At 69.5% G+C, this 54,611-nt stretch carries 61 protein-coding genes (1 of these 61 running past the window's edge); 27 read left to right on the top strand and 34 right to left on the bottom strand.

What is annotated here, in order from left to right:
- The 18 genes from ACFWYS_RS38735 to ACFWYS_RS38650 form a co-directional block, all read left to right on the top strand.
- Window positions 1-1,217, top strand: partial view of an ATP-binding protein gene (locus ACFWYS_RS38735; RefSeq protein ID WP_384779778.1) — the 3' portion only. 301 nt of this gene lie to the left of the window's left edge; 1,217 of the gene's 1,518 nt are visible here — the last part of the coding sequence; the start codon falls outside the window, past its left edge; its stop codon occupies window positions 1,215-1,217.
- A gap of 267 nt (window positions 1,218-1,484) precedes the next feature.
- Window positions 1,485-2,528, top strand: coding sequence for a hypothetical protein (locus ACFWYS_RS38730; protein ID WP_384779775.1), 1,044 nt, complete (start codon window positions 1,485-1,487; stop codon window positions 2,526-2,528).
- A gap of 85 nt (window positions 2,529-2,613) precedes the next feature.
- A complete protein-coding gene (locus ACFWYS_RS38725; RefSeq protein WP_384779772.1) occupies window positions 2,614-3,333 on the top strand; it encodes a hypothetical protein in 720 nt (239 codons plus the stop codon).
- 29 nt (window positions 3,334-3,362) lie between these two features.
- Complete coding sequence (locus ACFWYS_RS38720; RefSeq protein WP_384779769.1) at window positions 3,363-4,133, top strand: hypothetical protein; 771 nt, start codon at window positions 3,363-3,365, stop codon at window positions 4,131-4,133.
- A 32-nt stretch (window positions 4,134-4,165) separates the two neighbouring features.
- Complete coding sequence (locus tag ACFWYS_RS38715) at window positions 4,166-4,663, top strand: hypothetical protein (RefSeq protein WP_384779766.1); 498 nt, start codon at window positions 4,166-4,168, stop codon at window positions 4,661-4,663.
- An 18-nt stretch (window positions 4,664-4,681) separates the two neighbouring features.
- A complete protein-coding gene (locus tag ACFWYS_RS38710) occupies window positions 4,682-5,383 on the top strand; it encodes a hypothetical protein (protein WP_384779763.1) in 702 nt (233 codons plus the stop codon).
- Between the two features lie 124 nt (window positions 5,384-5,507).
- Window positions 5,508-7,301, top strand: coding sequence for a type IV secretory system conjugative DNA transfer family protein (locus ACFWYS_RS38705; protein WP_384779760.1), 1,794 nt, complete (start codon window positions 5,508-5,510; stop codon window positions 7,299-7,301).
- Window positions 7,302-7,403: 102 nt separating this feature from the next.
- Window positions 7,404-7,640, top strand: a complete 237-nt coding sequence (locus ACFWYS_RS38700) for a hypothetical protein (protein ID WP_384779757.1) — start codon at window positions 7,404-7,406, stop codon at window positions 7,638-7,640.
- Window positions 7,637-8,821 carry a DnaB-like helicase N-terminal domain-containing protein gene (locus tag ACFWYS_RS38695; RefSeq protein ID WP_384779754.1) on the top strand — a complete coding sequence of 395 codons (1,185 nt, stop codon included), beginning with the start codon at window positions 7,637-7,639 and terminating at the stop codon, window positions 8,819-8,821. Before ACFWYS_RS38700 ends, ACFWYS_RS38695 begins: the two co-directional genes overlap by 4 nt.
- A complete protein-coding gene (locus tag ACFWYS_RS38690) occupies window positions 8,818-9,420 on the top strand; it encodes a hypothetical protein (protein WP_384779751.1) in 603 nt (200 codons plus the stop codon). Before ACFWYS_RS38695 ends, ACFWYS_RS38690 begins: the two co-directional genes overlap by 4 nt.
- Window positions 9,410-9,700 carry a DNA cytosine methyltransferase gene (locus ACFWYS_RS38685; protein ID WP_384779748.1) on the top strand — a complete coding sequence of 97 codons (291 nt, stop codon included), beginning with the start codon at window positions 9,410-9,412 and terminating at the stop codon, window positions 9,698-9,700. Before ACFWYS_RS38690 ends, ACFWYS_RS38685 begins: the two co-directional genes overlap by 11 nt.
- Window positions 9,693-10,616 carry a DNA cytosine methyltransferase gene (locus tag ACFWYS_RS38680; protein ID WP_384779845.1) on the top strand — a complete coding sequence of 308 codons (924 nt, stop codon included), beginning with the start codon at window positions 9,693-9,695 and terminating at the stop codon, window positions 10,614-10,616. Before ACFWYS_RS38685 ends, ACFWYS_RS38680 begins: the two co-directional genes overlap by 8 nt.
- A 96-nt stretch (window positions 10,617-10,712) precedes the next feature.
- A complete protein-coding gene (locus ACFWYS_RS38675) occupies window positions 10,713-11,312 on the top strand; it encodes a DUF4913 domain-containing protein (protein WP_384779745.1) in 600 nt (199 codons plus the stop codon).
- A 1-nt stretch (window position 11,313) separates the two neighbouring features.
- Window positions 11,314-12,120, top strand: a complete 807-nt coding sequence (locus ACFWYS_RS38670; protein WP_384779742.1) for a hypothetical protein — start codon at window positions 11,314-11,316, stop codon at window positions 12,118-12,120.
- Complete coding sequence (locus tag ACFWYS_RS38665; RefSeq protein WP_384779739.1) at window positions 12,117-12,602, top strand: type II toxin-antitoxin system RelE/ParE family toxin; 486 nt, start codon at window positions 12,117-12,119, stop codon at window positions 12,600-12,602. Before ACFWYS_RS38670 ends, ACFWYS_RS38665 begins: the two co-directional genes overlap by 4 nt.
- A 32-nt stretch (window positions 12,603-12,634) precedes the next feature.
- On the top strand, window positions 12,635-13,444 hold the full coding sequence (locus ACFWYS_RS38660; protein WP_384779736.1) for a winged helix-turn-helix transcriptional regulator: 810 nt from the start codon (window positions 12,635-12,637) through the stop codon (window positions 13,442-13,444).
- A gap of 98 nt (window positions 13,445-13,542) precedes the next feature.
- Window positions 13,543-14,397, top strand: a complete 855-nt coding sequence (locus ACFWYS_RS38655; protein WP_384779733.1) for a DUF317 domain-containing protein — start codon at window positions 13,543-13,545, stop codon at window positions 14,395-14,397.
- 27 nt (window positions 14,398-14,424) lie between these two features.
- Complete coding sequence (locus ACFWYS_RS38650; protein ID WP_384779730.1) at window positions 14,425-15,276, top strand: DUF317 domain-containing protein; 852 nt, start codon at window positions 14,425-14,427, stop codon at window positions 15,274-15,276.
- Between the two features lie 140 nt (window positions 15,277-15,416).
- Here the strand turns inward: ACFWYS_RS38650 and ACFWYS_RS38645 are convergent, their stop codons facing one another.
- A complete protein-coding gene (locus ACFWYS_RS38645) occupies window positions 15,417-15,797 on the bottom strand; it encodes a hypothetical protein (protein ID WP_384779727.1) in 381 nt (126 codons plus the stop codon).
- 371 nt (window positions 15,798-16,168) lie between these two features.
- The gene (locus ACFWYS_RS38640) at window positions 16,169-16,324 is read right to left on the bottom strand and encodes a hypothetical protein (RefSeq protein ID WP_384779724.1); all 156 of its coding nucleotides are present in this window, start codon (window positions 16,322-16,324) and stop codon (window positions 16,169-16,171) included.
- 226 nt (window positions 16,325-16,550) lie between these two features.
- Here ACFWYS_RS38640 and ACFWYS_RS38635 point away from each other — a divergent pair, with 226 nt between their 5' ends.
- The 3 genes from ACFWYS_RS38635 to ACFWYS_RS38625 all read left to right on the top strand — a co-directional run bounded on the left by ACFWYS_RS38635 (window position 16,551) and on the right by ACFWYS_RS38625 (window position 17,611).
- The gene (locus tag ACFWYS_RS38635) at window positions 16,551-16,844 is read left to right on the top strand and encodes a DUF317 domain-containing protein (protein ID WP_384779720.1); all 294 of its coding nucleotides are present in this window, start codon (window positions 16,551-16,553) and stop codon (window positions 16,842-16,844) included.
- A 117-nt stretch (window positions 16,845-16,961) separates the two neighbouring features.
- Window positions 16,962-17,186: a hypothetical protein gene (locus ACFWYS_RS38630; RefSeq protein WP_384779717.1), complete on the top strand. Its 225-nt coding sequence runs from the start codon at window positions 16,962-16,964 to the stop codon at window positions 17,184-17,186.
- On the top strand, window positions 17,183-17,611 hold the full coding sequence (locus ACFWYS_RS38625) for an esterase (protein WP_384779714.1): 429 nt from the start codon (window positions 17,183-17,185) through the stop codon (window positions 17,609-17,611). The genes ACFWYS_RS38630 and ACFWYS_RS38625 overlap by 4 nt, the downstream gene beginning before the upstream one ends.
- A 266-nt stretch (window positions 17,612-17,877) precedes the next feature.
- Here ACFWYS_RS38625 and ACFWYS_RS38620 read toward each other — a convergent pair whose 3' ends face one another.
- The 10 genes from ACFWYS_RS38620 to ACFWYS_RS38575 all read right to left on the bottom strand — a co-directional run bounded on the left by ACFWYS_RS38620 (window position 17,878) and on the right by ACFWYS_RS38575 (window position 25,289).
- Window positions 17,878-18,279, bottom strand: coding sequence for a proline dehydrogenase (locus ACFWYS_RS38620; protein WP_384779711.1), 402 nt, complete (start codon window positions 18,277-18,279; stop codon window positions 17,878-17,880).
- A 126-nt stretch (window positions 18,280-18,405) separates the two neighbouring features.
- Window positions 18,406-18,813 (bottom strand): hypothetical protein, encoded by a 408-nt coding sequence (locus ACFWYS_RS38615; RefSeq protein ID WP_384779708.1) that lies wholly within the window; start codon window positions 18,811-18,813, stop codon window positions 18,406-18,408.
- Window positions 18,814-18,880: 67 nt separating this feature from the next.
- Entirely contained in the window at window positions 18,881-20,626 is a 1,746-nt protein-coding gene (locus ACFWYS_RS38610; protein WP_384779705.1) for a relaxase/mobilization nuclease domain-containing protein, read from the bottom strand.
- Between the two features lie 2 nt (window positions 20,627-20,628).
- Window positions 20,629-20,979 carry a plasmid mobilization protein gene (locus ACFWYS_RS38605; protein WP_384779701.1) on the bottom strand — a complete coding sequence of 117 codons (351 nt, stop codon included), beginning with the start codon at window positions 20,977-20,979 and terminating at the stop codon, window positions 20,629-20,631.
- Between the two features lie 272 nt (window positions 20,980-21,251).
- Entirely contained in the window at window positions 21,252-21,473 is a 222-nt protein-coding gene (locus tag ACFWYS_RS38600; RefSeq protein ID WP_384779698.1) for a hypothetical protein, read from the bottom strand.
- A gap of 92 nt (window positions 21,474-21,565) precedes the next feature.
- Complete coding sequence (locus ACFWYS_RS38595) at window positions 21,566-22,591, bottom strand: DUF2637 domain-containing protein (RefSeq protein WP_384779695.1); 1,026 nt, start codon at window positions 22,589-22,591, stop codon at window positions 21,566-21,568.
- Window positions 22,588-23,181 carry a WhiB family transcriptional regulator gene (locus ACFWYS_RS38590; RefSeq protein WP_384779692.1) on the bottom strand — a complete coding sequence of 198 codons (594 nt, stop codon included), beginning with the start codon at window positions 23,179-23,181 and terminating at the stop codon, window positions 22,588-22,590. Before ACFWYS_RS38590 ends, ACFWYS_RS38595 begins: the two co-directional genes overlap by 4 nt.
- A gap of 96 nt (window positions 23,182-23,277) precedes the next feature.
- The gene (locus ACFWYS_RS38585; protein WP_384779689.1) at window positions 23,278-23,985 is read right to left on the bottom strand and encodes an ATP-binding protein; all 708 of its coding nucleotides are present in this window, start codon (window positions 23,983-23,985) and stop codon (window positions 23,278-23,280) included.
- A complete protein-coding gene (locus ACFWYS_RS38580; RefSeq protein WP_384779686.1) occupies window positions 23,985-24,926 on the bottom strand; it encodes a hypothetical protein in 942 nt (313 codons plus the stop codon). Before ACFWYS_RS38580 ends, ACFWYS_RS38585 begins: the two co-directional genes overlap by 1 nt.
- A gap of 3 nt (window positions 24,927-24,929) precedes the next feature.
- Entirely contained in the window at window positions 24,930-25,289 is a 360-nt protein-coding gene (locus ACFWYS_RS38575; RefSeq protein WP_384779683.1) for a hypothetical protein, read from the bottom strand.
- 835 nt (window positions 25,290-26,124) lie between these two features.
- Here ACFWYS_RS38575 and ACFWYS_RS38570 point away from each other — a divergent pair.
- Window positions 26,125-27,027 carry a helix-turn-helix transcriptional regulator gene (locus ACFWYS_RS38570; RefSeq protein ID WP_384779680.1) on the top strand — a complete coding sequence of 301 codons (903 nt, stop codon included), beginning with the start codon at window positions 26,125-26,127 and terminating at the stop codon, window positions 27,025-27,027.
- Window positions 27,028-27,067: 40 nt separating this feature from the next.
- Here ACFWYS_RS38570 and ACFWYS_RS38565 read toward each other — a convergent pair whose 3' ends face one another.
- The 3 genes from ACFWYS_RS38565 to ACFWYS_RS38555 are packed head-to-tail and all read right to left on the bottom strand — an operon-like array spanning window position 27,068 to window position 29,938.
- Window positions 27,068-28,264 carry an amidohydrolase family protein gene (locus ACFWYS_RS38565; protein ID WP_384779677.1) on the bottom strand — a complete coding sequence of 399 codons (1,197 nt, stop codon included), beginning with the start codon at window positions 28,262-28,264 and terminating at the stop codon, window positions 27,068-27,070.
- Window positions 28,265-28,288: 24 nt separating this feature from the next.
- Entirely contained in the window at window positions 28,289-29,404 is a 1,116-nt protein-coding gene (locus ACFWYS_RS38560) for an MAB_1171c family putative transporter (protein WP_384779674.1), read from the bottom strand.
- Window positions 29,405-29,407: 3 nt separating this feature from the next.
- Complete coding sequence (locus tag ACFWYS_RS38555) at window positions 29,408-29,938, bottom strand: hypothetical protein (RefSeq protein WP_384779671.1); 531 nt, start codon at window positions 29,936-29,938, stop codon at window positions 29,408-29,410.
- A gap of 700 nt (window positions 29,939-30,638) precedes the next feature.
- Between ACFWYS_RS38555 and ACFWYS_RS38550 the strand changes: the two genes are divergently transcribed.
- Window positions 30,639-31,079: a pyridoxamine 5'-phosphate oxidase family protein gene (locus ACFWYS_RS38550; protein ID WP_384779669.1), complete on the top strand. Its 441-nt coding sequence runs from the start codon at window positions 30,639-30,641 to the stop codon at window positions 31,077-31,079.
- 445 nt (window positions 31,080-31,524) lie between these two features.
- Here the strand turns inward: ACFWYS_RS38550 and ACFWYS_RS38545 are convergent, their stop codons facing one another.
- From ACFWYS_RS38545 to ACFWYS_RS38505, 9 genes are all read right to left on the bottom strand, one after another.
- Window positions 31,525-31,887 (bottom strand): glutamate ligase domain-containing protein, encoded by a 363-nt coding sequence (locus tag ACFWYS_RS38545; RefSeq protein ID WP_384779666.1) that lies wholly within the window; start codon window positions 31,885-31,887, stop codon window positions 31,525-31,527.
- Window positions 31,887-32,435: a C39 family peptidase gene (locus ACFWYS_RS38540; protein WP_384779663.1), complete on the bottom strand. Its 549-nt coding sequence runs from the start codon at window positions 32,433-32,435 to the stop codon at window positions 31,887-31,889. Before ACFWYS_RS38540 ends, ACFWYS_RS38545 begins: the two co-directional genes overlap by 1 nt.
- Window positions 32,436-32,447: 12 nt before the next feature.
- Window positions 32,448-33,542, bottom strand: coding sequence for an ATP-grasp domain-containing protein (locus ACFWYS_RS38535; RefSeq protein WP_384779660.1), 1,095 nt, complete (start codon window positions 33,540-33,542; stop codon window positions 32,448-32,450).
- Window positions 33,539-34,339, bottom strand: a complete 801-nt coding sequence (gene dapF / locus ACFWYS_RS38530; protein ID WP_384779657.1) for a diaminopimelate epimerase — start codon at window positions 34,337-34,339, stop codon at window positions 33,539-33,541. Before dapF ends, ACFWYS_RS38535 begins: the two co-directional genes overlap by 4 nt.
- 386 nt (window positions 34,340-34,725) lie before the next feature.
- Window positions 34,726-35,268 carry an NUDIX hydrolase gene (locus tag ACFWYS_RS38525; RefSeq protein ID WP_384779653.1) on the bottom strand — a complete coding sequence of 181 codons (543 nt, stop codon included), beginning with the start codon at window positions 35,266-35,268 and terminating at the stop codon, window positions 34,726-34,728.
- Window positions 35,265-35,651, bottom strand: a complete 387-nt coding sequence (locus tag ACFWYS_RS38520) for a hypothetical protein (protein WP_384779650.1) — start codon at window positions 35,649-35,651, stop codon at window positions 35,265-35,267. Before ACFWYS_RS38520 ends, ACFWYS_RS38525 begins: the two co-directional genes overlap by 4 nt.
- Window positions 35,652-35,746: 95 nt before the next feature.
- The gene (locus tag ACFWYS_RS38515) at window positions 35,747-36,592 is read right to left on the bottom strand and encodes a helix-turn-helix domain-containing protein (RefSeq protein ID WP_384779646.1); all 846 of its coding nucleotides are present in this window, start codon (window positions 36,590-36,592) and stop codon (window positions 35,747-35,749) included.
- Window positions 36,593-36,620: 28 nt separating this feature from the next.
- Window positions 36,621-37,130, bottom strand: coding sequence for a DUF6879 family protein (locus ACFWYS_RS38510; protein ID WP_384779643.1), 510 nt, complete (start codon window positions 37,128-37,130; stop codon window positions 36,621-36,623).
- Complete coding sequence (locus tag ACFWYS_RS38505) at window positions 37,111-37,341, bottom strand: hypothetical protein (RefSeq protein WP_384779640.1); 231 nt, start codon at window positions 37,339-37,341, stop codon at window positions 37,111-37,113. The genes ACFWYS_RS38510 and ACFWYS_RS38505 overlap by 20 nt, the downstream gene beginning before the upstream one ends.
- An 805-nt stretch (window positions 37,342-38,146) precedes the next feature.
- On the opposite strand from ACFWYS_RS38505, the gene ACFWYS_RS38500 reads away from it, so the two are divergent.
- A complete protein-coding gene (locus tag ACFWYS_RS38500) occupies window positions 38,147-38,497 on the top strand; it encodes a hypothetical protein (protein ID WP_384779637.1) in 351 nt (116 codons plus the stop codon).
- Window positions 38,498-38,649: 152 nt separating this feature from the next.
- Here ACFWYS_RS38500 and ACFWYS_RS38495 read toward each other — a convergent pair whose 3' ends face one another.
- The 3 genes from ACFWYS_RS38495 to ACFWYS_RS38485 all read right to left on the bottom strand — a co-directional run bounded on the left by ACFWYS_RS38495 (window position 38,650) and on the right by ACFWYS_RS38485 (window position 41,194).
- On the bottom strand, window positions 38,650-39,114 hold the full coding sequence (locus ACFWYS_RS38495; RefSeq protein ID WP_384779634.1) for a hypothetical protein: 465 nt from the start codon (window positions 39,112-39,114) through the stop codon (window positions 38,650-38,652).
- A 187-nt stretch (window positions 39,115-39,301) separates the two neighbouring features.
- Entirely contained in the window at window positions 39,302-40,276 is a 975-nt protein-coding gene (locus ACFWYS_RS38490) for an NAD(P)H-binding protein (RefSeq protein WP_384779631.1), read from the bottom strand.
- Window positions 40,277-40,378: 102 nt separating this feature from the next.
- Window positions 40,379-41,194 carry an oxidoreductase gene (locus ACFWYS_RS38485; protein WP_384779843.1) on the bottom strand — a complete coding sequence of 272 codons (816 nt, stop codon included), beginning with the start codon at window positions 41,192-41,194 and terminating at the stop codon, window positions 40,379-40,381.
- A 93-nt stretch (window positions 41,195-41,287) separates the two neighbouring features.
- On the opposite strand from ACFWYS_RS38485, the gene ACFWYS_RS38480 reads away from it, so the two are divergent.
- A complete protein-coding gene (locus tag ACFWYS_RS38480) occupies window positions 41,288-41,812 on the top strand; it encodes a TetR/AcrR family transcriptional regulator (protein ID WP_384779628.1) in 525 nt (174 codons plus the stop codon).
- A gap of 23 nt (window positions 41,813-41,835) precedes the next feature.
- On the opposite strand, the gene ACFWYS_RS38475 is transcribed toward ACFWYS_RS38480, so the two are convergent.
- From ACFWYS_RS38475 to ACFWYS_RS38445, 7 genes are all read right to left on the bottom strand, one after another.
- On the bottom strand, window positions 41,836-42,405 hold the full coding sequence (locus ACFWYS_RS38475; RefSeq protein ID WP_384779625.1) for a TetR/AcrR family transcriptional regulator: 570 nt from the start codon (window positions 42,403-42,405) through the stop codon (window positions 41,836-41,838).
- A gap of 203 nt (window positions 42,406-42,608) precedes the next feature.
- Window positions 42,609-43,892: a DUF3533 domain-containing protein gene (locus ACFWYS_RS38470; RefSeq protein WP_384779622.1), complete on the bottom strand. Its 1,284-nt coding sequence runs from the start codon at window positions 43,890-43,892 to the stop codon at window positions 42,609-42,611.
- A 47-nt stretch (window positions 43,893-43,939) separates the two neighbouring features.
- Window positions 43,940-45,013, bottom strand: a complete 1,074-nt coding sequence (locus ACFWYS_RS38465; RefSeq protein ID WP_384779619.1) for a 4Fe-4S binding protein — start codon at window positions 45,011-45,013, stop codon at window positions 43,940-43,942.
- A gap of 128 nt (window positions 45,014-45,141) precedes the next feature.
- Window positions 45,142-45,711, bottom strand: coding sequence for a TetR/AcrR family transcriptional regulator (locus ACFWYS_RS38460; RefSeq protein WP_384779616.1), 570 nt, complete (start codon window positions 45,709-45,711; stop codon window positions 45,142-45,144).
- Between the two features lie 72 nt (window positions 45,712-45,783).
- The gene (locus tag ACFWYS_RS38455) at window positions 45,784-47,283 is read right to left on the bottom strand and encodes an MFS transporter (RefSeq protein ID WP_384779613.1); all 1,500 of its coding nucleotides are present in this window, start codon (window positions 47,281-47,283) and stop codon (window positions 45,784-45,786) included.
- Window positions 47,284-47,837: 554 nt separating this feature from the next.
- Window positions 47,838-48,491 (bottom strand): hypothetical protein, encoded by a 654-nt coding sequence (locus ACFWYS_RS38450; RefSeq protein ID WP_384779610.1) that lies wholly within the window; start codon window positions 48,489-48,491, stop codon window positions 47,838-47,840.
- Window positions 48,492-48,602: 111 nt separating this feature from the next.
- Window positions 48,603-52,346, bottom strand: a complete 3,744-nt coding sequence (locus ACFWYS_RS38445) for a hypothetical protein (protein ID WP_384779607.1) — start codon at window positions 52,344-52,346, stop codon at window positions 48,603-48,605.
- A gap of 236 nt (window positions 52,347-52,582) precedes the next feature.
- Here ACFWYS_RS38445 and ACFWYS_RS38440 point away from each other — a divergent pair, with 236 nt between their 5' ends.
- Both ACFWYS_RS38440 and ACFWYS_RS38435 read left to right on the top strand, forming a co-directional pair.
- Window positions 52,583-53,500: a ribosome-inactivating family protein gene (locus ACFWYS_RS38440; RefSeq protein WP_384779604.1), complete on the top strand. Its 918-nt coding sequence runs from the start codon at window positions 52,583-52,585 to the stop codon at window positions 53,498-53,500.
- 268 nt (window positions 53,501-53,768) lie between these two features.
- Window positions 53,769-54,470 (top strand): SDR family oxidoreductase, encoded by a 702-nt coding sequence (locus ACFWYS_RS38435; RefSeq protein ID WP_384779601.1) that lies wholly within the window; start codon window positions 53,769-53,771, stop codon window positions 54,468-54,470.
- The last annotated feature ends 141 nt before the right edge of the window (window positions 54,471-54,611 follow it).

The following is a 54,611-nucleotide window of genomic DNA, read 5'->3' as shown; positions in this document are numbered from 1 at the left end:
TCGGCGCGCAGGGCATCTACATCGGCCGCGACGTGCACGCAGAAGCGGCCTTCACCTACGACCCGTTCGCCTTGTACGGGCGCCTCGACGGCTTCACCAATCCCAACATCCTGCTGGCCGGGATCATCGGCATGGGCAAGTCCGCCCTGGCCAAGTCCCTCGCGGTGCGCGCCGTGGCCTTCGGCTACCGGATCTACGTGCCCTGCGACCCGAAGGGCGAGTGGACCGTCGTAGCCCAGGAACTGGGCGGGCAGACCATCGCGCTCGGCCCCGGCCTGCCCGGACGCCTGAACCCGTTGGATGCGCCGGCCCGGCCGTACGGCGTCAGCGAGGACGACTGGACAGGCGAGGTCCGTAAGCGGCGCCTGCTGCTGCTCGGCTCGCTCGCGAAGACGGTCCTGGGACGCGAGTTGCATCCCATGGAGCACACCGCCCTTGATGTGGCGCTCGACCAGGTCGTCGCGCACGCCGAGGCCAACGGGACGACTCCGCTGCTGGGTGAAGTCGCTTACGTCCTCGGCTCCCCCGAGCGGCTCGATGCTGCGCTCGGCGAGCTGTCCGGCCGTCTCGGGCACGCCGCCGAGGACCTCGCCCACGCACTGCGCCGTCTCGTGCACGGCGATCTGGCGGGGATGTTCGACGCGCCGAGCACCGTGGCGTTCGACCCGAGCGAGCCAATGCTGTCCATCGACCTGTCCCGCCTGGGCAGCGCGGGCGATGACACCGCGCTCGTCCTGGCGATGACCTGCGCCTCCGCCTGGATGGAGTCCGCACTCGCAGACCCCGCCGGAGGACGACGCTGGGTGATCTACGACGAGGCCTGGCGCGTCATGCGGCACGTCGCCCTGCTGGAACGGATGCAGAGCCAGTGGAAGCTCTCCCGCGGCCTGGGCATCGCGAACCTGATGGTCATCCACCGCCTCAGCGACCTGCTGGCCGCAGGGGACGCCGGCTCCCGCGGCCGGGCCCTGGCCGAGGGCCTGCTCACCGACTGCTCCACCCGGATCATCTACCGCCAGGAAGCCGACCAACTCTCCTCAGCCGCTTCCCTGTTGGGACTCACCGGCGTCGAAACACAGGCGGTCTCCGCACTGACCAAGGGGCGTGGCCTGTGGAAGGTGGCAGGCCGATCGTTCATCACTCAACATCTTTTGCATCCGCGGGAACGCAAGCTGTTCGACACGGACGCCCGGATGGCGGCGATCACTCAACCTTGATCGCTCCCGTGCCGTTCGGGGGCCGGTGCCACGTCCCGGCCCCCATCCTCCCCGCTCAGAGTGTTCCTAGGAAGTCCGTCTTCATGCCTCAGCAGTACAAGACCCGCCGCGTGGTGCATCGGCTCGTCCAGCGCTGCCTCCGCGCCACCGCGGCCAACGCCTCTCACGGTCATATCCACCTGGCCACGGGCCCGTTCGGCGCCCTGGACGAATCGCGACGGCTCGACGCCCGACAGACTCCGCCGCCAGCCGCATCGGGCCTCCGCCATGGCTGAGCGGACACCGCCGACGGCGGACCTTGCGGCGTTCGCCCAGGGTCTCGCCGCCCGGCTGCCTGGCTCGTGGACCACTGTCGATCGGGAGCACGCCGCGTACGCCGATCAGTTCCCGCTCGCGGAGCGGATCTGGGACTACGGGCATGTGCAGTGGGCCTTCGAGCATTTCGTGCTGTCCCGGAGCGCTGTGCTCACCAGCGACACCGGTTGCGAGCTGGTCGTCGTCGACCGCCCGCGGCGCACACGTGAGTTCCTGGTCGCCGCCTTGCAGCCGAGCGACGGTGACGTCGCGGACCGGGTGAAGGCACCCGACGGCATCGTCGTCGACGCGGACCCGGCGCGCGCGGCATCAGCGGTGACCGACCGGCTCCTTCCCCGCTACGAGCGGGCCGTGCGTGAGGCACGCATCGAACAGGTCGCCGTCGCTGTAGCCGCCGGCGAACGGGTCCTCGCCGAGTGGGACGCGATCTCCGACAGCCTGTGCGACGCCGATCACTGGCCCCTCGACGAGCGCTACGACCTGCGCCAGCAGCAGCGGGATGCGGAGATGTGGGCAGTGTTCGCTCCCTTCCTCGACCACGGTCCCGCCCTGATCGCCCACGCCGTGAAGACGTCCGCCGTCCTGGATCCGGAGGATCGTGTGGACGGGCGGTGGGCGTACCGGCTTCGGGTACTGCGCGAGGCCTTGAAGGGCGGCACACGTGTTCAGGCCGACTTCAAGTTCGTCACCGGTGCGCTCCTACCGGATCACCCTCACGCCGAGGCCGCGCTCGCGAAGGCCGTCGTCGAGCGCAATGCCGAGGGCTGGCATTACGCCCTGACCTGGATGGAGAGCGGCGGCGTACTCGTCGAGATGGCGCGAGCCGAGCAAGCCCTGCGCCGCCGAACGGACAGGCCACAGCAGTCCGCGCAGGCCCAGGCCGCCCGTGCCCGGTCCCCGTACGCGGCCAGCCTTCGCGCCGCGCCGACGACGGTGTCCACCACCGCGGCGCCGCCCGGCCTCCTCGCACCCGACCGCGGGCGCCGATCCCGCTAGCGCAGATTCCCCGGCCCCACCAAATCCGTCCTCGGGCCACATCCTCGTCCTCCGCATGGCCCCGACTCTGCGAGGTGCACCTCTCGTGGCGGAAATACCCCCGCACATCACCGTCGCCCACCACACCCAGTACGGCGTCGTCGCCGCGCTGTCGCACGACCACCACGTCGCCGATCACATGCTGCGGCGGGTCGGCTTCGAGCGACTGCCCGGCAGCCGCCTGTACGCGCTGACCGAGCCGGACCGTGACCTGACGCGGCGCGGACAGCAGGCCGTCCAGTCGTTGCGCGCCGCGCGCTACAGCGTCACCTCCGACGCCGCGTACGACCTCAAGCCCGCCACCCGGCCCGCCCCCGGTCGGGGCCTCTTCGAGGAGCCGGAGAGCAGCACCGCCGCGGAGGTCCTCGGCAGCGGGAACGCGGTCTCCGCCTCCGCCCACGCGCTCGATGCCGACATCCGGACCGCCCGGATCGTCGTGCACGACCAGGTCCGCGATCCCGACGGCACGCTGCGCGCGGTCGGCACCGACACGCACACCGGCGAAGGCCTGCTGCTGCACGGCGAGGGCGATCTGCGCTACGTCGAGACGCGGCTGGACAACACGGCCCTCTCTTTCGACGCGTTCTCCTACATCCGCGGCAACGGACGTCCCGATCCGACTCCGGCGACATGGCAGCGCCGGGCCCAGGCCGCAGCCACCGCCATCTCCCCGGCCCGCGCGAGTACGTCGGTGCCGCAGCGGCCTGACGTCACCGTCGCCTTCCGCCCAGCCCAGGCTTTCCGGCAGCCGGTCCACACCCGCTAGGTCATCCGAACCCGAAGGAAGTCTTCCGCATGAAACTGCAACTCGATCCCGATGTCGCCTTCGGTGTCCACCCGGAGTTCGGTGTGGTCGCCGCTGTATCGGACGATCACCCGTTCCTCGATGAGGTACTGCGCAAGCACCACTTCCGCCACAGCAGTGCCCTAGATCTCTACATACTGTCCGACGACACCCCGCACAACACGACGGTGCGGGCCGTGGCCCGCGCGAGCCGCGAGTTCCAGGACGTCGGCCTCTCGGTCGCCGCCGACCCCCGCATCATGCTGCCGCCCCCGATCCCGACACCGGACGGGGCGCCCGCACGCCAGGCGCTGCCCGGGCAGTCACTGACCGCCCTGACCGGGGAACTGCACGAGCTGCGCCGCTCGGCCGATGTCGCCGACGTCCTGGAACAGATCCTCGACGAACACCACGGCGTCGTCGGCGACCTGGAGGAGTTCATCGACACGGCCGCCGCCTGGTGCGACCGGCTGGACACCCCCAACGGCCGCGAACTGGGCCAGCATCTGCGCACCATCGCCCACCACCTCGCGTTCCTCGGCGACCAGCTCGTCACCGCCCAGCTCGACCTCGCGGTCATGCCGGACCTGACCCCGGAAGACGCCCCGCCCCTGGCCGACGTACCGCTGCTGCCCCGGTACGAGCTCCCGTCGGTCACACACACCGCCCGCGCCCGCGCCGCTCTCGCGCCCTCCCCCAGCCGTCCGGCAACCCTGCCCAACTCCCCGGACAAAGCAGCCCGTTCACCGGCTCCCCCGTCCAGCCCTCGTCGTACGCGCTGACCTTCCTCTCGATTCACGAAGGAGCCCGGCTCATGGCCGTCAAGAAGATCTGGACCATCAACCACGCCTGCGGGGACACCACTCAGGCCGATCTCTCCGACCGTCCGGCCGACCGTCGTGCCGGCTACGCCCGCTGGCTCGCCGAGCGCGACTGCACCGACTGCTGGCGCGCCACGCAGGGCGAGGATGCCGAGTCCAAGGCCGAGTGGCTGGCAAAGAAGCGGGACGCCGAGCAGGCCGAGGCCGAGGAATGGTCGACGCGGTACCGGATGCCCCCGCTGGAGGGCACCGACCGCGCCATCGCCTGGGGCACCCGCTGCCGCCACCAGCTCGTGGCCGCCGCGTACACCGCCCTGGTCCTCGAAGGCACCACGAGCGAGGAGGAGTGGGCAGCCGTCGAGGACGCCGTACGGCCCCTGACGCGTGCCGGGTGGTGGCTGGATCAGCGCGACGCCGAGCCCGCCGACCTGCCCGAGTTGCTGGCCGCCGCCACCGAGGGCGACCGGCCCACCGAGAACCCGCACTTCTGAACGCCTGCGGAGGCCATCATGTCCACCACACCCGATGTCGTCATCACCCGCGAACCGACTGGCAACGTGACCGCCGAGGGCGGGGACGAACTGGCCTTCACTCTCCTCAAGCGCGCTGGCTTCGTCATCGAGACCACCCCGCGCTCCTTCTGGTACCGCCTGCCCTGGGACATGGGCGAGCAGCGCGAGAACCAGATGGCCAGCCATGCCGCCCGGATGCTCAGCGCGGTCGGCTACCGGGTCGAACTCGATCCCGGTCTGGACGTCAGCCGGATCGCCACGCCTACCGATCCCCTCGGCACACGCGTCTACGGGCAGCAGATCCTCTCCCTGACCGACCAGCTCAACGGAGCCGAGACGTACGCGGGGGCGGCCGACCTCGTCGAGCACGTCGTGGACCCGGATGACGGTGTCCTCGTCCGCCTCGGTGAGTTCTTCGAGGCGGCGGCCGTGCAGGCCAACGTCGCCGATATCGATGACGGCTGGGACCTGTCCCATCTGTTCGAGGACGCCGCTTCCACGCTCGCCTCTCTCGGCGATGACCTGCGCCGTGCCGGCGATCAGATGCGGGCTCTCGGGCCGCCCCGGAAGCGGAGCTGGAAGGAAGGCGTCGCCAGCTACTACGCGACGGCCCCGAGCCCCCGCACCGGAGCCACGCCCGCCTCCGAAGAACCCTCCGTCACGCCGCCCAACACGCCCAGGCCGGGCCGGTCTCGCTGACCGCTTCCCGGCTGATCCGTCCAATTCCCCTGCCCGCCACAGTCACCAGGAGCCCATTCGTGATCACCAGAGCAACGTGCCGCCCCGCCACCACCCGTAGGACCGCACCCCTCTGGATCCCGCCTTGCCATCTCCGCGCACCAGCACGCCCTCGACCACCACCGGCACCGACTTCCTGCTCTACCTCCTGATCGGCATCGCCGGTCTCGGCATGGCGGGAGGCTCGCTGGCCTGGCTGTTCGGCAACCTCGCCAACAGCGTGGCCGGCTCCGATCCGTGGGCCGCCTTCCAGCCGACCGGCGCGCTCCTGCACCCCGAACTCCTCTGGCCGCACCTGGCCCGGCCCGCCGTCCTCACCGGCTGCTACGTGCTCCCCGCCGCCACGCTCACCACGGCAGCCGTCCTCGGCGCCCGGCTGTGGCTGCGCCTTCGCCGCAACCCCAACGGGCTTGCCGATCGTCGGGACCTGGCCGACCTGCTGCCCAAGAAGATTGCCGCCAAGGCCATCGACCTGCGGCCCAGCCTGAAGGGCACCAAGCCCAAGGCCGTCGCCCCGGACGACCGCGGCGTCCTGCTCGGCACCCTGAAGCCGGGTGCCAGCGAGGTCCGCTCCTCCTGGGAGGACGTACTCCTCGCGATCATGGCGCCCCGCTCCGGGAAAACCTCGGGACTTGCGATCCCCGCGGTCCTGCGAGCCCCCGGCCCGGTCTTGCTGACCTCCAACAAGGCCGCCCGCGACGCCTACACGGCAACGCTCGACGAGCGCTCCCGGGTGGGCACGGTGTGGACGCTGGACCCGCAACAGATCGCCCACGCCCCGCAGACCATGTGGTGGGACATCCTCGCCGACGCCCACGATCTCGCCGGGGCCCGGCGGCTGGCCGGGCACTTCGTGACCGCCTCCGTGGACGAGTCCAACGCGGGCGACTTCTGGTCCACCGCCGCCGCCAACACCCTCACCGCGCTGTTCCTCGCCGCGGCCCGCGACCACCGGCCGATCACCGACGTGCTGGCCTGGCTCGCCTCCCCCGCCGACCGCACCCCCATCGACCTCCTGCAGGACGCCGGCCTCGACGGCGTCGCCGCCCAGCTCCAGGGCACTGTGGCCGGAGCCGTCGAGACCCGCGACGGCATCTTCGAGACCGCCCGGCAGTACGCCAGCTGCCTCCTCGACCCGGGCATCGCCTCCTGGGTCACTCCACCCAACAGCCTGGAGAAGGTGCGGGAGTTCCAGCCGGAGGCGTTCGCGACCAGCAAGGACACCCTGTTCCTGCTGTCGAAGGACGGCGGCGGCTCCGCCTCGGCGATCATCGCCGCAGCCGCCGACGCGGTGATGCGCGCGGCCGTCATCCAGGCCGAACGCGACGGCGGGCGCCTCGACTCCCCGCTGCTCGCGATCCTCGACGAAGCCGCCAACGTCTGCAAGATCTCCGACCTCCCGGACCTCTACTCCCACCTCGGCTCCCGGGGCGTCATCCCGATCACGATCCTGCAGTCCTACCGCCAGGGCGTACGGGTGTGGGGCGAGGCCGGCATGGACGCCCTGTGGTCCGCCGCGACCATCAAGCTCGTCGGCTCCGGCATCGACGACGCCGACTTCGCCGACAAGCTCTCCCGCCTCGTCGGCGACCACGACGTACGCACCGTCTCCGTGTCCACCAGCGAGTCGGGCAAGTCCACCTCGGTGTCGACGCGTCAGGAACGCGAGTTGCCGGCCGACGCGATCCGAGCCCTGCCCAAGGGCTCCGCACTGCTGCTGGCCACCGGCGTGCGCCCCGCCCTCCTGGACCTCAAGCCCTGGTACCGCGAGCCGGACGCCGACCGGCTCGGCGCCGCCTCCGCCCGGGCGACCGCGGCCATCACCGAGCGCGCGCTGGCCAAGCAGTTGCACCGCGACGACTTCGGCCCGGCGGCATGACCGCCCCGGCGCTGCGCGCCGCACGCACGAGACGCGCGGGAGTACGGCCCGCCGCCTCCCCGAGCCGCTGCTCAGCCTCCCCCTTCTTCTTGAGGTGCTCCCATGTCCCACCCCGTACCAACCTGGGCATCCGTCCGCCCGTCCGAGCGGCTCGCCAGCACTCCCGCCATACGCCGCGGCAACGCATGGTGGCTGGTCACCCCAAACGGCACCATTGCCGCCTCGGACCCCGTCCTCACCGGCGAACTGGACCACTTCGCCTCCGACATGGCCGCCGCCGACCGTGCCGTCGCGAAACTGCGCACCAAGCGCACGGCCGCACGGAAGGAGCAGCGGTGACGCCGCTGGTCCAGGCCGAGCAGGCGGTCCTGGGCGCGGTCTTCCTCGACCCCGCCCAGCTCGACCACCTCTCGCCCTGGCTGCGACCCGAACACTTCTCCCGACCGATACACGCCGCTCTCTATGCCGCGATGCTCAAGCTCCACGCCGACGGCCACCCAGCAACAACGGGCACAAGCGGAGACCCGATCCCGCTGTCCTGGGTGACGGACACCGTCCAGGAGGCAAGCACCCGGACCCGCGGGCTCACCGCGTCGTACGCCCACTCCCTGATCTCCGCATGTCCACGCCCCGACCACGCGCCCGTCTACGGGCGGATGGTCCTGGAGGGCGCCATCCACCGCAGCGTCACCCAGCACGCCATCCGCCTCCACCAGGCTGCGCGTGCCGACGCCGTCCGCGGTGGGGTGGAGGAGACAGTCCGCCACGCCCAAGTCCTGTCCGACGTGCTCGCCGATCTCGCCCACCGCTGGGGCACCGAGCCGCGACCGGTGCCGTCCCCGGAGCCGGTCACGTCGTCGGCGCGGCAGCCGCAGGCTGTCGACGAACAGGTCCTCGCCGACGAGGAGTTCCTCCTCGGGTGCATCAGCGCCCGGCCCCAGCAACTGCTCGACGTCGTCGACTGGCTGCATCCCGGCGACTTCGCGGACAGCGGCCATCAGCAGATCTACCACGCGCTGGGCGCCCTGCATCACCGGGGCGAGCCCATCGATCAGCTGACCGTGCTGTGGGAGACCCAGCGCCGGGGCGCGCTGTCCGACGGGACGCTCATCGCCGAACGCGTCCTGCGGATCTGCGACCCGTTGTCCTTCTCCGGTGTGGCCGAGCACTTCGGCGAGCAGGTGGTCCAGGCCTCGCTTGTCCGCACGGCCGCCGCCGTCGCCCGGCAGGTGCGGGCGCTCGCCGACGACGAGTCCCTGGCCCCGGGACAGCTGATCGGCTACGCCCTGCACGCCCTGGGCCCGCTCGACGAGATCCGGCTCCGCCTCCAGGCCGCCTTGGGTAATGAGTCGGCGCCGCCGCAGACGAACAGCCAGCCGACGGCCTCGTCGCCCGAGGTTCGCGCCGAAGCGGCCCGATCCCGTAGCCGCCCCCACGCGACGGCCGTCTTGGCTCCGGCAACCACTGCGGCCCCGCACGCCCCTGTTCCCTACCGTTCTACCCGCCGGAGCCCGTCATGACAGATCACACCGGTCGTGCCTCCGCGGAGCAGGGCGAGCTGTACGCCGTTGCCCTGGAGTTCGACGAGCTGCGAGTTCAGATCACCATCCCCCAAGACCCCAGCGGTCTGCTCAACCTCGCCACCGCGTCCAAGCAACTGACCACCCTGACCGGGCTGATCAAGGACCTGTCGGACGAGGTCCTCTTCCGCGCAGTCGACGAGGACCCCGGGCTCGACTTCGGGCCGGTCATCTACGCGTACACATCGGCGGCGGTGCCCGCAGGACGCGCTATGGAGAACTACACCGAGGCGTATGCCCAGTTCGGCTTCCTGCGCCGCTTCGCCGAGGCCTCCGACTCGGCCGATCTGCGCGACGCCCGTGCGGCAGCGTTCCGTGTCGTCCAGGAGCGGATGGAGCTCGTACGCGACGATCTCCGAGAGGTGAGCGGCATCCTGCGGGGCGCGGCGGACCGGATCGACGGCACACCACCGCGCGCCCTCGCGGCGTTGAGCCGTTCGGCACGGCCGACGAACTCGATCTACCGCCTTCCCGCGGAGCCACCCACCCCGGGTCCGGTGCGGCTCGCTTACACCCCGGCGCCCCGCCATGGCCGCTGACCTGGCATCGGTGGCCGTGCCGCCGTTGATCGGGAGCCTGTGCTCCGGCTACGGCGGCCTGGACCTCGGCGTCCAGGCCGCCCTCGGAGGCACGCTCGCCTGGCACGCCGAGATCGATCCCGGCGCCGCCCGGATCCTGGTCCGCCACTGGCCCACCGTGCCGAACCTCGGCGACATCACGGCCGTGAACTGGGCCGAAGTCCCGGAGGTGTGCGTCCTGACGGCCGGGTTCCCCTGTCAAAGACGTCTCGGTCGCCGGCCGTCGCGCCGGACTGGCTGATGGCACCCGGTCCGGCCTGTGGCACCACGTCGTTCGCGCCATCGAAGCCCTCAATCCCTGCCTGGTGGTGATCGAGAATGTCCGAGGGCTCCTCACCTCACCCGCCGGTTCCCCTGGCGACGTGGAACCCTGCCCGTGGTGTCTGGGAGACCCCGCAGGCCAGCCTGCTGTGCGCGCACTCGGTGCCGTACTCGGCTCCCTGGCCGACATCCGGTTCGATGCGCGCTGGTGTGTGCTTCGCGCCTCTGACGTCGGAGCCCCGCACCGACGCGAGCGAGCTTTCCTCGCCGCCTGGCCGTCCGGACGGATCACCGCTGCTCAAGACGCCGACCAGCAACCTGGGGGCCAACGGGGGCAGCCAGCACCCGGCGAAACGCAAACAGGGTGGCCACGGCCCGAACCTCGCGGACGAGGTCGAGTGGCTCCTGCCCACCCCGAAGGCCTCGGACGGCACCAAGGGCTCGCCCAACCAGCGCCACGGCAATGGGGACTTGACCCTGCCCTCGGCGGCAGCGCGCCTGCGGCCCACCCCGGATGCCGCGACCACACGCGCGGCCAGCCGACGGAAGGACTCCACGAGCAGGACCCCGCGAACGCGGTCGCTGCCGCTGTTCGGGGATCCGTCGGCCACGGAGGACGGGCCGAGATCTGGGGGCCGTACGCCGCCGCGATCACGCGCTGGGAGCGAGCTACCCGTCCCGCGCCCCGGCCGACCGACGACGCGGGCCGCCTCAGCCCGCGGTTCGTGGAGTGGATGCAAGGCCTTTCTCCCGGCTGGGTGACCGGCACACCCGGGCTGGGGCGCCCCGCTCAACTGACCGCTCTGGGCAACGGAGTCGTCCCCCAGCAGGCTGCCCGCGCCCTACAGGTCCTGGCCCCACCCAGGCCCCTATGCCGCCATCGCGCGCCGCGCTGACCTGCGCCTTCTACACCCGTTTCCCGGCCGGGCCAAACCCCCGTTTCCCCGGAACCTCGACACCCCACCCACCAGCAACTCGCACCAGGGGTAGCCATGTCCGAACCCGCCCACAAAAACGAGCCGGTACGCATACCGGACCACGACCTCGACGACCTCGTCGCCACGGTCTCCCGGCTCGTCGCCGAGAGCCGCAAGCAGGGCGAGACCCTCGCCCGCCTCACCGACGACCAGCCTTCCCAGGACGACGGCGAACCGGCCGATCCCGTGCACCCCGAAAGCCCAGGATCGGCATCCGCCCCGGCCGAAGGCACCGCCGACGGCGGCCCGGCCTCCGTCTTCATCCTGGCGCTCGGCGCCCAGGCGTACGCCAAAGAACTGGCCGCGCTGACCAACTGGGTGCACAACCTGCTCCTGCCGGTCTACGGGCGGGAGATCACCACCGGCCGCCCATGGTGCCATCAGTGGCAGGAACACCCCGAGGCCGTAGCCCGGCTGCACGCCCTCTGGCTCGCCTGGCAGCAACTCACCGACGTCCAGGCCGGCCTCACCGGCCCCTCCACCTGGCACCGCGACCACCTCGACCCGGCCCTGCTCCAACTCCGCACCCCAGACGGCCCGTTCGGCGCCTGCACCACCAGCGCGGCCCGCCCCCACCACCGGCTCCTGGCCTCCCCCGAGCCCGCCGGAGTCTGAGATGGCCAACGCGTACGAACCCCCCGCGCCGGACTACCGGCTCGACGGCTTCCAAGCCGCCACCGAGCGGATCGAGGACGACTTCTTCTCCGTCACGCTCTCGGACGACATGTTCGTCCCCTTCTCCGAACACCACAGCGCCGACGGCCGCGACAGCTACCTGCTGCTGTACGACCGGTCCGCGATCTGGGACATCCCGGGGGCGGCGGAGTACGTCACGCTGCACATCACCCGGGACGTCGAACAGCGCACGTTCGACTTCACGTCCGAGCGTCACCCTGTCCTTCCGCTGGCGCAGAACTGGCTGATCCGCCAGGGCTGCCCGCAGGAAGCCGCCGAGGCGTCCGACGGCCGCGGACCCCGTCCCGCCGACGCGCTCACGGCACGCCTTGAGGACCTCCTCCGGACCAACCCCGGCAACCGGTACGAGGTCCTGGACCACTACACCAACAACCCGTCCTCCTTCGACGCCGGCGCCGAGGTACACACCCTCGTCCACGACAGCCACCCCGACTCCGCGGATGCGCCGTACCGCCTCTTCCTCGAAGAGACGACCAAAGACATGCGCACCTACACCGTGCGGGAAGGAGCCTTCGCCAGCGCCGAGGAGGCGGACATCTGGATGGCGGAGCGGGACTCGCCACTCCCCCGCGCACCTTCCCCACCGAACACCGTCGGCCGCCGAGCGGCAGCCGCCCGCGCCCGCTCCACAATAAACGGCAACGGCCTCGCCGTACCTCCCGCGCCCGTCTCCCCACCGCGATCAACAGAACCTGCTCCGCCGCACTCCCACAGGAGCGCGCGATGAGCCGGGCACGGTACGCCTTCGCCGCCCACCCCGAGGCACTGGCCGACCTACGCGCCATACCGGAGAACATCCGCGACCTCGCCCTGCTCGAACTGCAGCACCTGGTCCACGGCAACGAACGCGGCGCCGCCCTCCAGCGCGAACTGGCGGGCTGCCACAAGGTCTACGTCGACTCGGAAACCCGCTGGCGGCTGGTCATCCAGTACCGGGACGCTCCCGCCCCCTCCCAGCACAAACGCGAGATCTACCTCCTCGCGGTCGGCGAACGCCAAGACCAGGCCGCCTACCGCACCGCGGCACTCCGGCTGGAGCGCGAACGCGCGGCCACCGCCGCCTCCCCGCACGACCGGCGCGCCCAAGCCGCCAGGGCCCGCTCTCCTCAGCACCGCGGCGGGCAGCCGGTCACCACCGCCCAGCAGCCCTCGGCAACGCCCACCGCCCCAACCCGCACCACGTCGGAACGCGCCACGCGGTCCCGCTGACGGCGCTCAACCACCCTCCGGAGAACACGACCGTGCCCGACCTCACCACTGCACCCACCCGGCACACCGCCCTCGTCGACCAGGCCGTCGCCCGCCTCTCGCCGCGTTGGACCACCTGGACCCTGCAGACCATCCGGCAGCACGGCCCCATGCGCCTGGCCGACATCAACTCCGCGCTCCCATGGGTAGGCGTCCACGCCATGGCCCAGATCGCGCGGCGCATGCAGGCGAGCGGCCTCCTGGACCGGCCGCAGGCCGGGGTGTACGACCTCACACCACTCGGCCGCGACGCGCACCACGTCCACCGAGCGCTCGCGGCCTGGCACCGTACCCACCTCGCCGAATTCCCCGAGCCGCTCGCGGAGCCGGAGCGCGAACAGCCGGAGCGGGTGGAAGTCGCCCTCGGCCGGCTGCGTGGGAAAGGCACGATCCCCCTCCTCCACGCCCTCGCCCAGCACGGCCCCCTTCCTCGCGGTGCGCTGCGAAACGAAGCCGGGCTCGCCACCGGCTCCTCCCACTACCGCATCACGCAGCTCCAGGACCACCAGCTCATCACCCGCACCAGCCCCATCGCCGACCGAGGCTCTGAATACACCCTGACCACCGCGGCACGCGGACTCACACCGGTGTACGCCGCACTCGCGGAATTCGCCCGCAAGGCACACCCCGCAACGACTCCCCCGGACCAGCACGTCGCGACAGCTCAGCGGACCGTACGGGCGAGCGCGGCCACGAGCCGCAGTCCCGCGGCTTCTTCCGAGCTCTTCTCCCACGCCTCCGCGCCTCAGCCGCACGTCCCGGCGTACGTCACCGCACTCTCCCACCCATCCCGGACCCGGTGATTCCAATACCCACGGCCAGATCCCGCCGCGCGACCGCGCCCACGTGCCCCCAAACGAGCCGCTCAACGGCCCGTGCCCCACCGCCCGAAGGCCCGCTCATGCCCAACCCGGTTCCTCTCGCCCTCGACCCGCATTCGAATGTCCTGGTCAGTCCCGGCTACCTCGCCGGCCCCGGCGGCAGCCGCAACATCTTCAACACCCTTGATCTCGCTCCCGGTTGGACCAAGACCATCGCCTTCGGCACCGACACGTACTACACCAGTCCGTGCCAGCGCGTTCGCATCGCCAACGCCGTGGAGAGCTTCTACGGCGGCTGGACCATCTCCTTCGCCGAGGACCCGCTCGGCGTCCCCGACTGGATCACCACGTTCGACCGGAACACGCCCCACGAGATCGTGACCGCCTTCACCGGGACCCTCGTCGACGGACTCCACAACAACTTCGCCGACTACCTGAGCGGCGGACAGCACTACACGGGCACCAGCCCCGCACACCTGATCGCGCGACACCGGTGGGAGCCCGTACACGGCTCCCGGCCGTTCCGCATGGTCTCCCCGGACGGCCACGCCACCTATCAGATGCGCGTCGGCTGGCTCCACGAGTACGACGAGCTGCTCACACCCAAGAAGTCGACGTGGCGCATGTCCGCCGGCGCCGACCCGGTGTACACGCCGAACTGGCAAGCCTTCTTCAGCCAGTACACCCCGCAGCACCTCATCACGGCCTCCACCGCGGCGTTCACGAACCCCGCCCCTGTCCCACGCGTCCTGGACCATATCCCCGACCGCCACCGCTCCATGGTCTCGATCACCCGCCCAGACACGGCCAGTCCCAGCCCCCGGACCGCAGCGGCACTCGCCCGCAGCACCCACGCCCAGGCGAGGCACGCACCTCCGCCGCCGTCCGCCCCGACCAGGCTCACCACGCACGTCGGCTCCCGGCGGCAGCGCTAACTCTCCCCCTCAGCCTTGGAGTCCACCGTGCCGACCTCCATACCCGACGGGGACCTGTACGTCTCCCCGCTCTACCTCGCCGGCTGCACCGTTACCGGCGACCCCGCCCTCGCACCCCTCCTGGACCACGGCTTCGCCCTCCACAACGACGAGTTGGGGAATGCGTATGTCTCCTCCCCACAGCGGCACATCCGCCTCGGCTATCTGCCCGAGGGGCCGGACAACACGCTATGGAAAATCGCCGCCCACGCCGATCCTTTTGCTCCTCCGCGCTGGATGGCTACCTTCGACACTCCCACCCCCACCGAGTTGGTGACCGCCTTCACCACTGCCCTCGTCACCAGTTACACGAAGGGACCGGACGCCCACCTGTCCGGTACGGCCCACCCGGTCGACCAAGCCCTGAACCCCCTGGCACAAGCAGGGTGGAAACGCACGGACACGTGGTCCGCGACCGTGTGCACCGCCCCCGACCAACTCGCCGGTCTCACCTACTCGCGCCGGCTCCCCGACTCGCAGGCTGAGCTGTACTCCGACACGCACCGATGGCTTCTGTGGGGTGGCCAAGACGGTTACAGCTCACGCTGGTACGCCTCCTTCACCTCCCGCACGCCCATCCAGCTGATCGCGGCGGCCACCGCACGCCTTGCCGACCCGGCACCCGTGCTGCGGTACGCGCTCGAAGTCCCGTCCCGCAACCGCGGGGCGGCCAACATCATTCCGGTCACACCGCCGGTGCCGACTCCCCTGGATATCCGCCGAGCCGCTGCCGCCCGCGCTCGCACGACCGTTCCCCGAGCCATGGTGCGTGCTCCGATGCCGGCGACAGCATCCGGCCCCAGCGCCGTTCTTCCGGCCCGCGCCTTCCGGCGTCGATAACCGACGTAGCCCAAAGGGCAAACCACGTGACCGGAAATGCACTCGACTGTCCCATCAGACCCGTCCGCAGCTGCCCGCCCGGGGCCATGGCCCTCACCGTCGAGTTCGGCCACCCCATGCACCGCATGGTCCGCGCCCAGTCAGCCTCCTTCGAGCAAACGCACCAGCGAAGCAGTGATCACGCGGTGACGGCCTCCGAGGGGCACGAGTTTGACCGGCGACTCACCCCGTTTGATCAGTGCGTGAAGGTGGCTACTAGACCCGCCGAGCGCGGTCGCGGCCTTGGGGACGCTCACGGTAGCGGGCCAGGAGCGGATCTCATCGAGAGTCGGGCCGTTGCTGGACTTCGAGCGGCCTTCGTCGGCATCGCTCGCGGTGACCCGCGCATGAGCAGTTCGCTCAGTGCGGGGCCGCTCCCACAGCCGGAGCAGGGCGCGCAGCCGGGCAATGTCCTCTGGGGGTGGCAACGGCGCGTTGTCCACGAGGTTCCGGATGTGCGCCTTTCGTTCCTCAGGCGTCATTGGCCTGTGCTCGGTCCGTACGACTGGGCCCGGTGAGGTGTCCGCGAGTCATCATGCCGCGCCCCTGTTCTAGCCGCCCGTTCACGCTCAACTTGCTCTGCCGCAAGGCGTTCAGCGGCGGGGGCAAGGATTGGTCTGAGCTGTGCGATCAACTCAGAGGGAATGCCCACGGTACGGATCGCACGGTCGGCCTGGGCACGGGCATCCGCGATCTCTTCCGGGGTGAGGATCGCGTGGCGCTCTTCCTTAATCATCAGATCTCCCGCCTTCGTACAAGCCAAGTGCATCGCCCGATAGCGGGTCCGGCAAGACTCGCAGAAGATGTGCGAATCGTGCGTTCGAGCGGACCAGGGGCCCGAACCTCCGTACGCTCAGAGCGGTCCGTCGGCCTCGGCATCCACCAGCCGCACCAGTTCCTCTACGCTCAGCTCGATCCGCCGCCCATCAGCCATCCGGGACCGGCCCAACGACGCCGCCTCGACGTCGTCGACAGCCTCGTCGTGCTCGCGAATCTCCTCGCTACTCAAGCCTGCTCTTCCCCTTCTCTCCATCCAGCCACTCAAGCGGCCGCTCCCGCACCAGCTGAGCGGACGACCGTTTAATTCCGTGTTGCACGGACATCAGTCGCCGCATCCGTGGCCAGTTCGCCCACGGCAGACGCACACCGCGGGCAACGACTGGAGACCTCGTCCTCGACCATGTCAACGTACGGGGGCCCGGAAAAACCGCAGGTCAAAGAAGGTTTCTCTGTTCGTGACGCTCACCACCACAGCCATATTCCGGCCTCTCGCCGAGCTTCCTCCGCCCGCCCGCGGCGAGCGTGAGTGGCTTCTCGAATGCCACTGCGCCCGGCCCGTGACCGACCTCCTAAAGAACCAGGGATGGGACGTCGTCGCCGACCTGGACCGCAACGTCCACTGCTCCAGCCCCGACCGACGCGTGTACGTGGGCTTTCTCCCCGAAAGCCGGGAGGCAGCACGCGGCGAGCTGTGGCACATCCATGTCACGGACAACAGCGGCACCAGGGCCTGGCGCCAGACCTTCTGACCGCATACTCCGGCACACGCCTTCGCCGGATTCCTCGCCGCTCTGATCACCTTCCCATCCCGCTACTGCACCTGCGTGTGACACCCGCTCCGCACTCTCATCGCCCAGGAGACCGCCTTGCCCTACGAGATCACCGTTGGCCAGCTGGTTCACCAGCTCCAGACCTTCGACCCCGACCTGCCTGTGTACCTCGCCGTCAATCCCGACTGGCCCTACGCCCACCGCATCGGCCGCACCATGGAGATCACCGGGGCGGCCGGAGCCGTCTACATCGCTGAGAACGGCCAGGAGGGCGTGCTGCCGCCCGCCGTCCGCAATCAGCTGGACTGGGCCGACGTATGACGTGCCACGCGCGGACACGGCCCGCTGCGCCGCCGAACAACTCCTCCGGCTCCTCGCACCACCTGCTCCTCAGTGACCTGGTCCGTCGCCCCATGCCACGGTCGGTGCGCGGCGCTCTCGTCCGCTGCGTGCCGCCTCATCCCGCCCAGCCGATCCACACGGTGTGGATAAGCGGCCTGAAGCCCGAGCATCTCCATCCCGGCTCCATTCTGCTCAGCTGGGAGCCCGGCCTCGGAGGCGGAATGGATGTGACCGCTCGCCTCCGTCTGGCCTCGGCGGAGGTCCTCCTCGCCAGCTGGCCGGACCTCCATGGCGACTGGACCACGGTCGTGCACCCCACTCTTCACGAAGTCATTGGGCTTCACACTGCGCTGTCAGTCGCCACCGACGCGCTGCACCTGGCCAACCACCTGGCCAGCCGCTGACGAGCCGTTCGCCGCGAACTTCCGAGGGCTGCCCCCCACAATTGGGGGCAGCCCTCGTGGCGTTGGGCCATCGCAGCCCTGTGTCGGACGGCCGAGTGCCGACTTACTGCCGACCGCTGGTGTGCCCACGAGCGCGGCTGTTAGAGGCGTATCCCGCTGTCACCCAGGACGTCGGCGGCTACCGTGCGAAGTCCCTTCACGGCCTGGTAGAGCAAGTGCTCCCGCTCAGCGGCGAGCGCCGTGTCCTCGGCCTTGCGGGAGGTGGCTTACGCATGAGCGTCATGCACCATCCGCCGCACGACCTCGGCGAGGTCCGCGGCCGCGCGGACCACCCCGTAAAGCGCCTCTACCACGGAATGCGGTCCTTCCAGGATGACGAGTTCGGCTGCCCGGTGGACGTCGCGGGTCAGGGCGACGAAGTGTTCCATCCTCTGGTCGACGTCCCTCAGGTCCGGCCGGTCCGCCCGTAGCGCGTCACGCACTGCGTCGAGAGCGACATCGCGGTCGTACACCGCGCCCAGGTAGTTCGCGTAGGCGTCGCGGCGGTGCTGCCGACGCCACTGGACGAACTGCGAGCGCGCCGCCGCGCGCCCGGTGACCATAGCGGAGCCGAGGGTGGCGAGTGAGCCTTCGGCGGCACCGAGCAGAGCGGCGAGTCCAGCGTCCATTGGCCCATTGTTCCTGCGTCCAGGCCTACTTGAGGTGCAAGCAGAAGCGAGACCCGGTGGTTCGCAGGGAGCCTTATGAGCCTGGTGCGCGCACCACCGGACATCATCTACGGTGCGCCTCAGGACCTATTCGGACCTGGGCTCGGTCAGATAGATGCCGGCGAGCGTGCCGTCGTAACCCGTGGCCTGGGCCGCGGCCTCCAGGCTCGGATAGTCCTGCCCTCCGACGTCGATCATCGCCTCGTAGTCCGCGCGGGTCAGTTCGCGCTCGATCCACTGGTGTGCGCAGCGGCAGCGGATGCTGATCTCGGTGCGGTCGCAGATGACCATCCAGTCGCGCCGGGCGCCGCACTGCGAGCACATCACCGGGATCCCGGTGAGGACGATTTCCTCGGGGTGGGTGGTGGCGCGGAGACCGATGGTGCCGTCGCCGAGTTGCATCTCCTCCTGGAGGCGCCGCAGCGGATCGTCGCCGAGGGCCGTCTTCGGCAGAACGGTTCTCTGAGGGTGGAGGCCTTCGTCGAGTACCTGCATTGTCTCCTTCTCCATATCAACCAGCCCTAACAGGCGCCGGCCGTCGATGTCCAGCTCTTTGCGCTGCTCAGCGCCTTGGTCCTCGGGTGTGAGGCTCCGTACGGTGGGTCACGGCCAGCGCCTCGGGTGCCGGTGGCGGAACCGGGTGAGGGCGCGATTGCGTCGCCCGAGTGTCCGTGCGTGCACGCGGTGGTGCCATGGTGGCGGACAGGTTGGCGATGCGTCGTAGCCGCCAGACGAGGACGTCGGTGAGGCTGTCGGCGGTTTCCAGTTCGCGCCATTCGACGGCTTGTTGGAGCAGGGCGTCGGGGTCGTAGCCTGCGCGCTCGGCCTGGTCCAGGGTGGCGGCGAGTGCGTCCCAGCCGGGTTCGCCGCGTACGGAGTCGGACTGCTCGGGCAGGGCGGCTTCGAGAGTGCCGGCATACCGCTCTCGAACGGGTTCGGGGAGGAGCCGGCCCTGCTCGCGCATCGCGTTCATGGGGGCAGCGGCGGCCGATCGGTAGGCGTTGCGCAGGTGTTGTGCTGCTCGTTGGGCGGCGGCTGCCTGTTGGGCGTGGCCGCGGGCGGAGTGCCAACGGGCGGCGGCGATGGTGACGAGGACCATCGTGGACAGGACCATCGCGGTGGCGCCGCCGTCTTCGCCTTTGCCGAGGGCGTTGCCGGCGCGGATGATGCCGCGGGCGGCGGAGCGGATGGCGCGGTTGTCGGCGCGCTCGGCACGGATGTGGGAGCGGGTGGCGCGTTCGAAGGCGCGGGCGGCCTCGGCGAGTTCCCCGCGGGTCGAGGCTGGGGCGGTGTGGGCGATGGCGTCGAGGAGTTCTCCGACGCCGACGAGTTGGGCGGCGGAGTCTTCGTCGTCGTCCCCATCGAGGATCGTTGCCGCCCGTTCGGCGACCGGAAGCGCCTGGCGTCGGGCAGGGGCCGGGCGAAGGACTCGCTCATCACCATGGTCGGCAACGGGATCGTCATCGGGGCGACCGGCCTCCAGGCGCTGGCGGATCCTGGGGAGGGAGAGGTCCGGGGCGAGTTTGGAGCCGGAGAACCAGATGGGTTCGCCGTCGCGGTTGCGGTCGCCGGGGAGAGCGACCTTGTATCCGAGGGTGTCGCCGGACGGGGCGATGCGCTGTTCGACCCGTAGGCCGGCCTCGGCGAGGCGGTGGAAGAACTCTTCCTCGCTGGCGACTCCGGCCAGCGCGTGGCGGACGCTCTCTCGCAGGGTCTCGCGGGAGGTCTCGGTCCGGCCGGTTCGCTCGGCCTTGGAGCGTTCGGCGCTGGTAGGGCGCTGGGCGGCGGTGCGGTCGCCGCCGTTGAGGATCTGCAGGCCGAACTCCTTCTCGATCTTGCGGCATTCGGCCTGCGCACGGATGCCGTCTTCGTGGCGGCGGGGGCTGCGTCCGTCTTCGCGCTTGAGGGTGGCGACGAGGTGGATGTGGTCGTCGGCGTGGCGTACGGCGATCCACCGGCAGGCCTTGTCGTCGCCGTATTCGGCGATGCCGGTGGCGTGGACGATGCGGCGGGCGACTTCGGCCCATTCGGTGTCGGTGAGGTGGCGGTCGCCGGGGGCGGTGCGGACGGGGCAGTGCCAGACGTGCCGGGCCGGGCGCCGGTCCTTCGGAAGGGCGAGGACGGGGAGGTCGAGCCGGTCGGTGAGTTGCTTGAGGGTGGCGGCCGGGTCGCGTCCGGGGTCGGGGGCGAGTTCGGGCATCCAGGATGCGACGAGGTGCGGGTCTGTGTGTTCTTCGCGGCGGCCCGGTCCGTAGAGGTAGTTGAGGAGTCCGTACGTGCGGCTGCCGGTGGAGATGTCGGGGACCACTCTCAGCGCCGTGCGATCTCGATCGCGGCGGCCTCGACCCGGTCCGCGGCTCGAAGGACACGCGCGACAGCGTCGTCCGCGTACTCCGCCTGACCGCCAGAGTTGAGGATGCGGGCCACCTGGTTGAGGTTGTTGCCGGCGCGGGCGAGCTGTGCGCTGGCGGCCATCAGTTCTTCGACCCGGCCGCGCTGGTCCAACAGCCAAGGCTGGGGGCCGCCTTGGGCCTGGGCGACCGCAACCGCGGCGTCGGCAAGGAACCCGGCGGTCTTCAGGCCGACGGCTTCCGCAGCGCGCTTCACCAACTCGAGTTCGTCGGAGGTCAGTCGGACGCTGCGGACTTGGTCGCGGTGCACGCTCTGGCGCAGGCGAGGGCGCGTACGCGGGGCGGCGTGCGGGTTCGGTTCTTCTCCAGGCTGCGATCCGCCCTCGGTCGTAGCCTCCGAGCCCGGCGCCCCCTGGTGCCGGGCTTCCGCCGCCTCTCCCGGGGCGGGGGCATGCGCTTCCGAAACTCCTCCGCGGCCCGTGGCAGCGGAGGAGTTTCGGAAGCTACAGCTTGCTCGGCCTCGTGCCGGGCAGTCACCTTGCCGCAGGTCAGAGGTGGTTTCGGGCGATTCAGACCGTGCCATCAGGGAGTCTGTGCCTTCGTACGGCGCACGTCGCGGAGGATCTCGGCGACGAAGTCGAGCGCAAGGACCGGGTGGTGCAGGGTTCGGGGCGTGCTGGTGGGGGTTCGCTGGACGGTCCAGGTGCCGTCCGGGCCGGGTTCGGCGTGGTGCAGGTGGCCGTACCGCCGTAGCACGGTGATCCAGGCGTCGGCTTCGGCCGGGGTGGTGGGTGTGGTGCGCAATGTGTGTCTCCGGTGCGTGAAGGAGAGTTGGTCGGGTACGAGCGGGCGGCCCGGCTGCGGCCGTTGGCCGCCCCCTCGTCCGGGTCGGCCGGTCAGCCGGTCTGGGTGGCCGACTCTTGGCCGGTCTCGGCACGGAGTTGTTGCATCAGGGCGGTCAGCCGGTCGTTGGCCAGCGTTTTGCCCTGTCCGCGGATGGCGTCCGCGACGACCTCGCGGGTGACCTTGCCCGCGTCGGCGACCGCCTGGCGGGCGATCGGCAGGAGAGTGTCCGCCGACGCGGCGGTGTCCGGGCCGCCGGTGTCCGTGGTCACCGAGGCGGTGTCCGGGCTGGTCTCCGGCTCGGAGGCCTTGGGGGCGGCGAGCCGCAGCCGGGTGACCGGAGCAGGTCTGCTGACCGGGTGTCCGCCCAGGTCAGCGGCGTCTCCGCCGTGCTTGGGCTCCGGCTCCGGGACGCTCTCCGAGTGTCCGGACGGTTCCTCCCGGTCAGCCGTTCGCGGTGCGTCCGGGCCGGAGGTGACCGCCGGACGGCCGCTCTCCGGCTTGGAGAGCGGGGTCGAGTGTCGGGAGGTGACCGGAACCGACGGCCGGTATCCGTCCGCCACCCGTGGGGTCTCCGGCCGGTCAGCGGTGATCCGGTCAGTGCGGACGGCGAGGGTGTCCGGGTGTCCGTGGTGACCGGCCTCGGTGACCCGGCGGGCGATGAGGATATACAGGTGGACGGCTCCGGCCAGGGCGAGCGGGGCGAGGGTGGACAGGGCTCCGACGGTGACATCGCCGAGTCGGAGTCCGCCGCCTCCGGGGTGCTGCTGGTTCAGGCGTACTGCGTGCAGAGCGTTGGCCCAGATGCTGGCGGTGGTCGCTGTGCCGAACAGCATCCACACGTAGAGGCGGGCGGCGAAGGGGGCGGTGCGCAGGACCAGGAGGGCGCGGACTCCATAGGCGATGAAGCCGTCGATCACCAGGGGGAAGAGGAACGTGAGGGGGCCTCGGACGTGGATGGCGGTGGCCATCTGCTGCAGGGCGTCGTACGAGAGCGCGCACCCGGCACCGCCGAGCGCGACGATCGCGGCTCGGTCCCAGGCGGTGATCCGCGCCGGTGTTGGCACGCTGTGGCTCACGCCGCCGTCCCGAGGTCGTCGCGTGCGGGGGTCTCGGCTGCGGGTGCCTTGAGCTCCTTGGTGGGGCTGGCCTTGGACTTCTCCTTGGTCTGGTTCGCCTTCTCCTGGTCAACGGCTCGGTGCTGGATCTCCCGGCGGGTGCGACGGTAGAGCTTCTTGGCGTGCGCCTCGGTGATCTTGAGCATCCGGGCGAGGTCTCCGGCCGGTATCTCGGCGTGATAGGCGGCTATGACGAGGGCAGTGCGCTCAGCCTGGGTGAGGTGGATGTCGCGGCCGGCCAGTACGTCGTTCACCCGGGCGGAGTCGGCGCGACGGTGGAGCTTGCGGTGCAGGGGGTGGCGTTCCTCCTCGGTCATGCCGCCCCGGATGCCGTCGTGGTCGCGGTTTTCGAGGGCCGCGTCCAGGCAGGTGGTGCGAACGAGGCACTGCGCGCACAGGGCCTTGGCGGCGCGGATGCGGTCCATCTCGTCGGGCTCGGGGAAGAAGATGTCCGGGTCGACCTGGTGGTGGGGCGTCGAGCGGCAGGCGGCGCTGTCGTGCCAGGTGAGGCTGCCGAGGGTGCGCGGCGTCTGGTTCTCGGTGCTGTGCATGTGGGGTCTCCGGTCGCCCCGGGCGCGTTTTGGGCAGGCGCGTCCCAGGGGTTGGTGCGTGAAGGGGGCGGAAACGGTGGCAGCCAGTCGTGGCGATCAGCCAGCGGCGATGCGGCGTCGCTCGGCTGCGAGGGCACGTCTGCGGTCGGGGCCGTCGAGGATGACCTTGTCGCTCATCTCGGTCAGCCGGGAGGCGACCCGGTCGCCGATGTGCTGACGCAGGTCGGCCATGCCGAGGTTGGTGGTGATCAGCGTCGGGAGCATCTCGTTGTAGCGGCGGTTGATCAGCCGCATCGTGATCTCCTCGGTCCACTCGCTGTTCTTGGCCGCGCCGAGGTCGTCGATGATCAGCAGCGGGCAGCGGGCGAGGTCCATCAGCTCCCGCTCGCCGTCGTGCCCGGGGCGGGGTCGCAGTTCGGCGTACAGGTCGGCGGCCGTGGTCGCCTTCCAGCGCAGCCGAACTCCGGCGATGAGCAACGAGCGGATCGCGCCGTACGCCTGGTGAGTCTTGCCGGTGCCGGTGGTGCCGACGATCAGCAGCGAGCGGCCCTGCGCGATGCCCGGGGCTCCCTCGGGTCCGGGTCGGCCTGCCTCGGCGATGTCGCGGACCCAGGCGGCGACGGCTGGGTGGTCGGCGACGGCGGCCTGGTAGCGGGCCGGGATGCGAGCCTGTGCCGCCTGGAGGGCGGGGATCGGCTCGACCGGGTCGGTGAGTTGCACGGCCGGGTCGATGCCCCGTGAGGTGAGGATGGCGGCGAGGCGTCGGGCGATGCCGCCGATGGGCTGGGCGTCGTGGTCGCGCATCACAGCTCCTCGGCGTAGGCGGCGGCAGGGTCGGTGGGGTTGGCCCAGGCCCGGTGAGCGGGCACGTTAGGCCGCGATTCCGTCCGCACCAAATTGGTGGGGGTGGCGTTCATGGCCTCGTGGACCAGGCTCGGCAGCGTGCTCGGGTGCAGCCCCTTCGCCCGGTGACGGGCCAGACCGGCCCGGATGTGGTCCGGATCGATGCCCTCCGCGAGGAGCTTGGCGGTCTCCCGTCCGAGGTGACCGAGCACGCCGCTGGGCGGGCGATGGGCACAGGCAGCGGCGTACTCGGCCATGAGCTGCTGGGTCGAGGCGGTCTCCGGCGCGGGGGCGCCTGCGCCCCCAGAAGGAGAAGTAGTTCCTAGATCCAAGTTCCTAGGTCCTAGATCCGGACCGTGAGGGCTCATCGAGGGCTCACTGAGTCCTCCATGACCACTCCGTGAAGGCTCACGGAGTGCGCTCTGAGCTGCGGTTTTGTGCAGATCAGGGATCTCGCGCGGGGCGCGTGAGCCCTCACTGAGCCCTCCGTGAGTCTTCACGGAGGGCTCAGTGCCGTCTCCGTGAGTTCGCGGTGCACCCGCAGTGGGCTGCTCAACGTCGTGGTGCGGGCAGGCCGGGAAGCGGACGCCGCTGGGCCGGTTGATCTTCTGGTGCTGGCGCCAGGTGACGATGTGCAGGTACCGCTTGCCGTCATCGCCTTCGTAGCGGCAGATCAGGTGGGCGGCGGCGAGCTGGGTCAGGTCGTCCTCGACGTCCACGGGGCCGTGCTCCGGGCGCAGCGACCACAGCTGTCCGGTGATCACGGCGGGCTGGTCGCGGAAACGACCGTGGTCGTCGGCCTGGGTGAGGAGGCCGAAGAAGGTCCGCTCCGCAGCGAGGGAGACCGCCGCGAGCGACTCGGACGCGAAGGCCTCGGGCTTGATCGTTCGGATCCGGGCCACGGGTCAGCTGCCCCCGTCCGAAGTTGCACAGGCATTGGCAGTGGGACGCAGGGTCCCGGTGGTGAGGTCGAGGTCGTGCGCCTCGCCCCAGTTCGCCTCGGGGAAGGCTCGGATCACCCAGCGGGCGGTGGCCCCGCGCTGGGTCCGGTTGAGGGGGATCGGCTGCCCCCGCTCGTCGTACGCGCGGGTGTAGGGGCTCGGCCAGGTCTGGCTGGGCTGGTGCTGCGACACACGGATGACGCGGGCGCCGGGCACCATGTCCGCCAAGAGGGCGGCCAGGCGGTCCTGGCGGGTGCCGTCAGCGGATTCGACGGCCTGGGCGTGCTGGGCAGCGAGTGCCCTTCCGCTTCGGGACGCGGGCATGGGAGAATTCCTCACTCGTAGGTGGGGTGGGACGGCCGTTCTCGTCGAAAAGGCCAGCCGACTCGCCCCGGTTGTGAATCCGCGCCCTCAGGGGTGGCGGGCTTGGCGCCCGGGAGCTGCTAACTCCTGGGCGCCGTGTCATTTCCCCTTGGAAACCACGGACTTGACGTTGGATGCGGTTTTGCGTTTCTCCCTTGAGAGGTTCGGGTTCGGCGATTCCGCCGAGGGAGCAGCAACATATGCAGACGGCGGTCAACACTCCAGCGGATAGCGGGAGCTGGGCGGGTTCGACGCCAACTCGACATATATCGCTGGGCCGGTGGGTGCCAAAGACGCACACCACAGCCCGACTCCCGTCCCGAGTCTGGCTTCCAACTCGCCACGGCCCGCGAGGCTCAATGGGTGCGTGCCACTAACTCACAGCTGAATCCGCGAGAGCCTCGGCATTCGAGCCGGACGGCATCACCAACGGCCGTTCGATGAAGCAGAGACACACGACACTCCTCACGCGACAGCCACCCGCGCGTACCGGTTCAAGGACAAGAAGTGACCGCACCGCGACTCCGCACCCTTGCGGGACGACGCCGCGAAACCTCCAGCGCCTGAGAGACGAACTCGCTGACGCCGATTCCCACGGTGAGAGCCCCACACATTGGACGACGCGGTTGCACTCCCCTCGCACCCGCCCTCAGCCCGAGAGCCTCGACAGGACGCGAACACCAAGATCGAGCAGGTATGCAACCGCGCCCGTTCTTCGCTAAGCTGAAGCTATTCCCGACTGGAGAAAAAGTCAACGCGCTGGATGATCCCCAGCTTGTATAAAAAACGAGGCCCCATGTCTGCTCGTCACTTCGACCGCGGCCGTCTGCGTACGGTGCGACGGGCTGCGGAGATCTCGCAGGTTGCCGTGGGCGAGGCCCTGGGCGTGTCCGACTCGGCGGTCGCCAGTTGGGAGAACGGTGCGCAGACTCCAGACCCTGAGAAGCTACCCGCGCTGGCTCGTGCTCTCGGCCGCGATGTAGACGATCTGTTCCCTCGGTCCGGGCCGCCGGACCTGACTGATCTGCGGTGCGATGCCGGCTACTACCAGTACGAGACGGCCGCGCTGATCGGAACCAAGAGCGCCGGCCCGGTGGCGGGGGCCGAGCGCGGTGAGCGGCGGCTCAAGGACAAGTACGTCCCGGCCCTGGCGGCGGCCTACGGGGTCAGCGAGGTCGGGCTGCGGCGCGCGGAAGACCGGTCGATCGCCAAGGCACAGGGCATTCCGGCCGAGGAACCGGCAGCGTCGGAGGCGAAGGGGGCGCCGGCCTCTGACGCCGCTCCCGAATCGCTGATCGAGAAGATCGCTCTACTGCTGGACAGTACGTATCCCAGTCCTCCGGGGCCGCCGTCCGATGCGGAGATGGCGAACGCGGTGAACACCAGCGCCGGGGCGCGGATCCTCACCGAGGAGGAGTTCCGGGATCTCCGCACGGGCGCCGCCGAGACCGCTTCCCCTGAGGTCCTGGACGCACTGGCCGACGTCGTCGGCGTCTCGCGGATGTACTTCGAGCCGGACGACGCCGTGGCCGCTCAGGTCTATGAGGGCCTCCAGCTCCTGGCCGCCGCGAAGAAGGGGGCCGTGAGCCGGGTCAAGGCTCGTGGCCTGGGCCCGCAGGGCCTGTCGCCGAAGGCTCTGGGGCTCATCAACGAGCTGGTGGCTGAGCTGGAGGAGAAAGAAACGGACGCGAACGAGTAGCGCCTGCCCACCGCTGACGGCCTGCGGACAGGACGTACGGCTACTGCTGTTCCGCCGGCCCGCCCGGCTCGTAGAGACGACCGGCAGCGACCACGGTCCGCACCGTCTTCAGAACTCCGAGATCCTCCAGGGGATCGCCGTCGATCACGAGCAGGTCCGCGCGGAACCCCGGGGCGATCCGGCCCGTCGACTCACCCAGCCCGAGCGCGTCGGCAGCGTCGGTGGTCGCCATGTCGAGGATCCTGCCGTTCGGCAGGCCCAGGTGTGCGTAGAAGGAGAGGGCGGGGACCAGTCCGTCGAACCCCGCGCGCTGGACTCCGGCGTCGGTGCCGGCGATGAGCTTGGCGCCGGCCTCAGCCATCTGCTGTACGAGATCGAACATGGCTGCCGCCCGCTCCTCGCCGAAGAAGCGGGGAAGCATCTGCCAGTGGGGGCTGACGGCGGGGCAGACGGCGATGTCCCGGTCGATGATCTGCTTCAGGACGTCCTGACGGAGGTCGAAGCCGTCGTTCGTCATCCACGTGCAGTGCTCGATGGTGTCGACGCCTGCTTCCACGGCCGCGGTGATGCCGTCCGTGCCGTGCGCGTGGGCGGCCACCGGCAGACCGGCCTCGTGGGCCTCATCCACCAGGGCCTGGAGTTCTTCCGGGGTGAACTGGCTCTGCCAGCTCTTCGGCCCGTCCTTGGTCAGGCCGCCTCCGGTGACCATCGCCTTGATCACGCCGACACCCGCCGCGACGTTGCGCCGTACGAGGTCGCGGACCTCACTCACGCCGGAGACCTCGCCTCCGAGGAAGTGGCAGTGACCGCCGGGCGGGGTGGCGGGCGTCCCCGCCGAGACGATCCGGGGGCCCGGTGTGCCGCCGCGGGCGATCTCCTCGTCCAGGCGCAGGGAGAGGCCGTTGCGGTCTCCGAGGTCTCGGACCGTCGTCACGCCGCTGCGCAGGAGCTGCTCCGCACGGCGTCGCATGTCCTGCAGCAGCGTCTCGTCGCTGGACTCGTGGAGCGCGGCCACGGGGTCCGCGCCTCCGTCGAACGCGAGGTGGACATGTGCGTCGATGAGCCCGGGCACGACTGTTCCGTCGGGGAACGCGAGATGCGCCGTGCCAGTGTCCGCCTGCTCCGCGATCAGCGCACGTGGTCCCACCGCTGTGATCGAGTCACCCTCGATGAGGACGGCGCCGTCGTCCAGGTACGTCCCGGAGCCGACGAGGACTCGGCCGGCGGTGATGAGCATCTGGTTTCTCCTTGGCTTCGGTGGTCAGGCGGACAGCCGCAGTGCGTCCGACACGGCGATCAGCTGGCGTACGTCTGCTTCCCGGTTGTCCTCCTTGGGCACCGCCAGCGGTACCGCCGAACGAGGCGCGAGTTCGCCCTTTCCGATCGTGTCCACGGCGTGCCGAAGGCGAGCCGCCAACACGGCCGGGGGGAGGTCGAGCACTTCCGTCTCCTCCGACGTATCGGCCAGGTACGGGCTGACATCGACCAGTCCGTCGCGACACTCCACTATCCGTCGGTGGTAACGACGGTGCACGCCACGCGCCCGCCACCGGTCCCACAGCCCGGAGGAAGCGGGTCTCAACACGTTCTCGGGACAGGCCTCGGCGAGCAACTGCCACAGCGGAGCCAGCCGACGGTGGTCACGGCGACGCCGCAGCCAGAGCCGCACCGCCGTGATCCTCGCGCGGGCCCCCGGATAGGTGACCCCTACGAAGAACAGCAGGATGGACACCACCAGCAAGAACGCGACGCCCGTCATGAGCGCCTGCGGCACGGTCCCGCCGCTCCACCGGATGACGACGAAGACGGCGCGGACAGCGCAGGCCACGGCCATCACGCCGAGACCGATGGCGGCCATCCACAGGCCTGTGGCATGCGGGCGTCCCGACATGCGGGCGTAGCGGTGCGTCCAGCGGCCGGCGACGCCGAGGGCGTACATGAGGTACAGGCCGGCGCCACCGTAGAAGAAGGCGATCTGCGGGATCGTCATGTCCGCCGTGCTGAAGGAACCGGCGAACACCTCGTGCGGAACCGACAGCGCGGCGACCGTGATCGCGACCGCCACTACGGCCACGGCGAGCGCTTCCCGCCTGGCGCGGAGCCGCCCGGCCCGTTCGTCGGCCGAGTACAGGTAGAAGCACATGAGGAAGTAGACCGTGAGCAGGAGCAGCACGTTCTGGATCAGTTTCGCGGTGCCGTGTCCGGCCACGGTATCGACGCCCGAGGCACCGCCGGGCATGGCCAGCGGATAGGACAGCGCGGCACTCAGCAGGCAGAGCGTGACGGAACGAAGCGGCGCGTCATGGGGCGCCCGCGACCACTGGTACAGCTTCCACACGACGGCGGCGACGAGGCCCAGGAGGATCACTTCGGTCACGGGTCAGAGCCACCCTCGCCGGTCGCCCAGCGCGGCCTGGACACGACGGACCGAGGGGTCCTCGGACAGCGGGGTGACGTGGTCGAGCACCGACGACCATTCCAGGATGATCGTGGCCGCGAGTTCGACCTGGCACTCCTCCCCGTCTTCGTACGAGCACCGGCGGGCGACTCGTCGGATGAGCTTCGGGTCGAGTACGGGGATCAGAGTCGCCCAGCCCTCGACGAAGTCGTCCGGCGCCTCCTCCTTCTCCGTCTCCTCCCACTCGGCTACGAAGATGTGGAAGAGCTCGTGCAGGATGATCTGCTGCTGATGCAGGTGTGTCGTCTCCTGCTGGTAGAGGATCAGGTCCATCTGCGGGGTGTCGACACACAGCCCGGAGGGACCCGGCTTCTCCAGCGGGAAGGGCCGAAGGACGATCGGACGCCCCCGCCTCTCGCCAACCAGTCGGCACAGCTCTTTCACGTCCAGCGGTGGCTGCACGCCGAGGGACTGCAACTCTCGCCGCAGCCGACGGTGCAGGTCCCGCTCCACCGTCCGCTTCCGAGCCGTACGCCAGCGCCCTAGCCTCCGACGGCTCACTCCGTCCCTCGCAGGCACGTTGGATACAGCCGCGTCACGGTCGTCTGTTCCCGACCCCATCAGTAGTCCCCTTCGTACCAACCGTGGATGGCTCGTCCACGAAGCCGGGCGATGGCAGCACCCGTTTCGAATCTGGTCCAGTCCCCGCCGCACGACAAAGCAGATGAGGTGATCACGGGAGTCGAAGGCGGTGAGTCGAGCCGGACCGCGAACGCCCTGCCCCAGGGAGCGCAGGGATGCGCACCCAGAACTCCCCGTAAAAAATCGCTAGAGCGAACGAGCAATGCGCCACATCGAGCATCCTCGGCAGGCTTCGGGAACTTCATCGGACACTACGCGACACCCCTAGCAGGATCTGACTGAAAGCAGCCCTGCAAGCCATCGAGACGCACGGGAAACAAACCGATCCAAATCGCCACAGCCAGACGAGATCATGCTCTTGAGCTGGCACTTCAGGCGACTTGATGCGAACACGCCAGACATCACGAGGGGCGCTTAGTTCGTTATCGATCTGAGATATTTTCACTGTGAATACATAGGGCAAAGTTCGCTATACGATCCATATTTTCCGCCCCTCCCCGACCGAGGGCGAGATGTGGCCCTAGCCACTTTCGGACAACCTGGACATCATTCGCGATTAGGCTTCACGGTCATGCGTACCGAGATAAGCAGCCAAGGCGACGACTACCTGGAGTTCTGGGCCGAGTACCATCTGTGCACCCTGACGACGCTCCGGCCAGACGGCCGTCCGCATGTCGTACCGGTCGGGGTCACCGTGGACGCCGAAGCCGGCATCGCTCGCGTTATCACTCGCAAATCGAGTAGAAAAGTCGCCAACCTTCAGGCGGCACGGCCCGGGCAGGCACGCGTGGCGGTCTGTCAAGTGGACGGAGGACGTTGGGCGACGCTGGAGGGCACCGCCGAGGTCCTCACACATCCGAACGCTGTGAACGACGCCGTGACGCGCTACGGGCAGCGGTACGGGCGGACACCGGCTCCGGATCCGGAGCGCGTGGTCATCGAGATCACGATTGACCGGGCCCTGGGGCACGTCGGGGCGCCGAAGCCCAGGACTGCGGACGCTGCGGCCTGACGAACCAGCGGGCCACCGTAGGCCAAGAACGTGTTCGATGCGGCCTCCGGGCGAAGCTGGCGAGAGACCCGCACTCGGCGGAATCCCCCATCCAGTCACCCGCACGGTTGGGAATGAAGAGGCGGGTGTCGGGGTTGCCCGGCCGGTTGTTAGCTTCGGGTCGATCTTCACGTGGCATGGGCGTTCAACTACGGCTTGGCGCTGGGGAAATGGCGATAGATCGAACGCGGGAAGCCGGCGCCGGGTCCGCGCGTCGCCTGGACAGGTCGCCGCAGAAGTCTGATCTACCAGCCCCGACAAGCCTGGACCACCGCTCCTGAACCGTGGAACCCAGCACCCGCCCTACGTGGTAGCCGGGCCCCACTCCGCCCAACAAACCGATGCAGCCCGCCAGATGAACCAGCGAAGCGTCTCGAAAGATCAAGGCAAACAAGTTGGAGTCGGCTCACAGGGACGTGACGGGCTGACCGGTGAGTGCTTGGGCGATCTGCCAGAGCTGGCCACCTCGTGATGCCTTCACGAGTACAACGTCGCCGGGACGAAGCATGGACTCCAAGTAGGCAGCGGCGGTAGCCCTGTCACCGATCAAGGCGATGTCCGGCACGCCAGCTGCACCGGCCGCGAGGGCGAGCTGCTTGGCGAGATGTCCGCCGACCGCCACAACGAGGTCGACTCCGTTCTCAGCCGCCATGCGTCCGACCTCGCGGTGAGCTTCGACGGATTTGTCGCCCAGTTCCAGCATCTCTCCCAATACGGCGATCCTCCGACCGCCTGCGGTGTCGGTCGTGTCGCCGTCTGCCTCGGTCATCAAGACTCTCCGTTGGGGTTGAGGGGCGCGAAGGTGATCGCGCGGCCGGTGTAGGAAGCGGACATGCGGCTGAGGGAGACTCGGTCGTGCGTCTGGCCCCAGGCCGACGGGTCCCGGAAGTGGATCGTCGAGTCGGGGCCGTCCTCGCAGCCACGAAGGATGACGAGGTGACCGCCGGCGCGGCCGTCGTCGGGGAACTGCTCGGTCACGGACACGATGAGCGGGGCGTCGTCGAGTCGGCTCGCCAGCTCTTGGACCGGGACGGGCTCGGCGGTCGAGGGGACGCCGAGGTCGGTCGCCAGGCGCGCGATCCCCGCGTGAAGTGCTCCACGCGGGGTCAACACCTCATGCTTGACCGCGAGTTTCAGCAGCTCCGTGACCGTGGGGGCTTGGCGCCCGTAGGCAAGCAGGATCATTCTCAGTGAAGCCAGGCCGCACGCCCGGTTGGACCACTCGATCCTGTCCCCTAGTGCCCATCCTCCGTGCAGATCCCACTCGGCGGGGGCGATGAGCTGACGGCACAGGGGGACATCGTGGACGCGCGGCACAGCGGCGGGCTCCTACGGCGAGACGGCAGCCTCCCGAGCCCGTGTGGTGCCGACGAACGCGGGAGTGGGCAGGGGGCCATCGTATGGCGGGCGGGCCAGCGCCTCGTGGAGCATCGCCAACACGACGTCCGTGTGCGTGAGTCCGACCATCGCTGCCCCCACCGCGAAGTTGCTGTCCCGGGACATGCCCGGCGTGTTGTTGACCTCCAGCACGTACGGAACGCCGTCCTCGGCGAGAATGAAGTCGATGCGTGCTGAACCGCGCAGCCCGAGTCCCTCCCACAACGTCCGGGCGTGCCCGGTGACCTGGTCCAGCACCTCGGGCTCCAACTCGGCGGCGCGCACGATGACGGCACCCCTGGCATCCACGTCGAGCTTCGTATCGGCGTCGTAGAAGTCGGCTTCGACCGCCTCGGTGGCCAGCGGCGGGAAGACGACGACCGACCCACCCGGCAGTTCCAGGAGACCCACCGTCATCGGCGTGCCCGCAACGTACTCCTCGACGAGCACCTCCCCGCCCTCGTCACCGGCCGCATCCGCGAGAGCGGCGGGCAGGTCCGCCGGATCGCGTACGAGGCTCATGCCCACGCTGGACCCGCCGAACGGCGGCTTGACCATCATGGCACGCCCGTTCCAGGCCAACGGGCCGCTACCGGACCAGACGTGCCAACCGGGCGTAGGGACGCCGAGGGTCAGCATCACCCGCTTGCAGAGGATCTTGTCCGCGGCCACCACGGACGCGCTCACTCCGCTGCCGCAATAGGGCACGCGCAGATATTCGAGCAGGCCCTGCAGCCGACCGTCCTCTCCGTATGGGCCGTGCAAGTTGGAGAGCGCCACGTCGTACCCGACCAGCTCCGCGATGAAGTCGAGCTCGCATGGGTTCAACACCTTCCAACGAGCGCCGATCTCCTCCAGCGCTTCCGCCAGGGCGGTGACAGAACGCTGCTCGATGGGGCATTTCGAGTGATAGACCCTGTCCTCCGCGGACACGGGCCCATAGACGAGGGCGACGCCCAGGCCCTGGCGGCTCTGACCCCACTCGCGAAGCTCTTCTGCGGCCTTCTGCAGCGATCCGTTGGAGCTGGTCTTGAGGAAGAGAGTCATGCGAGTACCCCTTCGAAGGTGTGGGTGACTGGGCCGCCGACCCAGTGGGTTCGGTTCGGCCGGGTGTCGTGTGGCCGGACGCTGAGCGGCTCCCCGGCGCGGTTGTGGACGGTGACGGCGCGGGCGGCCACGAGCCCGCGCAGGGTGGCGATGACCACGGCTGCGACCGCTCCACTTCCGCACGACAGAGTTTCCGCCTCGACGCCACGTTCGTAGGTACGGATCTTCAGCGCCTGGTGGCCGGCGGACTGGACGAAGTTGACGTTCGTCCCCAGCGGGGCAAGGTCGGTGTGATGACGGACGAGGCGACCGGCCATGACCGCGTCGATGGCCTCTATGTCATCCACAATGGCCACGACGTGTTCGGTGCCGGTGTGAGCGCTGTCGAACCACGTCGGTCTGCCGTTGATGACGGCCTGTAAGCGTCGCGGGAGGACTTCACCCACCTCGGCGGTAACCCACACGGCGTCATCGGAGACGACCGCTTCATGCAGAGTGCCGGCCATCTGAAGACTCATCCGCTGAAGGCCGTGATCACGGTGGGCGGCCCAGGCGGAACACCGCAGGGCGTTGCCGCACATGGTCGCGACCGAGCCGTCCGCGTTGAAGCAGGTGACGTCGAGGACCGCGGGGCTGTCGCTGACCAGCCTGCTGATGACCAGGCCGTCCGCACCCACCCCGGTATGCCGGGCACACAGACGTTCCGCCTCCTTGGGCCACTCGGTGTCGTCGTCCGGTCCGAGGCCGGAGAGCAGGATGAAGTCGTTTCCCGCGCCGTGGATCTTGCGGAAGCGCATGGCGAAGCTCCTCGTGTGGTGAGGTGAGAAGTGAGAGTGGGCGCCCGCACGGGCAGGGTCAGCGGCGGTCGACGGGTCGGTATGTGGTCCGGGCTTCTCGCATGACCCAAGGCTCGCGTCCGGCGAAGATCAGTACGCGGTGGGCTGCGGTGTCGGCAGACCTCATGTCCCGGACGCGCTGGTACTCGCCATCGAGGTAGACGAAGTCACCGACACGGACATCGCTCGGCGGCCGGGTGCTTCCCACCGTTCCGACCGGCGAAGGGGGCAGGGAAGGCGGCTTCTTGGTCCTGCGCTCGTACATCAGCGCCTCCAGATGCCGAGCAGGAGGGAGCCGCCGAGTGCGATGAGGCGGGCTACGTAGGCGAGTTGTTGGTTGCGGGGGCTCATGGGGTTCCGATCAGGTGGTGCTCCACGCGGGTGCGGACTGACGGGATGGCTACGTCGGGGAGGGGCACCCAGGCTGCCGCGCCGGTCTCGATCATGGATGGGAACACGGCGCCCGAGTGGGCCCGGAAGAGGTAGCGGATGCCGACCCGGAGGCGGGGCCCGTAGCGGTGCTGGCCCGGCCTGGTCACGTCGACCAGGAAGGGTCCCTCAGTGCCAGGCTGCGTCCATACGTCGCGGATGCCGGCCTCCTCGGCCAGCAGACGCAGGGCTGCCTCGCTGAGGGAGTCGTCCACCTCCTCCGGCTCCGCTTCCGCGAGGGCATAGCCTCCGTCGTGCCGCAGGCACAGGACGCGATTGTACTCGTCGACGACGACCGCGCCCGTTGTCACGAGGGGGCAGCGCTGGTCGTGGGTACAGGATCGGCGCTGTGAGTGGTCGCGGGCCGCGTCGTAGACCGGCATCAGCGCCATCCGGTCGGCGGGGTGCTCGTAGATGTAGTGGGAGAGTTCCCGCACGATCTGGTCGTCCCTGACGCTCACGGGGCATCCAGCCCGTTCCGCTCGGCGTAGATCCACAGCAGGCGCCGCGTCAGCAGGGCGACATTGCGGAGGTAGAGGTAGGTCCCGAAGGTGGGCGTCTCGGGGTTGGGCCTGCTGGTGAGGTCGACCAACTTGGTTCCCTCGCGCAGGAGTTCGCGCACCTCACTGTCGTTGTCGGCGCCCAGGTCCTCGCGTAGGAGGAGATTCAGGTGCCCGGCGATCGCCGGCACCTGCTGGTCCATCGCCGCGCGGGTCGTGGTGTCCATCCGAAGGCCGAGGACGGTATTCGTCCGGGAGGAGATCGCCTCTACGTCGATGGGGGTGCCGTCGCCCCCGATGTCCCCGGCCGCCTCGAATGCCTTGCCCGTACTTGCCACAGTCATCACTGGCCCCTCCGGAGCACGCTTCCAGCCGTGCCCATAACGCTAGGAAGGGAATGGGGTGGGGCTCCATGGGTGTGCCGGAACTTGCCGGGCATTCACCCTAGAGATTCGATGGCAGCCGTGATGATTTCACGCGCTGCGGCACCGTAGACGGCAAGTTCTGCCAGTTCGCTGAACGTCTTGGCATACATGGCAAGTTCGTGTTTCTGGACGACGGTGAGATGAGCCGAAATCAGTTCGACGTTCACCAGCTCGTCGTCGTACAGGAAGAATCCCTCGACCGGCCACAGGCCCGAGCGGTCGGCGTCCTGGGGGATGATGCCGATGCTCACCGACGGCAGCGCCATGACGCTGAGCAGATAGCCGAGTTGGCCTGCCATCACGTCGGTGCCGCCGATCCGGTACCGCAGCACGCTCTCCTCCAGCAGGATCGCGAACCTGTGGTTCCCGTAGACGACCTGCTGCTTCTCCACGCGCACTTTGACGGCCGCCGGAACATCGTCGATGAGCCCTCGGCGGTTGCGAATGGAGGTCAGAAGCGCGGTGATGTACGAGGCCGTTTGCACGGGGCCGGGGATGAGCCAAGGCGAGTAAATACGAAAGCGTTCGGTGCGCTCCCATAGAGGAACTACGGACTCCTGCGCCCACTTGAGACCGTGGCGTTCCATCTTGCGCCACTCGACGTACATGCCTTCAATTCCGCGGGCCGTCGAGATGAGGTCATCTGCTTGGTCTTCCGCGCCGCACGCGGAACACCAAGCGTGAAGGTCGCGCTCCGAGGGCGCGCGTGTGCCGCTCTCGAGGCGCGAAGCCTTCGACTCGTGCCAGCCCAGGCTTTGGGCCAATGCTCGCTTGGTGAGTCCGGCCGCTTTCCGGATCTCGGCCAGACGTTGTCCGAGCGCCTTGCGGGCTTCCTGGACGCTCGATGAGGGCGATGTCATGTCGGCGCGACGGTGTTATTCGGGCTTTTCAGGCCAGCTCGAACGCGGCATGGGGCGTCGCGCGCTGCCACACGGCCTCGAAGGCCGACTCGCAGAGCTTCGCCACCTCAGGGTCCTCCGTGAGCTCGACCTCCATGTTCTCGCCCTCGCCGTCGAAGTGGTTGACGAGGACGAGGTGGGAGTCGAACAGCCAGAAGTCGTTGCCCGGAAGCGCGACGTCGGTCGCGCTGCGCCGCGAGAGCCACCGCACGCTTTCGCCGGCCGCGATGTTCAGCCCGTCCGTGACGTCGTACTCGAAGCGGATGTACTCGCTGACCGGTGTCGAGACGACGCGGGCGCGTCGGACCTCGACGCCGCGCGAGGTCGCCTCCGTGACGATGGCGTGCCACTCCGCCCAGCGCTCGGCGGGGTCGAGGACCACGCCGGCTTTCCAGTCGATGAAGGCCGGGTCCGACTTCATGTAGGCGTCGCGCATCTCCAGATGGACAGCCGTCCTCTGGCAGTCGCGGAACAACTCCTCAAACGTCGGGGTCCTCATCGGCCTTCTTCACCTCCAGGAAGAACTGCACCACGCGCCGGGGGATCTCCACGACCGACTCATGGCCGGGGATATCCATCTGCCCGAGGCGCTCGGCGTCCTCCACCTTCCACCCCTGCACGAGGTAGCTGTCCTTCTCCTCGTCAAGGTAGATGGTGGGCGAGCCGCCACTGGGGCTCTCTGGGTCCTTGCCGAGCTTGCGCAGGGCCATGATGTCCTCCTCGGAAGCCGGTAACGATCTCTGTGCCAGAGCTTGCCCAGTACTGGGGCCTCAAGCCAGGAACTTGCCCAAACTTGCCGCGAATTCGGGTGGCGCAACCCGGGGCGACAAGCCCCGGTGGGAAGTCAGCCAGATGGTCCGCTGGACCCGCCGCGGAGGGGTCGGGAAGCTGAACAGCGACCCGACCCGCCTCAGTGACAGAAAGTGTCGGCCAATTTCCGATCAGTAGCTGTTGTCTTTTCGGTCTTGAGCGGCGGTGATCGAACACAGGTTCCCGTGCGTCGGGCCGCCGAGCGGGACGAGGAGCAGGTTCCGGTGTGGCGGGAGGAGACGAAGGCGCGCGTGGAAAGAAGGTGAGGGAGCAGGACGCGTGGCTGAGTGTTCGAGGGCGAGTCGGGCCAGGCATTGCGGCCGCCCAAGGCCCGAACGTGGTCCCCCTTCGGAGTGTCGCCGCAGGTGAAGGTGTCGGGGAAGGGCTAGGGGAGGGTCTCGGTGGCTGGGATGGTCTGGGCGAAACCGGATCAGCGCAGCCGCCTGATCTACCGGATGCTGGTCCACCATTCCGGCCGCCGGAGCGAGAAGGGCGGCTTTCGGGAAGACGACTTCGCAGCTCGGCTGGGCGCCGCCCACCGGCAAGGCGGGGCCGGAATTCGCCGGCCAGCCGATGGAGCGGCAGGTATCTCCTGCACTCCCGGCTGCCGAGCCCGCAGCACCTGCCATCCAGCCCACGCAGCCGGCCGCACCCGTTGTGCAGCACCGCACGCCCGCGGCTCCCGGCGCAGCCTGGGGAGCCGAGGTGGCGCTTCGCCCTGCAGATTCCCTGACGGCCGCCGGCGGCAACGGGTTCCCGGTGAGGGCCGATGTTCCACGGGCTCACCAGGAACAGGCTGCGCAATCGCATGCAGCGCCCAGCGAAGGAGCACGGTGGGCTCAGGGTCCCGGCCGTCCCAAGGACATTCCTGAGACCGCCGTCGTTCTCAACCAGCGCATCATCGCGCGCGAGAGTCTCGACTCGTCGGTCCCCGCGGCGCTGAAGCTGAAGAAGCGGCTCAAGCGCTTCGCGTTGGACAACGAACTCGACCACCTGCCCATCGGCGACATCGTCTCCGTCGCGCTGGACGAATGGCTCACCACCCGCGGATTTTGACCCGACCGCAAGGCACTGGGCGGCCACCCTCACGCAAGGGGGCGGCCGCCCCGTGCCGACTATTCCAATAACCCAATAGGCGGATAGCTATCCGCCTATCCGGACCGACCAGAGCAGCTCGCGTGCCTGATCACTCCCTCTACGCCCGCCGACTACGTGAAATCGCCGACGCGCTCGACGCCGAGCCCCAGCAGACTGATGACGTTCTCACGCCGCACCCGGACACCCTGGACGTCATCAGAAACCGACACACCAAACGCGGACAGTTCAATCACGCCGTCCCTGAAGTCCTCCAGCTCCAGCGGCGCATCCGCCGCTACCACGCCGATCACGGCATCCAGCACGGCGACATCATCGCCCTCGCCCTCGACACATGGCTCCGCGCCAAGGGCTATCCGCCCGACCGCAATCCGTCTCAGGCGGAAGCACCGTGAACACAGCAACGATCGACTTCGGCTCATAGTCACCCCGAACACCCCGGTCTGCGTCCAGGGCTCGGTTGTCTTCAGGCGCCAGGACAGCTGCGTGATCAGCGGGATTGCGATCTGAAAGACGATCGGCCGCAGCCCTCGCTGATGTGGCCTCAGGAGTGGATTGCCTTCTGCCGACGCGATCACGGGAAGTCCCAGGGGTCGTCCTCGGTCGTTGCTCAAGCGGCAAGCCGCACGACGCCGCTCTCCAGCGCCGCCTGGTCCGTCGCGCCGAAGCTGGCCTGCTACCTTCGCCATCGGCCAGGCAGACGCGAGGCGCATCTCCACTTCGCCGTCGATGAGGGCGTTCCTAGGTTCCGGACTGCTCAGCGGTTCAGGCAGCGGCCAGCTTCTGAATGCGCGGGTGGTTTTCCAGAGCCCACCGCGCGGTCTTCGCCGGGCGTCCGAGCAGAGTCTCCAGTTCGTCGGTCTTGCCGCCGTATCCGCCGCGGCCGATGATCCGGGTCAGGGTCTTCAGATGCTCCGCGATGTGCGGGTAGGCGGACATGTGGGTGTCCACATAGACCTTGTTCCAGGTTTCGATGTCCTCCGGGACGTACGTGACCGGGCGTCCCAGCACGGCCGCGAAGTCCTCCGCGATTGCGTGCATGTCCTTCAGCTCCGGGCCGGTGAGCGCGTAGGACCTGGAGATGTGCGGCTCCGGGTCGGCCAGGATCTTCGCGCACACCTCCGCGACGTCGTAACCGGCGATGGGGGCGAGCCGATGGTCCCCGAAGGGCAGGCGCAGTTCGCCGTCGGCCAGGGAGCCGAGGGCCAGCCAGGTCATGATGGGGTTCTCGACGAAGAAGGCCGCCTGGATGTTGACGGTCGGGATGCCGGACCACTCCAGCACCTGTTCGGCGACCCAGTGGGCCCGCTGCTGCGGTGACCAGTCGGCGACGAGTCCGCCGAGCCGCGCGCGCCGTTCTTCCTCGGGCGCGGTCATGTGGTCGAAGGTCATGAACGACTGCTCGTACTCGGAGATGTTGACGAACACCTCGATGCCGCCCTGGGCCCGCGCCGCCGCGGCCATCAGGCTGACGGCGTCGGTGTAGTACGGCGACAGACTCATGCTGAAGTAGATGCGCCGCACGCCCTTCAACGCGGCGGTCACGTCGGCGATGGTGAGTAGGTCGCCGACGAATACCTCTGCTCCGGCCTGGCGGAGCGAGTGGGCGCGTTCGTCGTCCCGTCGCACGAACGCGCGCACGGGATGCCCTTGTTCGAGCAGCATGTCGACCATCGTGCGGCTCACACCACCGATTTCTCCGGCGGCGCCGGTGATCAGGATGGGATTGCGCTTTGACATCAGGGTTTCCTCATCTGGTTGGGGTGGGGCGGTTGTTCGAAGGGTCGGGGCGGTGGGCGGCCAACGTTGTGCCGGGCGGTCGTCTCCTCGGGAGCACGCGCGTCAGCCGGCCAGCCGGTTGATCTTGCGGATCTGCTTGTCGAAGGCTCGGGCGGGAACGAGGCGGCGCAGAGTGCTCACGCGCGCGGCCAAGGCGCCGGCGGTGTAGCGCAGCTTCGGCCTGGCGTCGGTTGCCGCCGTGACGATCGCCTTGGCGACGACGGCGGGTGCGTCGCCGTCCCTGACGGCCTCCGCCAGTACGCGGTCGACGGTCTGCCGCTGCTTCGCGTAGGCGTGCAGCGGTGTGTCGGGCTTCGCGCTGTTGGCCTCGAATCCGGTCCTGGTGTAGGCGGGTTCGATGATGAGCGCACGGATTCCGTGGTCACGGATCTCGTGGTCCAGGGACTCGGTGTAGCCCTCGATCGCGTGCTTGGAGGCGGCGTAGGCAGCCATGTACGGCTGGGGCATGAATCCGAGGACGGACGAGATGTTGATGATGCGTCCGCGTTTCCGAGCGCGCATGTGCGGCAGGACCTCGTTCACCATGCGCATGACCCCGAAGACGTTGGTGTCGAAGACGGCCTGGGCCTGCTCGACGGAGGTCTCCTCCGCCGCGCCCGTCGAGCCGACGCCGGCGTTGTTGACCAGGACGTCGATCCGCCCGAACCGCTCACTCACCTCCTGGACCGCCGTGGCGGCCGAGGCGTCGTCAGCCACGTCGAGGTCGACGAAGGTCACACCGTCGAGCGGGGACACACGCGCGGTGTCGCGGCTTGTGCCGACCACGTTGAAACCCGCTGCGACCAGCGCGAGCGCGGTTTCCTTCCCGATGCCGGATGACGCACCCGTCACGAGTGCCACCGGCCGATCTGTTGTCATCATGGCCTCCCTGCCCATTGAAAAACCGATCGGTTTCATTCACAGTAAACTGATCGGTTTCCGCATGCAAGTTCAAACAGGGAGAATGACGGCATGGGCAGGGTCAGTGCGCAGGAGAGGCGCGAGAGCGTCATCCGCGCGGCGATCGCCGAGTTCGCGATCGCCGGCTACCACGGCACCAGCACTGCGGCGATCGCCAGGCGGGTCGGCGTCACACAGCCGTATCTCTTCCGGCTTTTCCCGGACAAGAAGGCGATCTTCGTCGCCGCTTTGACGCGCAGCGCGGAAGACACTCGCCTGGCTTTCGAGAGGGCGGCCGACGGGGTGGAGGACGGCGAGCGGGCCCTCCAGGCCATGACGGACGCTTACGTGCGGCTGATCTCGACGCGCCCCGAAACGCTCATGATGCAGATGCAGGGATACGCCACCGTGGCGGCCGCCGAGGCGCAGGGCGACGACCTCATCGGCGAGGTCGTCCGGGCGGGCTGGATGAGGATCTGGGAGACCGTGCACCTGCCGCTGGGCGCCGATGCCGAGGAGACCGCAAGGTTCTTCGCCTGCGGCATGCTCGGCAACGCCCTTGCGGCCATGGGGATTCTCCCGAATGCCGGGCGATAGGGATGCGCCGGAAGGGCGATGCGTCAGTGCATGCCCGCCGCGTCGAGCAGGGTGGTCACCGTGGGCGCGACGAGGCCCGGCAGTTTCTCCGCTCCGATGCCGGCGCGGGCGCTGGCACCGTCGAAGACGAGGCTGAGCTGCCGTGCCAGCAGGCCGGGGTCACTCGCTCCGCCCTGTTCGGCCTCGGCGCCGAAGAAGGCGGTCAGGTTCTCCTTGACCCCATGGGCGACCTGGCTCGCGGGGTGACTCTGGTCCTTGAGCTCGATCTGCGCGGCCAGGAAGGGGCAGCCGTAGAACCCGGGCTCACGGGACTGCGATTCCACCTGTTCGAAGACGTGCAGGATCCGCTCCCGGGGGGAACGGCCGTCGTCCGCCGAGGGCAGGAGTGCCGCCACATAGGAGGAGGTGCGCCGCTCCAGGCTCGCCGCGAGCAGTTCGTCCTTGCTGTGGAACAGCTGGTACATGGAGCGCTTCGACACTCCCGCCGCCTTGCACAGCGCCTCGACGCCGATGTTGACACCCTCTCGGTAGGTGAGCGTGGCCGCCGCCTCCAGCAGCCGCTCCCTGGGGCTGAGTTTCACTTCAGTGGTCATACCGTGAGGTTAACCCAAAGAGAAGTAAATGAAAACCGATCGGTTTCCGCGGTGGCGTCCGCGCCGAAACTCGGCGACGGCCTCCGGGGGGAGAGGCCGTCGCCGAGCAAAGTGGTGTGCGCGCGTCGTCCCCGGCGGGGAGGCACACACCGGGGCCACTCCGGGTGATGGCCCCGTCCTGGGGGTGTTGAGGGTGGCTTTCGCTATGCCGGGGCTGCGGTCTTCTCGGACGTCGTCTCCACCGGGATGCGGTGCAGCCCCTTGCGGTCGTACCACCCCAGCACGCCGAAGCCGAACAGCGCGGCCGCCACGAGAGCGGCCGCCATCATGACCCACCCCCGCGTCAGCCCCGCGTCGCCCTGGGCGTCGTAGTAGAGGATCGAGCGGATGCCACCGGTGATCTGCCGCAGCGGCTCGAACTCCGCGAGGAAGCGGTAGAAGCCGGGCAGCGCCTCGATGGGGGTGGTGGCTCCGGCGGTCGGCACCGCCATACCGATGAAGACCAGCGTGACCACCAGCATGCCCGGCGTGCCGAAGACCGCGAGGACGGTGAGCGCGCCGATCCCGGCGACCGCGACGGCGCACACCGAATACAGCCACAGCAGCGGCAGATGGGCGGCGTCCATGCCCATGAGGCCGACCGCGCCCGCCATGACCAGGGTGCCCATCAGCAGGGACAGTCCGGCCATGAGGGTGCTGCTGATGGCCAGGGTCTGTACCCGCGTGGCCCGGATCAGCGGGCGGTGTCGGCGTAGGGGGCCCATGTCGTTGTGGGTGTAGCCGAGGGCGTGGTCGACCTGGCCGCTGATGACGTTGGCGGAGAGCATGCTGACGACCACGAGGGTGAGCGCGTAGTAGAACGCCGTCAGGCCCAAGCCGCTGTGCGAGTCGAGGGGGTGGCCGTCCTTGACAGTGACGGCGGCCGGGTCGGCGAGCAGGACGCGTGCCGCGGCGGGCAGCTTCGGCTGCGCGGTTCCGATCCGGGCGGTCAGCTCCTTGCCCACTTGCAGCGAGGCGTTCTCGGCCGCCGCCGTCGTCGCCGTCCGGGCCAGGCCGGAGCCGATGCTGCCGGCCGACTGGTTGGTCAGCACTGTCAGCGTCGGGCGGGCCGGGGTCCCGGTGGTGGTGCCGGTCAGCGCGGTGACGGAGGAGGTGAAGCCGGCGGGGACAACGAGCGCGCCGAAAAGCTTGCCCTTGCCGAGCTGCTCCTTCAGCTCCTTCTCGTCCATCACCTTCCAGTCGATCCTGTCGCCGCCCGCAGTGGACTTCCTGATCGACTCGGTGATCTGAGCGCCCAGGTTGACCTGGCCCGCTCCTTCATCCGCGTTCACCAGGCCGACGGGCAGCTTCTTCATGTGGCCGGCCGGATCGATGTTGGCGCCGACGTAGAACACGGCGAACAGCAGCGCGAGTACACCTGTGATGACGCCGTTGGCTATCCACAGCGGTCTGGCGCGCAGGACGCGGAAGGGGTGAATGCCACTCATGACATACGTGCCTCTCGCTCGGTGGGCGCGGAACGCTTCGGCGGGGGCTACCAGCCGCCGGTGACTTCCTTGACGGGCTTGTGGGGGAAGCGGCGTTGGGCGTACTCCTGCGCGTGGGAGCCCGGCAGGACGTACAGGGTCTCCTTCTTGTCCTGGAGCGGGCGCAGCACGGTGTCCATGAACGACTTGCGGTCCTCCAGGTACGGACCGAGGACGTCCTCGCCGGCGGGGCAGACGGCGAGGCAGTAGCCGGACTTGTAGCCGGGGGGAGAGGAAAGGCTCTGCCACAGGGAGGCGTTCTCGGAGTCGCTGACCCGGGAGCGGTAGTCGGCGGCGTCCTCGCTGTCGGCCACGGTCTGCGCCCAGTCGGTGAACCCGCTCATGAACTCGCGGTAGTTGTGCGTCGTGCAGGCCAGACCGTCGAAGGCGCCGTCCTTGGCGATGGCGCCGACCGGGCAGGCGGCGACGCACAACTTGCAGTCGATGCACGGGTTGTAGTCCAACGGTTGGCCGTACGCGCTCACCTCGGCGTCCACCAGGACGGTGACCAGCAGGACGAAGCTGCCGAACTTCGGGTGGATGACATTGCGGTGCAGGCCCATCACGCCGAGCCCGGCGGCCACGGCGACCGTCTTGTGCGCCACCACCCAGATCCGCTCGCTGGGGAAGTGGTCCATCTCCTGGGGGAAGCCGACCGACGGGTTGAGGGCGCGGTATCCGGCGTCCTGGAGTGCCCGGGTGACGCTGCGGGCGGCGTGGTTGGCCTGCTCGTCGGCCTGGTGGAACTCCTGGTTGGCCACACTGCGGGCCGGGGAACGGCAGTTGTCGCGGTTCATCCGGACCGCCATCGCGATCAGGGAGCGGGTGCCGGGCAGCGCGGACTGTGCATACGGGCGCTCACCGGCCAGGTCGGGGTGGTCCAGGCTGACCGCGGCGGCGTCGTCCGCCCCGGCCGCCAGGCACAGCTCGCGCAGCCATTGCGCGTCGATCACCGCCGGCGGGCGCTCCTCGTCACCGGCTGCGCGCCGGGCCAGTACGGCCTGTACCGACGGGTGGGCCGCCAGCTTCGCCGGAAGCCGGGGGTGAGTGGGTCGCTCGTCGGCGTCGCGCGCGGCAGTCATCCGTGCTCCTGGGGATGCGGGTACGAGGCTCGCCGTCACAGGCGAGAAAACCGATCAGTTTCACCACCGTAAACTGATCGGTTTTCCCGCGCAAGCCCAAGCGGCGAACGTCCGGATCCTTCGGGGTGTCAGCGCACGTCCGCCGCGTCGAGCAGGGTGGCCGCCGTGGGGACGACGAGCCCGCCCCGCGTGTCGGCTCTGATGCCCGCGCGGGCACTGGCGCCATCGAAGACCAGGATCAGCTGCCGGGCCAGCAGCTCCGGGTCGCTCGCCCCACCCCGTTCAGCCTCGGTGCGGAAGAAGGCCGTCAGGTCCGCCTTGACCCGGCGGGCCACCTGGCTCGCGGGGTGGCTCGGGTCCTTGAGCTCGATCTGTGCGACGAGGTACCGGCAGCCCTGGAAGTCGGGTGCGCCCGCCTGTGCCTCCGCCTGTTCGAAGACGTGCAGGATCCGCTCACGCGGCGGGCGCTTGTCGTCCGCCGCGGGAAGGAGTGCCGTCACATAGGCGGAGGAGCGCTCCTCCAGGCTCGCCGTCAGCAGGGCGCCCTTGCTCTCGAACAACTGGTACATCGAGCGCTTGGACACCCCCGCCGCCTTGCACAGCGCGTCGACGCCGATGTTGACGCCGTCTCGGTAGGTGAGCGTGGCCGCTGCCTCCAGCAGGCGCTCTCGGGAGCTTGGCATTGCTTCGGTGGTCATAGGGCGAGGTTAACTCCGTTCCGACTCGCTGGAAACCGATCGGTCTATGTGGGTGTGCCGGTGGATCCGGACTCAGTGGGCGATCACGGGCTCGCCCTCCGACGGCGCCAGAGCCTTGTTCGGCATCAGGAACGCCGCCAGCACCGCACCGACCACGAAGATCCCGGCACCCCACGCCAGGGTGGCCGTGTAGCTCTCGACCCCGGCCTGCGCCGCCGTCAGCGCGCTGGGCTTGTGCGAGGACAGGTAGTCGGTCGCGGCCGACGAGGCGACGGTGGTCAGCAGTGCCGTACTGATCGAACCGCCCACCTGCTGGCTGGTGTTGATCAGCGCCGAGGCGACACCCGCGTCCTCGTGGTGCACGCCCGCGGTCGCACCCTGGAACGAGGTGGTCATCACCGCGCCGATACCGAGGCCCAGCAGGATCATGCCGGGCATGATGTGGGCGACGTAGGTGCTGTCCAGCGTGAGCCGGGTCAGCAGGGCCATGCCGGACGCGGAGACCAGGAAGCCGGCGGTGACCACGACCTTCGGGCCGACCCTGGGCAGCACCAGCGAAGGCACCGTGACGGAGGAGGCGACGATGCCGCCGACCATCGGCAGGAAGGACAGACCGGCCTCGATCGGCGAGTAGCCGATGCTGGCCTCCAGGTAGTAGGTCAGGAACAGGAAGATCGAGAACATCCCCATCCCCAGCACGAACACGGCCAGGAACGAACCGCCCCGGGTCCGGTCCAGCACGACACGCAGTGGCAGCAGCGGATGCGCGACCCTGAGCTCCAGCCAGACGAACACCGCGAGCAGCACCACGCCACTGATCATGGAGCCGAGGGCGACCGGGTCGGTCCAGCTGGTGGATTCCACGTGCGCGAGGCCGTAGACGATGCCGAACAGCGCGGCGCTCACCACGACGGTGCCGGGAATATCGATCTTGGGGCGCTCGGTGTGCGCGGGCTTGGCCAGCAACAGCAGCGCGCCGACCAGCGCGACGCCCGCGAAGACGACGTTCACGTACATCACCCAGCGCCACGACGCCCACTCGGTGAGCATGCCGCCGAGCAGCAGCCCGACCGCGGCACCCGCACCGGACAACGCACTGAAGATGCCGAAGGCCTTCGGCCGCTCGGCCGGGTCGGTGAAGGTCACACTCAGCAGGGAGAGCGCCGCGGGCGCGAGCAGCGCGGCGAACAGGCCCTGGGCCACGCGGGCCGCGACGAGGATCTCGAAGCTGCCGGCCGCGCCGCCCACGACGGACGCTGCCGCGAAACCGAACAGGCCGGTCACGAACGTCGTACGTCGGCCGAACAGGTCACCGAGGCGGCCACCGAGCAGCAGCAGGCTGCCGAACGCCAGGGCGTACCCCGTGATGACCCACTGCCGGCTGCCGTCACTGAAGCCGAGGTCGTGCTGCGCTTCGGGCAGCGCGATGTTCACGACCGTCGCATCGAGCGTGACCATCAGTTGCGCCACGCCCAGCACGACGAGCACCCACCAGCGCACGGCATGTGAGCCGCGGCGGCCCGAGTCGGTCTTCCCGGAGGCGGGCGCTCCGCGGTCGAAGGTGGTACTCACTTTTCCCCTTAGTCGCTGGTCATGGGCCCGACCATGGGTCGGAAACCGATCTGTTTCCACATAGGAAAACAGATCGGTTTCCAAGTTGCAAGCGGACGGGTGACCCCTGACCTGTGAGCAACCCGACGACACCGACACAAACGTCGAGCGCCAGCACCTCGGGCCCTCCCTACCTACCGGTCACAGCTCACCGGGCAGAGCGGGGCCGGAACACCAGGAAGGGCACCTCATGGACAGCACGATGCAGGAGGCGGAGCTGCTGGTCAGCGGCATCTTCCGGCACGGGGCCGCCGTGCACGCGGGCGGAGCGCCGGGCCTTCGTCAAGAGCATCCCGAGAACGAGCGTCGGCAAGCTCGTGGCAGGTCACAACCAACGACAACACGATGTCGCCGGTGAGTGGAACACACACGGCGGGTCGCATCCGCTACGAAACCCTTCCCGCCCGCCCCTGAGCCGTGGTCCGCCTCGCTGTGACCGACCTGAGGGCCCGCCGCCGCCTCACCGGCGCGCCCAGGAGGAAACAACGGGAGGCGGCGACCTCTCGGAACCGCGTTCAGCACTTCCAGGTGGCCCAGTACCACTTCCCCTTCATCTGGCCGTCCGAGAGCCTCACCGGGGTGGTGGTCTGGACGCCCGTGGAGCCCTGGCCCGGGTAGTACCAGTAGTAATGGCCGTGCTTGCGCTTGCCGTAGTGGGCCTCGATCCAGCCCTGGGAGTGCCGCCAGTACGGCGCGAACCACCAGCCGCCCGCCTCGTGGGGACCGACATGGCTCTCGAGCGACTGGGTGGCGCTGACGGTAGTGCCCACCTGCCAGGTCTCGGTCTGCGTCGAGCTGGCGGACATGCCCGCCTCGATCTCCTTCGCGAGGCCGGCGGAGACCTCCACCGACGTCGACTGCTCGAAGGAGTACGACGTGGTGCGGTCGGTCCGCCATGTGAGGGTCTGGTCGACGGTCTGGCTGCCCGAGCAGTTGTAGATGGGGTTTCCCACTTCCCGGCGCTTGCCCAGCGCGGTCCACGCGTTGACCTCGTGGTACCAGCACCTGGCCTTGCCGTGGTTGCAGTCCCAGACCACGTCCGGCCTGTCGTCACCCCAGCCGGGGCTGGTGTTGGCACTGGCCGATCCGGCAGAGAAAGGGATCAGGAGGACGGCGAGGGCGGAGGCGAGGACGGCCAGTTTTCTGCGGCCGGTCTTCTTCAGGCGCATGGAGGCTTTCTCCCATCGGGTCGGTCGAAGCAGAGACAGGCCGATCCTCGGAGCCCGGGAGTTGACCCACCACCCGTTTCATCAGGGCTGTCAATCCTCCGGCAGGGAAAATCAACCCCCGCACACCCTCCGGTACGGGGCGTCCGGCAGGTACGTCCGCCACTGCGCCCGCGTCAGCCCGGTGCCGCCCGCCCGCGCGCACACCTGTGCCACGACCTGCTCGGGATCGACCTGGTAGCGCTGGAGCGGGACATGCGCGCTGCCCGCGTACAGGGTCGTGCCGTCCGGGCCGAAGGCGAGCGAGTCGAGACGTTCGCCCGCCGTGGTCAGCAGTCCGCCCAGGGGCTGCCGGGCGACCACGTCCCACAGCTGGAGGCTGCCCGCGTCGCCGCCGACGGCGAGGATGCGGCCGTCCGGGCTCAGGGCCAGCGCGGTGACCGCCTCGGGGGTGGTGCCGTGCACGGCGGGGAAGACGTTGCGCAGCACGCCGGCCCGGTGCCGCACCTCCCCGTCCCACAGCGCGACCCGGCCGGTCTGGTCGCCCACCGCCAGCAGGGAACCGTCGGTGTCGAAGGCGAAGGCGCCGATCTCGTCGCCCTGGACGAGATTGCGTCCGGTGACGGAACCGCCCGGCAGGCGCGCGAGACCCTTGTCACCGACCAGGAGCCGACCGTCGGGGCGGACGGCCAGGTCGCCGCCGGCCAGACCGGGCAGGATCGAGACCCGGCGGCGGCGCCCGGTGTCCCACACCTCGTTGCGCAGCGCGCCGACGGCGGGCGTGCGGACGGCGTACAGGTTGTGGCCGCCGGAGTCCAGGGCCAGGCCGATGACGGCTCCGGCGGAGTCGCCGGTCGCCAGGTCCAGGGTGGTACGCACGCGCTGGTGGGACACGTCCCAGAGCGTGATCATCTGGGGAGCGGCCTCGTAGCCGGCGGCGTAGACGCCGTAGGCGAGTGTGCCGCTGTCCGGGGCGAACGCCATCAGAGGCGTGGTGTCGCCCGGGTCGACCGGACGCGCGGGATCACGGGAGACGAGAAGAGGAGAGGACGGCAGCGTCCGTACGACGTGGCCGTCGCGGGTGTCGCGGAGCTGGAAGCGGTAGCCGTCGCCGATGCGTTGAGCGGTGGCCAGGGTACGGCCGTCGGGGCTGAGCCGCGCATCGTCGAGGGGATGTCCGAGCCAGGCGGGAGTGACGGCCCGGGTGAGGTCGAGTGAGTGGACGGCACCGCCCTCGATGTAACGCAGGGTCGGGTGACCGGGATCCCAGTACAGGCCCCGGTACAGGTGCTGCCCGTCGAGGGCGTGGCGGAACACAGGGGCGTCAGGGGAGGACAGCCGCCACACCGTGATCTCCGTACTGTCGGCCGTCGCCAGGAAGTCCCCTTCCTCGCTGAAGGAGGCGTAGTCCACGCCCGGCTGGGTGAGCTCGGCCACTTGGTGACCCGACCGGATGTCCCAGACGCGGACGCCGTTCGCGGTGAAAGCGGCCAGCCGACCGGAGCCCAGTACCGGCGAGGCCACGTCGTCTCCACAGACGTCCGTGGCATTCGTCCAGTCTCCGGACAGGGCGCGAGGGCGGGCGGTGTCCCATACCCGTGGTGCGGCCGAGGCCGAGGGGCAGACCACCATCAGCGGACCGCCTGGTCCCTGGTCCGCAGCCACGTCGACGCCGACCGACCGCGTGGCGAACAGCTGGCGTCCGTCCCGGACGGAACGCAGCAGCACACGGTCGTCGCCGTCCACGGAGGTCACCAGATAGGCGCCACCGGTGAAGTCGACGATGGAGTAGGGCTTCTCCGGATGGGCCGGGTCGCCGGTCCATGCTCCGGCGGCCGTGTCCCACAGCCGTACGCCGTCGCTTGCGGAGAGCGCCAGCACACGTGCGTCCTCACTCACCGCGACCGTCGTCTGTCCGGCGGGGAGCCGTCCCGAGGCGATGCGGTGGCGGGTGGCCACGTTCCAGGTGCGCCAGGAGCGGCCCTCGACGCTGAGCAGCGTCCGGCCGGAGTCGGCGAGGAAGCGATCGGAGTCGTCACCGGGTTCGGGGTCGGTGAAGGCGTCCGTCTCCGGCTGGGCGAGGGCGCCGAGCAGGGCGCGGTGGGTCTCGGGAAGTGCGGCCGTCCGCCAGGCGGCCACGCCGAGCAGCAGCGCGGCACGCGGGTCGGTGGTGCGCAGTGCGTCGGCGACGTCGGCGATGTGGCGGGCCGCGTTCTGGGTGCGCTGGGTCCGGTTGGCGTCGTGCTCGCGCCAGACGGCGAAGCCCGTCAGCAGGGCCACCGTCAGGACGGCGGACAGTGAAACGGTGAGGATGCGGTGCCTGCGGCTGGTGCGGACGGCTGCCCGGAGTTCCGATGCGCGGGCCTCGATAGCACAGGCGAGGAACTTCCGCTCCGACCCGGTCAGCGCCTGGTCGTGCTCGTGGTCGGGGAAGAGCTCCTCGGCGCGGGTCAGCCGGGTGCCCCGGTACAGGGCGCCGGGGTCGCGGTCGTGCTCCTGCCAGGTGCGGGCGGCGTCGGCGAGCATGCGGTGGTGGCGCAGCCGTTCGCGGTCCTGCTCGATCCAGTCGTGCAGCCGGGGCCAGCAGGTGATGAGCGCCTCGTGGGCGAGTTGGACGCCGTCCTCGTCGGCGGTGAGCAGCCGGGCACGGGTCAGCCGCTCCACCACGACCGTCGCGTCCGGGGTCGCCCACTCCTCCAGTTCGGCGCGGGTGAGGGGGCGCCGGGTGTCCGGGGTGCCCTGGCCGGGCTCGACCATCCGCAGCATCAGGTGCCGGGCGGTGCGGGCCTGCTCCGGCGACAGACCCCCGTACACCTTCTCGGCGGTCGCGGAGATGGCGCCGCGCACCCCGCCGACGGCCTCGTAGGCGGCGAGCGTGAGCGTCCGTCCCCTGCGGCGGCGCCAGGTCTCCAGCAGGGCGTGCGAGAGCATCGGCAGTGCGCCGGGTTCGCCCTGGACCTCGTCGATCAGGCGGGCGGTCAGTGTCCGTTCGACGAGACAGCCGACCGCCTGGGCCGGGCCGACCACCGCCTGCCGCAACTCGTCGGCCGCCATCGGTCCGAGCAGCAGCGCGGCACCTCGCAGGGCGTCCGCCAGGTCCCGGTGCTCTGCGCAGCGGGCGTAGAAGTCGGCACGTACGGCGACCAGCACCCGCAGTCTGTTGCCCGGCTCGCGGGCGGCGAGCAGCAGATCGATGAAGCGGGAGCGCTCGTGCGGGTCGCGGCAGAGAGTGAAGACCTCTTCGAACTGGTCCACGACGACCCAGCTCTCCGGCTCGTCCTCGGCCGGGGTGAAGAGGTGGCCGTAGGTCGTGGCGGGTGTGGGCCCGGGGGTCATGATCCGCAGCTTCACGGGGTGGTCGCGCTCCGCGCTCATCTCCTGCAGCCGCGGGATCAGGCCCGCCCGCAGCAGGGACGACTTCCCGCTCCCCGAGGGGCCGAACAGCACCGCGAACCGGTGCCGGCACAACAGGTCCCTGACCTCGGTCACCACCTGGTCCCGCCCGAAGAACAGATGGCGGTCGGACGGCTCGAACCGGGTGAGGCCGCGATACGGCGACGGAGCGTCTTCGGGAAGGTCGGCGGGCGCCTGGTCCAGCTCCGCCTCGGCCTTCTTCCACCGGCGTTCCCACTCCCCGAGGTCGCCCGCACAGGCGCGCGCGTACCCGAGGACGACGGCGAGCGAGGGCAGCCGCTTGCCCCTGGCGGCTTCGGACAACGTTGCCGACGAGAACCCCGCCGTCTTCTCCATCGTCCGGTACGAGGGACTGCCCGCGCCCCTGCGCAGCTCACGCAACGCGCAGGCGAGCCGCTGCACGGGACCGGCCGCCGGATCCAGGGGTCTCTCGGGACGCCCCATGCGCTCGTACCTCCATACACCTGGCGAAAGGAGACATCAGGAGCGATGACCATACGAGTGACCCGGCGACGTCCGAATTGCCCTCAGGTGACGGCCGGGTGAATCCGATCGATCCGTCGGCCCTCACGGGGTTGACTTGCGCGACGAAAGGGAGGTGCCAGCCAACTTTCCGGTGGCGAATCTCAGTGAGGCAAGGCCGGAGCCCGGCACATCGACCACCTGGAGAGAACAGCGCCATGTCACGCTTCCCAGCCATCCGCAACCTGTCCACCACGGCCGTCGCGTCGGCCGCGCTCGTCGCCGTCACCGTCGCCGGCGTGAGCGGGCTCACGTCAGGCAACCACCCGTCCCCCCTGGGATCGCAGGTCCAGCTGGTCGGCGAGCACGTTCCGACCGACGGTATGAGCTACGACATGAACGTCGGCGTCCACAAGGACTTCGCCAAGCGCTACGACGCCATCATCAACGACATCCGTGGGCGACTCAGGGGCACCCACCTCTACGGCAACATCATCCTGACCAGGCCTGTGAACGACTACTTCCCCGTCACCCTGGCCATGGGCGGCAGCCAGGTCACCCTGGTGATCAACGCGAGGGACCTGTACGTCGTCGGGTGGCGCAATGACGCCACAAACACCTACTGGCGGCTGAACGCGGGACCCAGCGCCTACGGCGGTGCCCACCCCCGGAGCATCGACTGGGTCAACTACAACGACATGGAGAGGGCCGCCGGTGTCAGCCGGGACAGCCTGGGCATCTCCATGGGCGCCATCCAGGGCGCGATCAGCGACCTCGGCAGCCACAACAGCACGACAGCCGGCCGGAACGAGGCGCGGTCCCTGCTGATCCTCACCCAGGCCATCGCCGAAGGCGCCCGCTTCGACTTCATCTCCTACCGCCTCGGCCAGGCGATCAGGGGCGGCTACCGGTGGTTCCCGGGAACGTCGTCGAGGATCAGCAGCAACGGGTCGAGCGGCAGCGGCATCGACGTGACGGGCATCGACTTCGAGAACAACTGGGACGGCCTCTCCAGGGCCGCCCAGAACGCGACCCGGAACGGCACCCACCCGAACTACCCCATCGGCGACGGCCACCTCTGGACACTGGCGGCCATCGACGCCCAGTTGGCAGTGGCTCACCACCTCTCCCTGTGACACGGCGATCCCCCTACCGCGCCGCGGCCGGCGGGGTGGGCGTCCGACAACCATCCCGGAGGCGGCGGAGACGAGCCTCGCCCCCGCTCCGGATCATCGAGCGCGGCCTCCGGCCTCACCCACCTCCTCGACTCCGGGGATCCAGGCACGGAACGACACCCTGAAGCCGGTGCCGCACGACTGACTCCCTCGATGAGCTTGCGCCCGGAAACCGATCGGTTTACTGTACTGGAAACCGATCGGTTTCCGATTCTGCGTGGAGGCAGTCATGACCGCTTTGAAGGACGCGAACGTCTTCGTCACCGGTGGCAGCCGGGGCATCGGCAAGGCACTGGTGGAGGAGCTGTACACACGCGGCGCCGTCAAGGTCTACGCCACCGCCCGCGACCCGCGCACCGTCACCCACCCCGACGCCGTCCCGGTGGCACTGGAGGTCACCGACCCCGCCTCCGTGGCGGCGGCCGCCGCGCAGGCGCAGGATGTGACCGTGCTGATCAACAACGCGGGTGCCTCGGTCGGCGCCTCCTTCCTCGACTCCGCCGTCGAGGACGTACGCCGCGAGTTCGAGACCAACTTCTACGGCCCGCTCCTGCTCACCCGCGCCTTCGTGCCGATCATCGAACGCAACGGCGGCGGCCACCTCCTCAACGTCCACTCCGTGCTGTCGTGGCTGGCCCTCGGCGGCTCCTACAGCGCCTCCAAGGCCGCCCTGTGGTCACAGTCCAACTCCCTGCGCCTGGAACTGCAGCCGCGCGGCATCACCGTCACCGGACTGCACGTCGCCTACGTCGACACCGATCTCACCGCAGGCGTCGAGGCCCCCAAGTCCGACCCTCGCACCGTCGCCGCACTCGCCCTCGACGGCATCGAAACGGGCGCCTACGAGGTGCTCGCCGACGACATCACCCGCCAGGTCAAGGCGGGCCTGGCCGGCGATCTGACCGGCCTGTACGAACAGCTGACCAAGTAGCACACAGACACAGACACAGACGAGGACGGAGAGAGCACGATGACCAGTCAGGTTTCACGTCCCACGGTTCACGTCCCGGGGGCCACCAGCCACACGATCGCGCCCCGCGCGGGCGGTGAGGGCGAGCTGCGCTACCTCAAG

Origin of the sequence: Streptomyces sp. NPDC059010, assembly GCF_042740355.1 — a bacterium.
GTDB lineage: Bacteria > Actinomycetota > Actinomycetes > Streptomycetales > Streptomycetaceae > Streptomyces.
The sequence above is the reverse complement of the archived record's forward strand: the minus strand, read 5'-3'. Positions and strand labels throughout refer to the sequence as shown.

Excerpts from the sequence above, each read along its gene's own strand:
- ACFWYS_RS38645 (WP_384779727.1), bottom strand. The coding sequence starts at position 15,797 with ATGACGCCTGAGGAACGAAAGGCGCACATCCGGAACCTCGTGGACAAC.
- ACFWYS_RS38720 (WP_384779769.1), top strand. The coding sequence starts at position 3,363 with ATGAAACTGCAACTCGATCCCGATGTCGCCTTCGGTGTCCACCCGGAG.
- ACFWYS_RS38545 (WP_384779666.1), bottom strand. The coding sequence starts at position 31,887 with ATGACCGAGGCAGACGGCGACACGACCGACACCGCAGGCGGTCGGAGG.
- ACFWYS_RS38590 (WP_384779692.1), bottom strand. The coding sequence starts at position 23,181 with ATGCACAGCACCGAGAACCAGACGCCGCGCACCCTCGGCAGCCTCACC.
- ACFWYS_RS38445 (WP_384779607.1), bottom strand. The coding sequence starts at position 52,346 with ATGGGGCGTCCCGAGAGACCCCTGGATCCGGCGGCCGGTCCCGTGCAG.
- ACFWYS_RS38565 (WP_384779677.1), bottom strand. The coding sequence starts at position 28,264 with ATGCTCATCACCGCCGGCCGAGTCCTCGTCGGCTCCGGGACGTACCTG.
- ACFWYS_RS38550 (WP_384779669.1), top strand. The coding sequence starts at position 30,639 with ATGCGTACCGAGATAAGCAGCCAAGGCGACGACTACCTGGAGTTCTGG.
- ACFWYS_RS38625 (WP_384779714.1), top strand. The coding sequence starts at position 17,183 with ATGACGTGCCACGCGCGGACACGGCCCGCTGCGCCGCCGAACAACTCC.
- ACFWYS_RS38535 (WP_384779660.1), bottom strand. The coding sequence starts at position 33,542 with ATGACTCTCTTCCTCAAGACCAGCTCCAACGGATCGCTGCAGAAGGCC.
- ACFWYS_RS38665 (WP_384779739.1), top strand. The coding sequence starts at position 12,117 with ATGAGCCGGGCACGGTACGCCTTCGCCGCCCACCCCGAGGCACTGGCC.
- dapF (WP_384779657.1), bottom strand. The coding sequence starts at position 34,339 with ATGCGCTTCCGCAAGATCCACGGCGCGGGAAACGACTTCATCCTGCTC.
- ACFWYS_RS38520 (WP_384779650.1), bottom strand. The coding sequence starts at position 35,651 with ATGACTGTGGCAAGTACGGGCAAGGCATTCGAGGCGGCCGGGGACATC.
- ACFWYS_RS38470 (WP_384779622.1), bottom strand. The coding sequence starts at position 43,892 with ATGAGTGGCATTCACCCCTTCCGCGTCCTGCGCGCCAGACCGCTGTGG.
- ACFWYS_RS38655 (WP_384779733.1), top strand. The coding sequence starts at position 13,543 with ATGCCCAACCCGGTTCCTCTCGCCCTCGACCCGCATTCGAATGTCCTG.
- ACFWYS_RS38435 (WP_384779601.1), top strand. The coding sequence starts at position 53,769 with ATGACCGCTTTGAAGGACGCGAACGTCTTCGTCACCGGTGGCAGCCGG.
- ACFWYS_RS38730 (WP_384779775.1), top strand. The coding sequence starts at position 1,485 with ATGGCTGAGCGGACACCGCCGACGGCGGACCTTGCGGCGTTCGCCCAG.
- ACFWYS_RS38490 (WP_384779631.1), bottom strand. The coding sequence starts at position 40,276 with ATGTCAAAGCGCAATCCCATCCTGATCACCGGCGCCGCCGGAGAAATC.
- ACFWYS_RS38570 (WP_384779680.1), top strand. The coding sequence starts at position 26,125 with ATGTCTGCTCGTCACTTCGACCGCGGCCGTCTGCGTACGGTGCGACGG.
- ACFWYS_RS38670 (WP_384779742.1), top strand. The coding sequence starts at position 11,314 with ATGGCCAACGCGTACGAACCCCCCGCGCCGGACTACCGGCTCGACGGC.
- ACFWYS_RS38450 (WP_384779610.1), bottom strand. The coding sequence starts at position 48,491 with ATGCGCCTGAAGAAGACCGGCCGCAGAAAACTGGCCGTCCTCGCCTCC.
- ACFWYS_RS38585 (WP_384779689.1), bottom strand. The coding sequence starts at position 23,985 with ATGCGCGACCACGACGCCCAGCCCATCGGCGGCATCGCCCGACGCCTC.
- ACFWYS_RS38480 (WP_384779628.1), top strand. The coding sequence starts at position 41,288 with ATGGGCAGGGTCAGTGCGCAGGAGAGGCGCGAGAGCGTCATCCGCGCG.
- ACFWYS_RS38465 (WP_384779619.1), bottom strand. The coding sequence starts at position 45,013 with ATGACTGCCGCGCGCGACGCCGACGAGCGACCCACTCACCCCCGGCTT.
- ACFWYS_RS38675 (WP_384779745.1), top strand. The coding sequence starts at position 10,713 with ATGTCCGAACCCGCCCACAAAAACGAGCCGGTACGCATACCGGACCAC.
- ACFWYS_RS38505 (WP_384779640.1), bottom strand. The coding sequence starts at position 37,341 with ATGGCCCTGCGCAAGCTCGGCAAGGACCCAGAGAGCCCCAGTGGCGGC.
- ACFWYS_RS38685 (WP_384779748.1), top strand. The coding sequence starts at position 9,410 with ATGGCCGCTGACCTGGCATCGGTGGCCGTGCCGCCGTTGATCGGGAGC.
- ACFWYS_RS38475 (WP_384779625.1), bottom strand. The coding sequence starts at position 42,405 with ATGACCACTGAAGTGAAACTCAGCCCCAGGGAGCGGCTGCTGGAGGCG.
- ACFWYS_RS38620 (WP_384779711.1), bottom strand. The coding sequence starts at position 18,279 with ATGGACGCTGGACTCGCCGCTCTGCTCGGTGCCGCCGAAGGCTCACTC.
- ACFWYS_RS38690 (WP_384779751.1), top strand. The coding sequence starts at position 8,818 with ATGACAGATCACACCGGTCGTGCCTCCGCGGAGCAGGGCGAGCTGTAC.
- ACFWYS_RS38615 (WP_384779708.1), bottom strand. The coding sequence starts at position 18,813 with ATGCAGGTACTCGACGAAGGCCTCCACCCTCAGAGAACCGTTCTGCCG.
- ACFWYS_RS38485 (WP_384779843.1), bottom strand. The coding sequence starts at position 41,194 with ATGACAACAGATCGGCCGGTGGCACTCGTGACGGGTGCGTCATCCGGC.
- ACFWYS_RS38440 (WP_384779604.1), top strand. The coding sequence starts at position 52,583 with ATGTCACGCTTCCCAGCCATCCGCAACCTGTCCACCACGGCCGTCGCG.
- ACFWYS_RS38510 (WP_384779643.1), bottom strand. The coding sequence starts at position 37,130 with ATGAGGACCCCGACGTTTGAGGAGTTGTTCCGCGACTGCCAGAGGACG.
- ACFWYS_RS38460 (WP_384779616.1), bottom strand. The coding sequence starts at position 45,711 with ATGACCACCGAAGCAATGCCAAGCTCCCGAGAGCGCCTGCTGGAGGCA.
- ACFWYS_RS38515 (WP_384779646.1), bottom strand. The coding sequence starts at position 36,592 with ATGACATCGCCCTCATCGAGCGTCCAGGAAGCCCGCAAGGCGCTCGGA.
- ACFWYS_RS38700 (WP_384779757.1), top strand. The coding sequence starts at position 7,404 with ATGTCCCACCCCGTACCAACCTGGGCATCCGTCCGCCCGTCCGAGCGG.
- ACFWYS_RS38715 (WP_384779766.1), top strand. The coding sequence starts at position 4,166 with ATGGCCGTCAAGAAGATCTGGACCATCAACCACGCCTGCGGGGACACC.
- ACFWYS_RS38575 (WP_384779683.1), bottom strand. The coding sequence starts at position 25,289 with ATGCCCGCGTCCCGAAGCGGAAGGGCACTCGCTGCCCAGCACGCCCAG.
- ACFWYS_RS38710 (WP_384779763.1), top strand. The coding sequence starts at position 4,682 with ATGTCCACCACACCCGATGTCGTCATCACCCGCGAACCGACTGGCAAC.